Genomic DNA, 55,858 nt, shown 5'->3' with positions numbered 1-55,858 from the left:
TGATATAAAAACACAAAAACAAAAATATGTCGGGAGATATATTGACAAATTTCAAATATTGAGATAGGAGGTGTGAGCCTATGGCTGCAAAGTACCAGCTTATCACGGAGCTGTACCGCCGCACGGGGAGGGACGTCACGAGAAACCCACAGGCTTGGCAGGGCTTTTTATCCTCTGCCTGCCGCAATTACAAGTGCCGCTTTGACGAGCAGCTCTTAATCTACGCTCAACGCCCAGACGCTACGGCAGTCGCCGAGATTGGCACTTGGAACAGGCTCTTTAAGCGTTGGGTAAATAAGGACAGCAAAGGGATTGCAGTCTTTGACCCGAAAGGACGCAGGAACACGCTGAAATATTATTTTGACGTTTCCGACACCCATGAGGGCTATTATGGCAGCCGACCCGTCCCGATATGGCAGATGGATAAGCGGTACGAGCAGCCTGTCATGGAACGGCTTGCGGACAGGTTCGGTGGCACGGAGGGCGACGACCTTGCCAATTTCTTAATGCAGACGGCGGAGAACGCCGTGGAGGATAACCTGCCCGATTACCTTTCACAGCTTAAGGACTGTACGAAAGACAGCTTTTTAGAGGAACTGGACAGCTTTAATGTAGAAGTGATTTACAAGCGTCTGGCGGCAAACAGCGTGGCATATATGCTTTTGAGCCGCTGCGGGCTGGATGCGGACGGCTATTTTGAGCGTGAGGATTTTGTTGACATTACGAATTTCAACACGCCTGCCACCTTGAACGCCATCGGCATCGCCACAAGCGACATCTCCGAGATGGCGTTGCGGGAAATCTCTGCGGCAGTCCGAAATGTGCAAATCGAAGCTAGAGGTCAGAACCGCACATTTGCAAGAAATATCACAAGCCAGTATGATAAAGGCAGGAAACAACCCGAAAGGAGCGAATACCATGAGCGAAATCACTTACACGAAACAGGCGGATTATCTTATTCCCGACCTGACATTACCGACAGAGCCAGAGCTTCCGCTTGGCAGATACGCTTTGATGCACAGGGATTATCTGGAGCAGCACAAGAGGGTGGCTTACCTCAACCTGCTGACGTCGGGCGGGCTAAACGCACACCTGCACCAGACCGAGCAGACAGCTCTTTCCAGACTGGAACTACTGACGAAGCGGCTCGCCAAAGAGCAGGGCGTGACGGAGGAACTGAAAGAGAAAGCACCGATGCAGTGGGTGCAGGCGATGAACGCCATCCGCAGCCAAGCGGAAGAAGTGATACTGGAAGAACTGATTTACAGTTAGAAAAATCAGAGCCAGAATCGGACGGCGGCAGACAGGAAGAAAAAACGGCTGCGACACAGACAGAAGAGCCAGAGCCTGCCGAGGGCAGCGTTGCCAATGAGGAAGAAGTTGCCGCCAATCTTCCGACTGTAGATGAACAGATTGAAATGATAGCTGAAGCAGAGGACGAAAAATCCTCTGCTTTTGCCGTTTCACAGGAGGATATTGATGCCGTCCTTGTAAAAGGGAGCAGCTATGCGGATGGTAAATACCGCATCTACCATCAGTTCCAGAAGCGGGAAGATAAAAAGAGCAATATTGAATTTCTCAAAAAGGAATATGGCACGGGCGGTTTTTTTGTTGATTTTTCAGACGGCACGGAGGGGTATGTGTGGTACAGCGGCAAGGGCATCTCCATTGACCGCAGCGGCATTTCCACTGAACACGACCTTGTGCTGAGTTGGTCTAAAGCGGAAAAACGCCTGCGGGAGCTTGTTAAGGATAACCGCTATCTCAATCCCAAAGAAAAAGACCATTATGCGGATTATCTGGAGAGCATATCTGCCCCGCAGTATGAAATCGACACCCAAAGGAAACTGGCAAGGCAGCGTTTTATTGAGGAAAAAAGGGAACTGCCCCCTGCGGATAAGCGGGACACGCTCGCCCTGCGGCTCTCTGATTTTATCCGAGATTTGGACGGATATGAGAAAGATTTGTTGGGCGTGATTGGATGCGGGGATTTTGCGGATATGCCAGCCGACCTTATGGAACAGGCATTGCAGCATCCCGACAACGTGCAGGAGCTGTTAGACTTCCTCTCCCTTGTGCAGAAAAAGACGACCAGCGTTTACAGCCGCAGCAATGCGTGGCGTTTCTCGCAGGAACTTACAGAACTTTACCCGCTCCGCTACCTCTACCGTGAGGGCGATGTGGTATATATCGGGGCGGACAAATATGAGGTCATCGCCTTTGATGAGAACGCCGTGTCTTTACGAAATGCGGAGTTCCCGTTGTTTGGAAAGGAGTTCAGCCGAGCCGAATTTGAAGAAAAGCTAAAGGAAAACCCTGCGAACGACCATCTGAAAACGGTCATCACCGAGAACCAGAAAATAGAAACACTTGCTGAGGAAAAACCCGACAGCATTACCCTTTCAATCGGCTTCTCCGAACATCCTGCCTTTTATGACAGGGAGCTGAACGACCGATTTACGGATTTAAGTTTCGCTCTGGGAAATAAACTGCTCGGCATTCTGGACGAAAAACAGCATCGGGAAAGGGAGAATGAGGAGAACCATGTCGGCTGGTATCATAAGACTGATTTTGAAATCCATGCCGTCATTGGCGGCGAGGAATTTAACTACGAGGGGCGGTTTGACATCGGCGACGGCGAGGGGGATTTAATCGCCCATATCCGAAATTTCTATGAATATTCCCTCTCCCCCACTTGCCCGTTTATCCCAGAGTGGAAACGGCAGGGGGAAGATTACTACCGAGAGAAAATGGAATCCCTGCGTCTGGGGCATGACGTGTTCATCCCGTTCTTGGAGCGGAACACTGGGCTGACCCCAGAGGATGAGAAGCGGCTTGGCGGGATAATGGCTACCGAGGAGGACTGGTTTCACAGGGCGAAAGAGCCTGCCGAGGAAGAACTTTTGGAGCAGGCGAAAGGCTGCATCGACGCATACTGCGATGCGGAGTTTGGCGGCGATGCCGAAGTGGACTATACGGATTTATCCAACGTCAAGATTGCCTTTCAAAATACCGAGGACGGCTTGCACGGGATACAGGCATCCGTCAACCTCTTGCAGTACCGCATGGAAACGTATGTAGACGGCGTTCTTGCAGAATATACGCAGTATAATGACCTTGCTGACCTTATCCAGAACGCACTTTCCAATCTGTACTACCACGATTTAGTGTCCTTGACGGAGGAACAGCTTGAGCCTTTCTATCGGGAGGAAAACAAAAAGGCGGCTGAAAACCCAAGCCCAGATATTGGTTCTGATACCACAGAGCAAATCCCGCACTACACGGTAGAGCAGACTTCCGATGCCTTTGCCGACCCGTTTATCATAAGGAATAACGAAGCCCCAGAGGACAGTGCCGACCGATACTACGACGTAGGCGGCATCTACCAGACCTTTGAAACCGAGGAAGAAGCGCAGGAATACGCCGATACCTTAAACAGTGCGGAGCAAACCACGGAACTATTTGCAGCGAAAGACGCAGAGCGTAAAGGACAGCAAGAATTAGAGTCTGCCCCGTCTGAAACAGATAGAGAGCAGGATAACTCTGACCTTATCGGAAAGGAACTCTCTATTGACAACCGCCGTTATCTTATTGAGAGCGTCGGGAAAATCAGCGGCGACGTTTCCATGCGTGACATCACATTTCAGAACAACGTAGGCTTCCCGATAAACCGTGTGGAGAAAGTCGGCTATGTCCGCAGGCTCTTGGAGCAGGCAGAGAAAGAATTACCATCCGAAGAAAAAACAGAATCCCCCGCAGAGCCGACCACGGAAACCGTGGCGGAATACCCCGCCGTGGAGAACGGGCTTCCCTATGACATTGTGGTGGAGAAGATACGCTTTGACGAGCCAGAGCAGAAACCACAGAGCCAGAATCTGGCAGACACGCTCCGCTCCAGACTGGAAAAGGCAAAAGACAGTGCGGGACATGCCGCATTGCAAGAGGATATAGACACCCTTTTCATGGATAAGAACGGCGACAGCCTTGTGGGGATTGCTTCGGACGAATGGCTGAAACAGCTTGCGGATATGCCCGATGATGAGTTCCGCAAATATGCGGACAGTTACCAGAAAGGCACTCTGAACGCCTATAAGCTGCTCCCCCTCTCCGCCGACCGCCATAACTACCGCATTACCGATGATACGTTAGGCGTTGGCGGCGCAAAAGAAAAGTTCCGAAGCAATATGTCCGCAATAAGGCTTCTCCACGACCTTCAGATAGAAAACCGCCTTGCCACGCCCGAAGAACAGGAAACCCTTGCAAAGTACGTCGGTTGGGGCGGTCTGTCGATGGCGTTTGACAGCAATAATGCGGCATGGGAGAACGAATATAAAGAATTAAAATCAGCACTCTCCGATGAGGAATACCATGCCGCTATGGAATCCACGCTGACAGCTTTTTATACGCCGCCTATTGTCATTAAGGCAATGTACGAAGCACTTGACCATTTGGGATTTTCACAGGGGAATATTTTAGAGCCGTCCTGCGGCACGGGCAATTTTTTAGGGCTTCTGCCCGACAGCATGGAAAAATCAAAGCTGCACGGCATTGAGATTGACCCGTTATCGGGCAGGATTGCGAAGCAGCTCTACCAGAAAGCCAGCATCGCCATTGAGGGATTTGAGGAAACAAAGCTCCCAGATAACCACTTTGACGTGGTGCTTGGCAACATCCCGTTCGGGGAGTTCAAAGTCAACGACAGCCGCTACAACGCCCAGAAGTTCCTAATCCACGACTATTTTATTGCAAAGGCTCTGGATAAAGTGCGTGCAGGCGGCGTTGTGATGTTCATTACCTCTAAGGGGACGATGGACAAGGCAAGCCCAGAGGTGCGGAAATATATCGCACAGAGAGCCGAGCTTTTAGGTGCGGTAAGGCTTCCAGACAACACGTTTCGGGCAAACGCAGGCACGGAGGTCACGAGCGACATCCTTATTTTACAAAAACGTGACCGCATGATGGAGATAGAGCCAGAGTGGGTACACCTCGACACAGACGAGAATGGCATCACGATGAACAGCTACTTTGTCCAGCATCCAGAGATGGTGCTTGGCGAGATGAGGATGGAAAGCACGAGGTTCGGAATGGACAGTGCCTGCAAAGCCTACCCAGATGTGCCGCTTGCGGGTCTTCTCCATGAAGCCATGCAGCGGATAGACGGCGAAATCACGGAGCAGGATGTTGGGATTGACGAAATATCCGATGAGAATGAGAAATCCATCCCCGCCGACCCGAACGTGCGGAACTTCTCTTTTGCCCTTGTTGGTGGAAAGGTTTACTTCCGAGAGAATAACGAAATGACCCCCGCCAACGTGTCCATGACGGCGGAAAACCGCATCAGGGGGCTGCTGGAAATCCGTGACTGCGTGAGGAAGCTCATCCAGTACCAGACGGACGACTGCCCAGAGGAAATGATACAGACCGAGCAGGAAAACCTAAACCGATTATACGATGCCTTTACCAAAAAGTACGGCTTGATTAACAGCAGGGGGAACTACCTCGCTTTTGCGGCAGACGAAAGCTACTTCCTTTTATGCTCTTTGGAGGTGCTTGACGACGAGGGGAAATTCAAACGCAAGGCGGATATGTTCACAAAGCGGACGATAAAGCCCCACCGAGAAGTGACCTTTGTGGAAACCGCCAGCGAAGCCCTCGCCCTCTCCATCGGGGAGAAAGCCCGTGTCGATTTATCTTATATGGCACGGCTTACCTGCAGGTCGGAGGAAGAAATCATTAAGGAATTGCAGGGCGTTATCTACAAAGTGCCGTCTTGTGAGCCTGCAAGGTATGTGACCGCAGACGAGTATTTGTCGGGGAATGTGCGGGAAAAACTGAAAATCGCAGAGATAGCGGCAAAGTCAGACCCAGAGCTTGCCGTCAACGTGTCGGCTCTGGAAAAGGTCATCCCAAAGGATTTGCCCGCAAGCGAAATCTCCGTGCGTCTTGGCACGACGTGGATACCGCAGGAGGATATACAGCAGTTCATGGTGGAGCTTTTAACGCCGTCAAGCTATGCGGCGGGCAGGCTGCAAGTGCGCTATACGGCGTATAACGGCGACTGGTTCATTGAGAATAAGAGTTCCGACATTGGGAATGTCAAGGCGGACAGCACTTACGGCACGAAGCGGGCGAGTGCATACCGCATCATGGAGGACACTTTAAATCTCCGTGACACCCGTATCTTTGATTATATTTATGATGAACACAACAATAAAAAAGCGGTGCTGAACCATAAGGAAACCACGGCGGCGCAGGCAAAGCAGGAGGTGATAAAGCAGGCGTTTGGGGACTGGATTTGGAAAGACCCAGAGCGGAGGAACAGGCTTGTACGCTACTACAACGACACTTTTAATTCCATCCGTCCCCGTGAATACGACGGAAGCCATATCACGTTCGGCGGCATCAGCCCAGAAATCCAGCTAAGACCCCACCAAGTCAATGCGATTGCCCATATCCTCTACGGCGGCAACACGCTCCTTGCACACAAAGTAGGGGCGGGCAAGACTTTTGAGATGGTCGCCGCCGCACAGGAAAGCAAGCGGCTCGGCTTATGCCAGAAATCCATGTTTGTCGTGCCGAACCACCTTGTCGGGCAGTGGGCGTCGGAGTATTTAAGGCTCTACCCAAGTGCAAATATCCTTGTGACGACCAAGCGGGATTTTGAAACGGGAAACCGCAAGAAGTTCTGCGGCAGGATTGCGACGGGGGCTTATGATGCGGTGATTATCGGACACTCGCAGTTCGAGAAAATCCCCATCAGCGAGGAACGCCAGAGGGAACAGCTCATGCGTCAGCTTGACGATATTGAGCGTGGCATTGACGACGTGCAGGCATCCCACGGGGAGCAGTTCACGGTCAAGCAGCTCATGAAAACGAGGAAAGCGATTAAGGCAAAGCTCGATAAATTAAACGATACCAAGCGGAAAGACAGCATGATAAACTTTGAGGAACTGGGCATAGACAGGCTCTTTATAGATGAGAGTCATTTTTACAAGAACCTCTATTTATTTACCAAGATGCGGAATGTCGGCGGCATCGCCCAGACGGAAGCCCAGAAAAGCTCCGACCTCTTTATGAAATGCCGCTATCTGGACGAAATCACGGGCAACCGTGGCGTGGTTTTCGCAACAGGGACGCCCATCAGTAACTCGATGGTCGAGATGTATTCCGTGCAGAGGTACTTGCAGTATGACACCCTCGCAAGGAACGGATTGCAGCATTTTGACAGTTGGGCTTCCACGTTCGGCGAAACGGTCACGGCTCTGGAACTCGCCCCAGAGGGGACAAATTACCGAGCCAAGACGAGGTTTGCCAAGTTCTACAACCTGCCAGAACTGATGCAGATGTTCCGTGAGGTTGCGGACATCCAGACCGCCGATATGCTAAAGCTGCCCGTGCCAAAGGTCAATTACCACAACATCAAGACAAAGCCGAGCCAAATCCAGACGGAAATGGTGGCGGGGCTTGCGAAGCGGGCAGAGAAAATCCGTGCAAGACTGGTAAAACCACAAACAGATAATATGCTCAAGGTGACAAACGACGGGCGGCAGCTTGCCCTAGACCAGAGGCTGATTGACCCGATGCTGCCAGACGACCCGAACAGCAAAGTCAACGCCTGCGTGGACAATATCTACCGCATCTGGGAGGGACACGCCGACACAAAGGCGGCACAATTATTGTTCTGCGACCTTAGCACACCGAAAAATGACGGTATGTTCAACGTCTACGATGACATGAGGGAAAAATTGATACGGCGTGGCATCCCTGCGGAGCAGGTGCGTTTCATCCATGAAGCGAATACCGACGCACAGAAAAAGGAGCTGTTCGCAAAGGTAAGGAGCGGCGAGGTGCGTGTATTGTTTGGCTCTACCCAGAAGATGGGCGCAGGTACAAACGTGCAGGACAGACTGATTGCTATCCATAACCTCGACTGCCCGTGGAAGCCGTCGTGCTTGGAACAGCGTCAAGGTCGTCTGGAAAGGCAGGGCAATATGTTTCCAGAGGTGGAAGTCTACCGCTATGTGACGGAGCAGACATTTGATGCGTACCTCTATCAGCTCGTGGAGGGAAAGCAGAAATTCATCTCCCAGATAATGACGAGCAAAAGCCCCGTGCGTTCTGCCGAGGACGTGGATGAAGTCGCCCTCTCCTTTGCGGAGGTGAAAATGCTTGCCACGGGCGACGAGCGTTTCAAGGAAAAAATGGACTTGGATATGCAGGTGGCGAAGCTGAAAGTCTTGAAGCAGAGCTATCTTTCCGAGCATTACGACCTTGAGGACAGGATATTAAAGCACTATCCGCAGGAGATTAAAGACTATGAGGAACGCATTATAGGCTATGGGAATGATGCGGGGATTGCCAGCCATCACAAACCGCAGGGCGAGGATAAGTTCTTCCCGATGACATTAAACGGCGTGACCTATAAAGAAAAGGCGGATGCAGGCGAGATGCTCTTAGCTATCTGCAAGGAAAATCCAATGTCACAGCCGATAGAAATCGGCAGCTACCGTGGCTTTCAGATGGAGGTTTTCTATGATACCGTCAATGCACACTATTGTCTGAACCTTTGCGGAATGAGGAAATATAAGGTAGATTTAGGAACGGATGCCCTCGGAAATCTGACCCGAATCGAGAATGAGATTGCCAAGCTCCCCGCCAGACTGGAAGCTGCCAAGACCAGAAAGGAGGAAACCATCGCACAGCTTGAAACCGCAAAAGAGGAAGTGAAGAAGCCGTTTGCCTTTGAAAATGAGCTGAAAGAAAAGACGGAACGGCTCAACGCCCTCAATATCGAGCTGAATCTGAATGAAAAAGACAAGTCTGTCATTGACGATGAGCCAGAGCAGAACGACGAGCTACCAGAGAAAAAATGCACGGACAGGGAGCGTTAAATCCAGTTTGCACATTTGTACTGCTGATTTTGGGGTATTATAATAAGGACGATTAGAAAAAATCGGAGGTGAGGAAGAATGTCTGATGCGTTCAGATTTGAAACCTTTGTAGATGCCCACAGCAATATATTCAATGAATACCTCAGTTCTGTCGTGGCAAAACTGTCCAGAGAAAACGAGGAATACCGTGCCGTGCGAGCCGAGATTGAGAGCCTTTATGGGAAATATCCGAAAGTCTTAGGCGTGTTTGACACGGAAACGGCGGCGGAACTGACCGAGGAAGAATGTGCCGCACTGATTAAAGAGATGGAGCTTAGGAACAAACTTACGGATATGGAGATGCAGTCAGTCTATTTCCGTGGCTGCTATGACAGTGTAGGGTATCTGAAAAAGGCAGGAATTTTATAACGGATTGACCGAGGAAAAGGCGGCGTTGGCGTGGAGCCGATGCCGTCTTTTACATAATCAAAAATATAGAAAAAATCATATGTGTATGCTATAATCAATAAAAATGGAAGATATAGATTGAACAACAAGGAGGGTTTTATGGATATATCTAAGCAATTGGATGAAATTATTGAGCTTTTAAAAGGTTCTGGATTGTCAGATTATATTGCGATTTTTTCAGTTTTTGTTGCCGTTATAGCATTGATTGTAAATATCGCTGCAAACAGAAGAAATCATAGGCAATATATTGAAAGCTTAAAACCATTATTGTCATTTGGACTTTATGAAATAAATGGAATATTGTTTTTATCTATTAAAAATATGGGACAAACAGAAGCTAGAAACATTAAAGTTGATTTATTGGAATTGAAAAACAATGGAGATTACGATTTAGAAGTAGATGATTTATTCAAAATGGAATTTATGTTATATCCAATGGAAGAGGTTCAAGGTAGAGTTGCAGCGTATGGTGGAAATTGTATGAATGATTGTTTCCCAGTGGTTGATGTTAAAATATCATTTCTTAACGGAAATGACAATAAAATTTCTGAGTATTCTCGGTCAATAACTTTTAAAAGGATTCCACATGAAAAAATTAATCTTTCTAGGATTGAGGACAGTATTAGGTCGGTATCGTATTCTAATAATAGGTTAGCTAATTATATTGAGGGACGGACATTATTGAGGTCTGATGAATTAAATGTTTATCCCCATAATTCATTATATCAAGATATGAAAGATGCTTTTAATAATATTGAAAGGGAAGAATCAAAAAATAAGAATACGGATAAAGAAAGGTAGAGTTTAGCATGGATAAAGGTCAAGAAATTGCTATTTCTAGGATTGCAGATATTTTGTCAAGTAGTAATCTGGTAATTCCTAGTGTAGATATTTGGAAGAAAATATTTAATAATGCAGGCTTGTCAGATTTATATGAAACTAGGTCGCCACAGTTTACTACAAGGGTAGAATCCTATGGATTTAGACCAGATGAAAGAAATTATTATCATAATGAGATGTGTTATAATGGTCTGTATAAATCTTTTAAAGATTTGGAATATGATAGAGAAAACTTTTTGAAATTGCTTCAATGCATTGTCGAAAAGATAAATATCAATTGTATTTTTATTAGTGATGTGGAAAGGATTATAAAAAAAGAGAATCCTCGCATTAAAGATATGTTTATTGATGAATATATTAGTCGTATAGGAATTGCTGAAAAAAATAGTATATTATCAAAGTATGCAAATAAGAATTTTAAAGTATTTAGAAGCAATTGCAATATTTTAGAATTAGAAATTTGCTTTGACGATGAAGGACTGGGAGTTTTTCCATTTACAGGCGGTGTGAGAGAAAGTAGTTTTGATAATTCTATTTTAATTCAATGGTTAGAGAGAAAGTATGCTAATGTGGCAGAAAGTTATACTGATGCGATAAAAGCGTATAGTAATGGAGATGAAATTGGATGTATAACTCATTGTAGGAATGTCATCACAGGGATATTCACATATAAAAAAGATGTTCAAAGGAAATGGATTGATGGGCTACAAAAAGTTTGTAATAAAGACAAACATATAGATAAGGTAACAGCTAACCGAATAAGTAGTTTTCACTACAATGCAAACAGTCCAAATGAAAACGACCGTTATCAATATCCCCGTTTCAATCTGATTTACAAATTATATTCATATACAAGTGCTTTAGGGGCACATATCAATGAGGGAAATGTTACAGATAATTCAATAGAATTTGAAGAAGCAACGCTTGAAGATGCATTTATGGCTTTGAGAATGACAGAAGATATGTTGATTTGGCTGTATCAAACGAACAATATTGATGCCTAAAAAGGATAGTATATATAATGTTTTACATAGCCGAGAGGTTTTCACAACGAAAATCCCTCGGCTTATTTTATTTTCAAGGAGGTGTGTGATTGAATTACCAAGAGTACAGACAGTCCCTTAACCAAAAACTGGCTGAAAGAGTAGAGCATGAGCTTGCCGATTTCCGTGAGGACATCTTAAGTAAAAGCCCACAGGAGGTTTACGATGCTGCATATCAAATCATCATAAAGAGCGATATTGCAGAGTGCTTTTCCGAAGCGGATTATTCCCCGCAGGCGGCAAAAGCCCTTATGAAATCCCCGAATCTTTTGCAGGACATTTATGAGGAATGGCTTGGGAGGGAGGATTCCCATATGGAGGATTTACGCCAGACCGTCGCTGATTTTAAGTCGTATATGGTTAAGACGGAAAAGATTTTGACTGGGAAAGAAAGGTGATTGCCTATTGAGAAGCAGCAGACCCTATGTGCAAATTGACCCAGACGTGCTTGAACGGGCAAGACAGATAGACTTGCTTTCCTATCTTCGGTCTTATGAGCCAAGCAATCTTGTCAAAGTCAAAGGCACAACAAATGTCTACTGTACCGCCGAGCATGACAGCCTAAAGATTTCCAACGGCAAATGGTACTGGTGGTCGAGGGGCTTCGGCGGCTATTCCGCCCTTGACTATCTAATGAAAGTCAAGGAATACGGCTTTGTGGAAGCCGTGGAAATCCTCACGGGGCAGACGATGTCAGACTGGAAGCCGCCGCCCCCTGCCATGAAGAAAGACGAGCCAAAGGTGCTGCTCCTGCCGCCGAAGAACAAAAATTGCGACAGGGTGACCGAGTATCTTTTCGGGCGTGGCATTGATTATCAGCTTATCCAAGAGTGCATTGCCGAGGGCATAATCTTTGAGAGTGCCGACTACCACAACGCTGTTTTCATCGGAAAAGATGAAAGCGGAACACCAAAATACGCCGCCTGCCGTGGCACGATGGGGAGCTTCAAGCGTGACGCATCGGGCAGCGACAAGCGGTATTCGTTTCGGCTTCTGGCGAGAAGTCCGTGTGTTTCGGTGCATTTATTTGAAGCCGCCATTGATTTACTCTCCTACGCAACCTATTTAAAATGCGAGGGAACGGATTATAAGGCAGAGAATCTTCTCTCCCTGTCGGGCGTATATCAGCCGAAGAAAGAGCTGAAAGAGAGCAAAATCCCCGTTGCCCTCACGACTTTTTTGAAAGCAAACCCACAAATCAATACCATCTATCTGCATCTGGATAAGGACAGGGCAGGTCGGTTATGTACCGCCGCCTTAAAAGAATTATTGCAGAAAGACTACCGAATCGTTGATGAACCGCCGCCAGTCGGTAAGGACTTCAACGATTTTTTAATGTCTTATCTGGGGATTGCAAGGCAGAAACCGAGCCGTGAAAGGGGTGATGCCCGTTGATTGTCGGATGATTTTTTTAAGACAGAGTATGAAACTAGATAAAATTTAAAGCCAAAAGAAAGGAAAAGAAGATTGAAAAAATATGATGTTACGCTTACAGGTCACTTTGAAAAGACCGTTTCCATCTATGCAGACAGCCCCGAACAGGCAGCGGAAAAGTTAAAGATTATCCTGTTTGACACCGACCTTGTGAGGTTTTCCGATGGGGATTTTGTCTGCGGCGAAGCGGATATTAAGGACGAAGAAGAGGACGGATGTGAAGAAATGGAGAGCGAGGGCGGTGGTTTTGAGAATGAGGATTGTTCAGACTGTCCGTACTTCTGCCCTATGTGTGGAAAATGTATGTATGAGGGCGAAGATTAAAGACACGTCTTACCAAGCACTGAATTTGGTTATCCATCTGCCGATGGAAACAAAATTCGCTTGTTAGGGGAAAGTTCCCCTAATACCCCATAAAAAGAACAATGCCAAAGTATGCCGTCATGCCGTGTGCGGCACGGCGGTCACAGAAAGGAATCCAAGAATGAGTAATTTCTTATATTTTATCCTCGGCACAACGCTCGGCGGGATGTTCGGCGTGGCGGCTATGTGCGTGTTGCAGATTAATAGGCTGTCCGAGGGAAAGGGGGATGCAGATGCGGAAACGGAATGTGCAGATACTGTTCCGACTGACCGAGGAGGAAGCTGAATACCTCTGCTCCCTTGCAGATAGGTCTGGGCATTCCAGACAAGCCCTGCTCCAGTCAATGGTCATGGGCTACCGTTTATGCGAAAAGCCAGACCCAGAGTTTTATAAAATCATGCGGGAGCTGTCAGCAATCGGAAACCGCATCAACCAGCTTGCGGCAAAGGCGAACGCCCTAAATTTTGTAGATACGCCGATGCTCTATGACGAAGCCAAGCGGTGGAGGGACTTCCGTCTGGACGTGGGCAGATGCTACCTTGTTCCGAGGAAGATGTCTGGCTGATGGCGGTCTGCGAAATCTGGGACGTAAAGGGCAGGCTCGACCACCCCATCGACTACGCCGAGAATCCAGAAAAGACCGCCAACCCCAAATACACGGATGCGGACTTGCAGGCGATGGGCGACGTGATGAAGTACGCCACCAACGGCGACAAGACCGAGCAGCAGTTTTTTGTCACGGGCGTAAACTGCGACCCTGCCACCGCAAGGGACGAGATGATGATAGCCAAAGCACAATGGAACGACCAGAGCGAAATAGTCTGCTACCACGGATTCCAGAGCTTCAAGGCGGGCGAGGTCACGCCAGAGCAGGCACATGAGGTCGGTGTGAAGTTGGCGGAGCAGATGTGGGGCGACAGATTCCAAGTGATTGTGGCGACACATCTGAATACGGAGTGCCTGCATAACCACTTTGTTGTCAATTCTGTTTCCTATGTGGATGGAAAGCACTATCACGATAACAAGAAAAACCTGCGTCTGCTCCGTAAGCGTTCGGATGAGTTATGCCATGAGTATTCCTTATCGGTCATTGAACACCCAAGCGGCAGAAAGAAACCCTATGCTTTATACCAAGCCGAGAAGAACGGTCTGCCCACAAGGGATACCGTGGCACGGCAGGCGGTGGACGAAGCTATCTCAAAATCGTTTACGCTGAAAGACTTTGACCGCCAGTTGTCGGAGATGGGATACCGCATCAATTTTGACCCCAACCGCAAATACTGGACGATTATCGGGAAAGGATGGCAAAGACCGAAGCGGCTCTATAAGCTCGGAGAGGATTACACCAATGAGAGGATAACGGAACGCATACGGGAAAACTCCTATGCGGTAAAGTTCCAGAGCTTTTCCAAAGAACAGCCACAGGTCAGAGTGATAAAGGTAAAAGGCACATTAAAGGATGCCAAGAAAATCGGCGGACTGCGTGGGCTGTATCTCCACTACTGTTACAGGCTCGGCATCCTGCCAAAAGGGAAGAAACAGAATTATGCACGGCTGCATTATCTTCTGAAAGACGACTTGATGAAGATGGATGCCATAACAGATGAAACAAGGCTGCTCTGCCGCAACCACATCGACACGGCGGGGCAGCTTTTGTCCTATAAAGGCTCTCTGGAATCCGAGATGCAGGAGCTGACCGAACAGCGTAAGGGGCTTTACTCCCAATCCCGAAAGTCAGTCGGGGAAGAAAAAGAAGCGGTCAAGGCTCGGTTGTCGGAAATCACAGAGCGGATGAAAACATTGCGGAAGGAGGTCAGATTGTGTGAGGGAATCGAAGCCCGCAGCGATGCCCTCAAGGAAAAATTAACTGTCATACGGGCAGACGAAAAGGAACAGCAAAGAAAGGAGCTGATGAAGCATGAACACAGGCGGCGAAGCGGCAGAGCAAATCGTAAGGATGAGCTTGGAGGGATTTGAGGTCGCAGCCAAAATCACGGGGGCGGGTGCGAAGAATATTGCCATCCTGCTTTACTCCATTCTGAAAGAGGAACAGAAAACCAAAGGAAAGGCAAGGCTCACAAATATGCTCCGCTCTGGAAAGGAGCTGAAAGTCTTTACCGTTAAAAGCGGCGACTTGAAGAAGTTTACGCAGGAAGCGAAGAAATACGGCGTACTCTACTGCGTCTTAGCGGACAGGGGAAATAAAGACCCCAATGCGGAGGTGGATGTGATAGCCCGTGCGGAGGACGCATCAAAAATCAGCCGCATTGTGGAGCGTTTCAATCTTGCTTCCGTAGATACGGCTTCTATCGTGAACGAAGCAGAGAAATCGAAAGGAGAAAAGGGCAAGACGAAAAATGCCAAGACAGCAGGAGAAATAGATGCAGGGGCAGAGAACGGACAGCCAGAGCCAGACATTGGCGTGCAGGAAAAGGCGGAGAAAGACAGGCTCATGGACGCTTTGATGGGCAAGCCAATAAAGAAAGAAGAAAATGCCCCAAACCCCTCATTGGCAAAGACAGAAAAATCCCCTCTGTCCGAGCCTACCTTAAAGCAGCAAAGGAAGTCCGCAGAGGGGGCTACTATGACTAAGGCGGAAAAACCGTCAGTCAGGGAAGAACTGCGGAAGATAAAGGAGGGCAGAAAGGAGCAGGAAGCAGACGTTTCCCCTGCAAAAGAGAAATCTTCTGACAGGGCAAAGAAACCAACCGCAGGAAAGACGGAGCATAAACAGCCCCAGAAGCGGAAACGGAAACCAAAATCGAAAGGAGCAAGATAAGCATGAGCATTTATGATGTATTCAGCGGCGGCAGCAGAGCCTTTAATAAAGAAGAATGGGCTGCCGCAAAGCAGGAACAGCGGAAAGAAGCCTATGAGCTGATTGACAATACCTGCTCTGAAATGATGGCAAACGGCGACAGCTTCCGTCAGTACCTTGACGTGCAGGGGCATTTTGACCGTTACTCCGTCAACAATGCAATTCTGGTGTCGGCACAGATGCCCGAAGCGACACAGTTAAAAGATTATGGGAGTTGGAAACAGAGCCGTGTCTATGTGGACAAGGACGCACAGAAAGTGACTATCCTTGAGCCTGGGAAAGAGTACCAGCGTGACGACGGCTCAAAGGCGGTCGGCTACAACGCTAAGATAGTTTATGATGTTTCCCAGACCTCGGCAAAGGACAGGCAGCAGCCGCAGGAACAGAAAACCATGCGTGAGCTTGTGTCGGCGATGATTGACGCAAGCCCCGTTTCCTTTGTGCCTGTCGATGACCTTGAGCTGCCTGCGTTCTATGACAGCTCACAGCAGACCATTTTTATCAAGACGGGGCTTTCCGAGGAACAGCTTTTTGTCAGCATGGCAAAGGAAGTGTCGGCGGCGGTCTTTGACTGCAAGCATAAGGAGAGCCGTGACGATTCCGATTTCAAATCGTTCTGCGTCGCCTATATGGTAAGCTCCCGTTACGGCGTGGACACAAAGGGATTTAAGTTTGACAAGCTCCCAAAAGAATTTGAGGGCATGGAAACGCAGGCGTTTAAGGGCGAGCTTGGCTCGATGCGTGACGTCCTCGGCGAAATCCAGTCGGATATGTATAAGAGCCTTGAGAAGAACAAGCCGCCCAAATCCAAAGGGCAGGAACGCTAATCGGAGGTGCAGCCTATGAAAGAAGAACGATACCATCTGGCATTGGATAAATATGATAAGAATATTGTCCTAAATGCCCTCAATACCCTGCGGACACAGCAGATACAGGAGGAACGCCCCACCGAGCCTGTTGACGAGCTGATAAGCAGGGTGGCATACGCCCCGACCAAAAAAGTAAAGGTCGCACCGTGCAAGTACCATGAAGAACGGTGACGATTATAAGGCGGGCTTAATCCTCTCTCTGTTCGGCATTATCCCTGTCGTGTGGATTGCCCTGCTGACAGCACCTTATGTCAGCGGCGGCATCGTGGAGATTATACAGAATCTATCCGTGGCAATCGAGAATCCGTTTTCCATAACGGTATGTGAGGACACTCCCAGAATCGTCCTCATTTTTCTGATTGCCTATGGCATGGGAATCGGCGTCTATTTTTCCACACGCAGGAACTACCGCAAAGGGGAGGAACACGGCTCTGCAAAATGGGGCAATGCAGGTACGCTCAATAAAAAGTACCGAGATAAGGATGCATCAGAAAACAAGCTGCTGACCCAGAGCGTCCGCATCGGGCTTGACGGGAAGAAGCACAGGAGGAATCTGAATATCCTTGTGGTGGGCGGCTCTGGTGCGGGAAAGACCAGATTTTTTTGTAAGCCGAATGTGATGCAATGTAACACTTCAATGGTAATCTTAGACCCGAAAGGCGAGATTGTCCGTGACACGGGAGGGCTGCTTGAGAAGAAAGGCTATGAGGTGCGTGTCCTTGATTTAATCAATATGCACAAGAGCCATTGCTACAATCCGTTTGTCTATCTTCGGAACGACAATGACGTGCAGCGGCTTGTGACGAATTTATTTAAAGCGACTACGCCAAAAGGCTCACAGTCGCAAGACCCGTTCTGGGACACGGCGGCGAGTATGCTGCTTCTGTCCCTCGTGTTCTATCTGAAATACGAAGCCCCGCCAGAGGAACAGAATTTCCCGATGGTGATGGAGCTTTTAAGGGCGGGCGAAGTACGGGAGGACGACGACGGCTATGTAAGCCCGCTTGACGAACTGTTTGACCGCCTTGAGATGGTAAACCCAGAGCATATCGCTTTGAAATATTACCGTGATTACCACAGCGGGAGTGCCAAGACTTTAAAGAGCATCCAGATAACCCTTGCCGCACGGCTTGAGAAGTTTAATCTGGAAAGCCTTGCATCTCTGACCGCCACGGACGAATTGGATTTGCCGTCTTTGGGGGAAAAGAAAGTCGCACTGTTCGCACTGATACCAGACAACGACACCAGTTTTAATTTTCTGGTGTCACTATTATACACGCAGCTATTCCAACAGTTATTTTACCTCGCCGACCATAAGTACGGCGGGAGCCTGCCTGTCCATTGCCAGTTCATTATGGATGAATTTGCGAATGTTTCGCTACCAGATGATTTTGATAAAATCCTCTCGGTCATGCGTTCCCGTGGCGTATCAGTCAGCATCATTTTACAGAATTTGGCACAGCTCAAAGCATTGTTTGAAAAGCAATGGGAAAGCATTGTCGGCAATGCCGATGAGTTCCTTTATCTCGGCGGCAATGAGCAGAGTACCCATAAGTTTGTGTCGGAGCTTTTAGGCAAAGCGACCATCGACACAAACACCTATGGGAAAAGCTCTGGGCGGAGCGGCAACTATTCCACCAACTACCAGATTTCGGGGCGTGAGCTTTTAACCCCAGACGAAGTGCGTATGCTTGACAACCGCTACGCACTTCTTTTTGTGCGAGGGGAACGCCCCGTCATGGATTTAAAGTATGACATCTTGAAACACCCGAATGTGAAACTGACTGCCGACGGGGGGAAGCCGCCGTATATCCACGGCGAGCCGACACAGACGGTCGCAACCCTTGTGTTTGGCGGGGATATTCCAAAAGACGCTGTTACGCTTAACCCTGTCAGCACTTCCTATGAGCTTCTGTCCGATGAGGACTTGGAAGAAATATTCAATTTATAAGGAGGATTTACCCTATGAAATTTTTTAAGAAAAACGAGAACAGCCAGAGCAAAGCAACCCAGAAGCTGCCGATGACTGGGAGGATGAAAAAGAACTTCTGCCGTTACTGCGTGGCGGTGCTTGCCGTTACGATGATGTTTGGAACATCCGTGACTGCTTTTGCCGCCAATGACCCGATTGCCGTGGTCAACAACCTGTCAAACTTTATCTTCGGTCTGATTAAGGCTGTCGGGATGATTATGCTCGGCTTCGGCATCGTGCAGGTGGGCTTGTCGCTGAAATCCCACGACCCGTCCCAGAGGGCGAACGGCTTTCTGACCCTTGCAGGCGGCGTGGTGATTACCTTTGCAAAAGAGATTCTGACCCTTATCACAGGTTAATCCAGAACAGATTGAAATAGCAGGCTGATATAAGACAGGGACAACGGGGCAGATCCGCTTTGCGGAACTTGCCCCACTGTCCAATTTTAAGAACGGAGGTGGTCGAATGTCAGATAACTGGGTAGTCCAGAACTTGGAGAACGCCCTTGACACTTGGAATGAGAAGTTAGCCGAGATATGGCAGCTCATCACCCAGTCCCCAGAAACCTTTAAAGGCGGTGCGATATGGAAAGTCATCGTTGACATCCACGGTGCATTGCAGGCGATAGGGCTTGCCCTGCTCGTGCTGTTCTTTGTCGTGGGCGTGATGCGTACCTGCGGCGACTTCGCACAGGTCAAGAAGCCCGAACACGCAGTAAAGCTGTTTATCCGCTTCGCCCTTGCCAAAGGTGCGGTGACTTACGGCTTGGAGCTGATGATGGCTTTATTCCAGATAGTGCAGGGCGTGATTTCCACGATTATGAAAGCCGCAGGCTTTGGGGCGGCACAAAAAACAGTATTACCGACAGAAATAGTGACAGCCGTGGAGGACTGCGGCTTTTTTGAGAGCATCCCCCTATGGGCGGTGACGCTGATAGGCGGGCTGTTTATCACGGTGCTGTCGTTCATCATGATAATGTCGGTGTACGGCAGGTTCTTTAAGCTGTACCTTTATACCGCAATCGCTCCCGTCCCTCTTTCCTCTTTTGCAGGAGAGCCGAGCCAGAATGTGGGCAGGAGCTTTATCAAGAGCTATTGTGCCGTGTGTCTTGAGGGGGCAATCATCGTGCTTGCCTGCATCATCTTTTCGGTGTTTGCGGCTTCTCCGCCCGTCGTCAACCCCGATGCGGCAGCGGTCACGATGGTATGGGGCTATATCGGGGAACTGGTTTTTAATATGCTCGTCCTTGTTGGTGCGGTCAAGATGGCAGACCGTGTTGTGCGTGAGATGATGGGCTTGTAAGGGAGGGAACGTATGCAGCGTGTTTATATCTTTAAGGACGGGGTACAGCAGGCAAGCACAGCCACAAGGGAAAGTGCGGTTGACCTTATCCGCCAGTACCAGAAACTGGAAACACACCCGATTTTAAGGGCGGAGTTCAGCATCATTGCAGGCGAGGAAGAATTTATCCCCTATCCGTCGCAGAAGAAGCCGCCTAAGAGAAAATCTGGAATGGAGCGATAGGAGGTGCTGTTATGTACGATTTTGAAGCGGAATACCGCAGGATATTTGAAACGCCGCTTGAAGAAATCAAAGAGGATATATTTTTTCGGGCAGACAATTTTGAAAATGAAGCGTGGTACGGGGATTTGCAGATGTATCTGGCAATCGGCGTCTGCAAGCCAGAGAAAGATTGCGTGCCAGATTTGCAGAAAGCCTTGAAAGTCTTAGGCTTCCCTGCCCAAACGAGGGAAATCGACGGGGATTTGTTTTTAGTCCCCCAGAGGGAAAGGCAGAAGCAGACCCCGCCCCGCCAAAAACAGGAAATGGAACGATAGGAGGTGTTTATGATTGGAAGTAAAGATAAATAAGGAAATCCGCAATTACACGGAGAGCATGTTTTTCGGGCTGTCGATGCGGCAGTTCCTTTTTTCCGTCCTTGCCTGCGGCGTGGCGGTGGGCTTGTTTTTCCTGCTCCGTGGGAGGTTCGGGACGGAAACCGTGAGCTGGATGTGTGTCCTTGGGGCTTCGCCCTTTGCGGTGATGGGATTTGTAAGGTACAACGGCATGACCGCAGAGCAGTTTGTGTGGGCTTGGATAAAATCGGAATTTCTGATGCCAAAGAGGGTGCTGTTTCTCCCAGACAATCTCTACTATGAAGCATTAAAAGCAACGATTGAAGCCCACGAAAAGGGAACGCCCGCCGTGCAGAAGAGGCGGAAGAAACGGAAACACAGGGCGAAAAGGCGTAAGGAAGCAGGGAAACGGAGAAAGCAGGCGGAAAAAGCCAGAAAGAAGAATGAAAAAGTAAGAAAGCGTAAGGAGGTAGACCATGATTAAGACGCTCAGGAATCTGTTTAAGCAGGATAAGGAGAAATTTGCCGTGCCGAAATCGGTGCAGGCGGTCATCCCGTTAAAGACCATGTGGGAGGACGGCATTTTCCTTGTGGGCAGGAACAAATATGCAAAGACATTCAAGTTTGAAGATATTAACTATGCCGTGGCGAGCCGTGAGGATAAGGAAGCTATGTTCCTCGAATACTCGGAGCTTTTAAATGCCCTCGACAGCGGGGCGACCACGAAAATCACTATCAACAACCGCAGGCTCAACAAGGCGGATTTTGAGCAGACCATCCTTATCCCGATGGCAGAGGATAATCTGGATAAGTACCGCAAGGAATATAACAAGATGCTTCTGGATAAGGCGACGGGGGCGAACTCTATCGTGCAGGATAAGTATGTGACTATCTCCGTATGCAAGAAGAATATCGAAGAAGCGAGGAACTATTTTGCCCGTGTGGGTGCTGACCTTATCGGGCATTTCAACCGTCTTGGCTCAAAGTGTACGGAACTGGATGCCAACGATAAACTGCGTATCTTCCATGATTTTTACCGCACAGGCGAGGAAACGGCGTTTTCCTTTGACATGGCACAGACCATGCGGAAAGGTCACGACTTCAAGGATTATATCTGCCCCGACTCCTTTGAGTTTGAGAAAGACTATTTCCGTATCGGCAACCGTTATGGGCGTGTGATTTTCCTTAGAGAGTATGCGGCATATATCAAGGACAGCATGGTGGCGGAGCTTTGCGAGTTAAACCGTAACATGATGCTTTCCGTTGATGTCGTCCCTGTCCCTACGGATGAAGCCGTGAGGGAGGTTGAGAACAGGCTTTTAGGCGTAGAAACCAACATCACGAACTGGCAGAGGAAGCAGAACCAGAACAACAATTTTTCCGCTGTTATCCCCTATGACTTGGAGCAGCAACGTAAGGAAAGCAAGGAGTTCCTTGACGATTTGACGACCCGTGACCAGAGGATGATGTTTGCGGTGCTTACGATGGTGCATACCGCAGATACCAAAGAGCAGCTTGACAATGATACAGAAGCTCTGCTCACGACAGCGAGAAAACATCTCTGCCAGTTTGCCGTACTGAAGTATCAGCAGATGGACGGTCTGAATACCGCCCTGCCGTTCGGCGTGAGGAAGATTGATGCCCTGCGTACCCTCACTACGGAGAGCCTTGCGGTGTTTATCCCGTTCCGTGTGCAGGAAATCTACCATAAGGACGGTGTGTATTACGGTCAGAACGTAATCTCAAAGAACATGATTATCGCTAACCGCCGCCATCTTTTGAACGGCAATTCCTTTATCCTCGGCGTGTCTGGTGCGGGCAAATCGTTCACGGCGAAAGAGGAAATGACGAACATCATTCTGACTGACCCTAACGCTGATGTCTTGGTAATAGACCCCGAACGAGAGTACGCCCCTCTTGTAAAGGCGATGCAGGGCGAGGTTATCCACATCTCGGCGACGAGCGACAACCACATCAATGCAATGGACATGAACTCTGATTACGGCGACGGTGCGAACCCCGTCATCTTGAAATCAGAGTTTATTTTGTCTTTGTGCGAGCAGCTTATCGGAGGTGCGAGCCTTGGGGCAAAGCAGAAATCCATCATCGACCGCTGCACGGCAAGTGTCTACCGCTATTACCAGCAGGGCAACTATATGGGTACGCCGCCGACCTTGCAGGACTTCCGTGAGGAACTGTTAAAGCAGGACGAGCCAGAAGCGCAGGAAATCGCCCTTGCGATTGAGCTTTTCACGGACGGTTCTCTCAACACCTTTGCCAAGCATACCAATGTGGACACCCACAGCCGCCTTATCTGCTACGACATCCTTGATTTGGGCAAGCAGTTACAGCCTATCGGTATGCTTGTGGTGCTTGACAGCATTTTAAACCGCATCACCCAGAACAGGGCGAAAGGCAGGAACACATTTATTTTCATTGACGAGATTTATCTGCTCTTTCAGCATGAATACTCGGCAAATTTCCTCTTTACCCTCTGGAAGCGTGTGCGTAAGTACGGGGCGTACTGCACGGGCATCACGCAGAACGTGGACGACCTCTTGCAGAGCCATACGGCGAGGACGATGCTTGCCAACAGCGAGTTCATCATCATGCTGAACCAAGCGTCCACAGACCGCATTGAGCTTGCGAAGCTCCTTAACATCTCCGACCTTCAGATGAGCTATATCACGAATGTCGGTGCGGGGCAGGGATTACTCAAAGTCGGCAGCTCCCTTGTGCCGTTCGTTAATAAGTTCCCACGCAATACGGAGCTGTATAAGCTGATGACGACTAAATTTGGGGAGGTGTAAATCTATGTCAGAGATAAGGTTTCGCAACGCAGCCCACCGTGATTTTTTTCTGGAAAATATGATGAAATGTAAAGTCAACGACTGTTACCACAGGGCATTTTTCTATGTGATGGGGATAGCGGAGGAAACAAGGAAAAATATCAATTCCATGTTTGATTTTAAGACAGACTGCATTGAGCCAGAGGGGATGCACGCAGGGTGGCAGACAAGCGGCACGGTCAAGGTCTGCAACCTTGCCTTTAACCTCTGGAACGGCTACGCAGAGGAGGGGCGTGAGAAATATTCCACGCCAGAGGAATTGTTCTGCTGCGAGTTTGCCCCGTATTTCATGGAGGGCATCAAGGTAAGGTATCCCGAATATTGCAGGGATTTACCTGTCCCTAAAAAGCAGACGGAGCATACACGGTAAATAAAAAATAGCAAAGAGAGGATATGCCTATGAATTTGAAAAACTATAAAACCATTATCTGTACTGCCGCCGCTGTCGCCCTCTTGGGAGCAGCGGTTTTTTGCGGCTTAAAGATTTACAGCCATTACCAGCAGATAGATGTGCAGACCGAAGTCTTTGCGGAGATTGCCGAGGTCGTGGAGAACGCCGAGCCAGAGGAAGAACCGCCAAAAGATAAAGATACGCCTGTCAGCGAGGGCGAGGATATTCTTGCGAAATACAAGGAGCTGTATTTGCAGAATGAGGATATGGCGGGTTGGATTGCCATTGATGGAACAACCATCAATTACCCTGTCATGCAGAGCAGGAATAACCCGAATTTTTATCTGAAGCACAACTTTGAAAAGCAATACAGCGATTTGGGAGTGCCATATATCCAAGAGGACTGCGACCTTGCTGCAAGCGATAATTTGATTATTTACGGACACCACATCAAGGGCGGCAGGATGTTCGGGGCATTGGAAGATTACAAATCCAAGGGCTTTTATGAGAAGCATAAGACCATCCAGTTTGACACCCTCACGGAGCAGGCAGAATATGAAATCATTGCCGTATTTAAAACCGTGGCGTACAGCTCACAGGGCTACCGCTATTATGATTTTGTCAATGCAGAGAATGAAACAGAGTTTGATGCCTATATTGGGAAGTGCAAGGAGCTTGCTTTGTATGATACGGGCGTGACCGCTGAATACGGCGATAAACTTATAACCCTGTCTACCTGCGAATATTCCGCACAGAACGGCAGGCTCGTAGTCGTGGCAAAAAAGGTAAACTGATATGACCGCAAATCCTCTGGGAAAGGAGGTCGGTGTTTATGGCTGATATAAAGACCAGAGATGCGGTCAAAGGAACGATAAAGACCCTTGATAAAGCCGCTATTTCAGGGGAACGCATGAAGTCTGCCTATGCCAAGACAAAGGATAAGGCAGGGCAGGGATATTATGCAGAGGAAAATTCCCCCACGGAATATGCTTCTGATAAGGTTTCCCATGTTTCGGGGCGTATCAAAGATGAGGGAATCCACCAATTTAATAAGCATGGGCAAAGGAGCGTTACGACCACAAAAGAGAATATCAGTAAAGCAAAGGATAAAATCGCTGAATTTAAGACCAAACGTGCGGCAAAAGCCGCAGAGCAGAAAAAAGCACAGGCTGTTGCAGAACAGAACGGCTCGCTGATCCGAAACGGGGCAGCGAGCCGTTCTCCTGCCCCCGATGTTCCCATGCAGGGCGAAGTGCCCCAGACAGGAGCAAGCCAGTTGATAAAGACAAGGCAGCAGGGGAAAAAGACCATCAAGACCACAGCCAGAAATGCGGAGAGAACCGTCAAGACCACAGCAAAAGGGACGGTCAAGGCGACGGAAAAAGGCGTAAAAACCGCAAAGGCGACATCAAAGACGGCGATTAAGACCAGGTCGCAGACCGCAAAGGCGGCACAGAAAACGGCGAAAGCATCTGCCAAAGCCGCCCAGAAAACAGCACAGACCGCAAAAGCCACGGCAAAGGCGACAGCCGAAGCAACGAAAGCCACGGTCAGAGCCACCATTGCTGCGGTTAAGGCAATCATAGCAGGGACGAAAGCCCTTATTTCTGCGATAATCGCAGGCGGCTGGGTTGCCGTATTGATAATCCTTATCGTTGTCCTGCTTGGGTGTGCCGTTTCCCTGTTCGGCGGCGGCAGCGACAGCACTTCCTATACCCCTGTCAGTGCGGAGGTGGAAGCCTACACGCCACTGATACAGAAGTATGCGAAGCAGTACGGCATCCCCGAATATGTGGAGCTTATCAAAGCGGTGATGATGCAGGAATCTGGGGGAAAGGGCAGCGACCCGATGCAGGCGGCGGAGGGGAGCTTCAACAAAAAGTACCCCCATGAGCCGAACGGCATCAAAGACCCCGAATATTCCATCGAATGCGGCGTGCAGGAATTAAAAGCCGCCCTCACATCAGCCGAGGTGGAAAGCCCGATTGACATGGAGCGTATCAAGCTCGCCTTGCAGGGCTATAACTTCGGCAACGGCTATATCTCATGGGCAAAGACCAACTACGGCGGCTATTCCTATGCAAATGCGGTGGAATTTTCCGCTATGCAGGCACAGCGGTTAGGTTGGGAAAAGTACGGCGACACGCAGTACCCCGCCCATGTGTTACGCTATTACCCATACGGGCGGGCATTTACAAGCGGCGGCAATCAAGCAATTGTAGAGGTCGCCTTGACGCAGCTCGGCAATGAGGGCGGACAGCCTTATTGGAGTTGGTACGGCTTTGACGGACGTGTGGAATGGTGTGCCTGCTTCGCTTCTTGGTGTGCCGACCAGTGTGGTTATCTGGAGAGCGGCATCATCCCGAAATTCTCCCTCTGCTCGGATGGCGTAAACTGGTTCAAAGGCAAGGGGCAATGGCAGGACAGGAACTATGAGCCACAGTCGGGCGACATTATTTTCTTTGATTGGGGGAATGACGGCTCAATCGACCATGTGGGAATCGTGGAGAAATGCGAGAATAGAACGGTCTATACCGTTGAGGGTAATTCTGGCGATGCCTGCAAGCAGCAGAGCTATCCAGTCGGGAGTGGCTCTGTCTACGGTTACGGATGCCCTGCTTATTGATGACAGAATGGGTGAAAGAAAAACCAGAGGTCAATCCTCTGGCTGCTCTTTTGCCTTACATATCCCCTGCGCCGTCCCTGCTATGATAGTCAGTTCCGCATCATCAAAAGTATCAAGAAGCACATCTAAACGCCGACGTAAAGTTGTTTTCCCTGTCGGAGCGTCTGGGTGTATGTACTGGTCTACGGATATGTGGAACATTGTCACAAGCTGAATAAACAGCCGAAAGCTCGGATACTGCCCCTCTTTCTCCACGGATTGCAAATGCCTTGCCGAAATGCCAAGCTCCTCGGCTAATTCTTCTCTTGTAATCCGCTGTTTTTCACGGGCATCTTGGATTGCCTGCCCCAATTCCATAAAGTCAAAATTTTCTATAATTTCGCTCATTTTTTCACCACCTGTTTATGTTGATTTTGCTCTTTTATATTTTACAGAAGTGAAAGTTCTGCTTAAACGATGTATAATTTCTATACACAGGAGATTTGATTTCTTATAACAAGGGATAAAAGTTCATACTTGCATATTTGATATAGTTCGTTTAAACAGTTACAATATATACAACATATAATAGGAGGTCAGATATGTTTGAATATATGACGGCACAAGAAGCCGCAGAAAAATGTGATGTATCACTTCGATGGGTATAGAGGCTATGTAAAGAAAATTGGATTAAGGGTGCTATGAATACAACCGTGTTAGGCTTATACTGATAATTGCTGAGAAGCCCATTGATAAAAGAAAGAAGAAATCCTAATCAAAAACTAATAAACACCTGCTATAATTTAGCATGGAGGTCTGTATATGGATAAGAAAATATTGATAATTGAGGATGAAGCGGCAATACAGAAAATACTCTCTGAGCCGCTTACCTTTGCAGGATACAAGGTTACTGCCGCTTCGGACGGATTACAAGGCATTAACACTTTTCACGAACAGGTTTTTGACCTTATTTTATTGGATATAATGCTGCCTAAGATTGACGGATATACCGTATGTGAAATGATACGGCAGGAGTCGCAAATACCGATTATTCTTTTAACTGCACTTGATACGGAAGATGACCAGATTAAAGGTTTTGACAAATTGGCAGATGATTATATCACAAAGCCATTTTCCATAAAGCTCGTATTAAAGCGTGTGGAAGCTCTTTTACGGCGGACATCATCAGATATGGTGTCAGACTGTATTCGTTACAAAGAAATATCTTTGAGCGAAACAGAACGAAAAGTTACTGTTTCGGGAAACGAGGTAGCACTTACCCACTTAGAATTTGAGATATTACTGTTATTCCTTAAAAACAAGGGGCGTGTTTTTACAAGAGATGACCTGCTAAATCTCGTTTGGGGCTATGACTTTGTAGGAGATGAAAAAGGTGTGAATTTCCACATTATGAATTTACGCAAAAAGTTGAATGTCGATTATATTGAAACGGTTAGAGGGGTGGGATACAGAATTGCGAAAGAAAATTAAAAACAGTCTAAGTATAAAGGTGTTTTTGTGGGTGTTCTCCGCCCTTACTATTTGCAGTATGCTGATTTATGGAATTGTATTGACAGTCTTACCCAAGCAATATCAAGTTACATCAAATAAGCAACTTGATACAAATACAGAAATTCTTGTTTCAAAATTGCAGAGTATGCGTTATGAGGAAGCGGTTAATGAAATTTATAATTTTTGTATTCAAAACAATTCAACGGCAATACTTAGTGACGATAATGAAACATTGACCTTCGGTGAAATAAAATCAGAAGCTTTTACAGTTGCAACATCAAGTATAGCAACAACAGTTACTTTTTCAGACAGCAAAACAGAATATGCACTGGTGGTATCTTCTCTATCGCAAACGGCTGATATAATACTAAGCCTTATGCTTCGCTTTTTGCCTGTTGTTTTTGCAATTATTTTATTGCTATCATCTGTAAGTGCCTTTATTTGCAGCAGGGTTATCGTCAGTCCTATCGCTAAAATCAGTCAGATTTCTAAGCGAATGACATCGCTTGATATGACTTGGAAGTGCGATATTGAAAGTAACGATGAAATTGGCGTACTTGCTTCCAGTCTGAATACAATGGCAAGCCGATTGCAGGAAACGATGGAAGAATTAACAAACGCCAATCGTCAACTAACTGACGATGTAGAAAAATGCAAGACATTGGAAGAACAACGCAGAAACTTTTTTTCAGCAGTATCCCATGAATTGAAAACCCCGCTTACTATCCTAAAAGGGCAAATCGAAAATATGATTTTGGGATATGGGGATTATCAAAATCACGAAAAATATCTGCCCGAAGCACTAAAAGCCACGGAGGATATAGAACATCTTGTGAAAGAAATCATCGCCATATCCAAAATGGAAAGCATGGACTTAGAGGATACCTTGCAGGAGGTTTCGCTAAAACAAACAGTAAATGATACGATACAGACTATTTTGCCGCTTGCACAGGATAAGGATATTCAGATACACCACAATATCAATACCGATATGGTTTTGTCCGTCAATCCTAATCTTTGGAATAAAGCCCTTTCTAATATTATTGGGAACGCTGTCAGACATTCTCCCTGCGGTAACGATGTTTTTGTCACTTTTCAATCCTATGATAACAGAAATACCCTCATTATCGAAAATACTGGAGCGTCCATTCCAGAAGCTGACCTTCCGCATATGTTTACGCCATTTTATCGGGCAGACAAATCAAGGAACAAGGCAACGGGAGGAAGCGGTCTGGGGTTATATATTGTCAAAACAATTTTTGATCTGCATGGTATGACATATCTCATAAAAAATACGGAGCAAGGTGTAGCCTTTTTCCTTTATCTGAACGCAGATAAGCCGCAAATCGGTCTGCGTTTATGAGCATGTAGCAAATCGGAATGCGAATGTCCGCTTTATTTAATAGTAGCTTCATTCTACAAAAAGCTGTCAGCAACTCGCTGGCAGCTTTTTTGCAATCAAATCAAAGCCTTACGAAAATCAAATCAAAAACTAATCAAAGGTCTGTATGATAGATTGCAGAAAGGAGCTGAGTAACTTAGATGAATTTTACACAAAGAGCTTTTGCTTACATATCACGCAAAAAAGGAAAAACCGTGAGCCTGTTTTTGGTGGTATTCGTAGTTGCGGTTTTTCTGATTTCGTGTTTTGGCGTTTTGAAAGCCTCAGAAAGATTGTCAAGGGATATTCGCACTTCTCTCGGTGCGGCTTTCTATATAAGAGCAAACACCGAAGTGTCAATGAACGAAAAAGGCGAAACAGAAGTAAAGGAAAACCATGTCCATATTACCCAAAAGGAAATAGATGAGATTATGCAGACGGGAGAAATCAAATACTATAATCCCATCAATTACGGTTTTGTTAAAAGTGATACAATCCAATTTGTTCAAGGCGATAAACACACAGCCGAAAACAATATGGGAAAGGTGGCAGCACTTCGCTTTTCTGCACTTGCCCCTAATTTTACGGACGAAACAGCCGTACTGGTAGAAGGAAAGCATATCACCGAAACGGATAACGGAAAAATCCTTATCAGCGAACAGTTGGCAAATGCAAATCATCTGTCTGTTGGGGATACGCTGACGCTGACCCACGCCAAGCTCGGTGAAGCTGACGGAGCGTACATTGATGAAATACCAGTTAAAACAGCCTATACCCAAGTAGAGGTGTTGGGAATATATAGACTGAGTATCGAGGACACATCTATTAAGCCAACTGCGGGCGTTGCTGATAACGAGATATATGCGAGCCTTGATGTCTTGAACGAGTTAAACGAGAGTGAAGCAGGTATTTACACGGGTGAAGTTGATTTCTATATTACTGACCCTGCCAAACTCGAAAGCATTACCCGTAATGTTCAGTTATTACAGTCTATTGACTGGACAACACATTTTATCCGTACCAATGATTTTCAATATTCCAAGATAGCAGACCAGTTATCTTCTCTCGGAGATTTAGTAAAGATACTGCTTGTCCTTGTGTCAGTTGTCAGTACGGCATTTTTGACCTTGCTATTAACCATGCGTATGCGTGGCAGAATGCAGGAAGCAGGCATTTTGCTTGCGGCAGGAATTTCAAAAGGGCAAATTATGGCGGGATTTTTGTTGGAGGTATTGTCAGTTACAATAATGGCACTGATTTTATCCTATATTGCTTCTTTGTGTGTTACTGGCTTTTTAGGACACAGTTTGTTTGGCGAAATGCAACCTAACCTGTTAAACGAAGAAACGATAACGGCAGGAATACAAAACAATCTTGAAATTGAAAACTATCTAAAGCTGAGTGCTGTAGAAACATTGCTTATTTATTTTTGCCAATTCATCGTAATTGCAGCTTCAACATTGGTATCGTCTATTATGATAATGCGGCTGAAACCAAAAGAAATTTTATCAAAAATGAGTTAGGAGGATTTTGAAATGAGCTTTATAAAAAGAGCAGGTCTGTACTGTTTCAGACAGCGGTTTAAGACGGTCATATTATTTTTGGTATTGACGCTTATAGCGACTTTTATGCTTACAGGCATTGCCGTTCGTGACGCAGCTAAAGGTGCGACAGCAAATGTTCAGACAGCTATTGGCGGAAAAATTATGCTTGACCTTGACACGGACGGACATATGGGAGGAGGTCAGCAAAACCAATGGGGAACAGTTTACGGGTACAACGGAGATTTGATTACACAGGAAATTGTAGACGCAATCGGAAAGGTTGATGGTGTTGTAGATTACAATTCTGAGGACACAGCGAGTTATTATGGTGCAGGCGTTGATTTCAAATATCTGCCCGCTGCCTTTGGTCTGAGCTATACACAGTATGGGGAAGCATCAAGTTATACTGCAACATTATCATCTGAAAAATGCTCCAAGTTCCAAAGCGGCAAGTATAAATTAGTAGAAGGCAGACATATTACGCCAGACGATAAGCACGCTTGTTTGATTTCAAAGGAGCTTGCCGACTATAACAAGCTGTCTGTTGGCGATAAGATTAAAATGTACTCTCTGGATTCGGACGCTATATCGGAATTTGAAATCGTGGGGATTTTTGACGGCACAGAGGGTACTTCGGGAAACCCTTTAACCGTAGATGAAATTCCTGCCAACTGCGGCTATATAGATTATGCGACGATGTTTGAACTATGGGGAGAGGAATTGAATGGGTATCAGCAGTTGACTATCTATGTGGAAGACCCTGTTAGCATCCAAAATGTTTACGATAAAATCTCTGCTTTGCCAGAGCTAAAGGGCAAAACCTTGAAGCTCAGCATTGATACCGATGAGTACGATGTTGTTTCTACACCTTTAGAGTCCCTGCAACAACTGGTAAATATAACAATTATTATTATTTCAGTTGTTAGCGTTGTGATACTTACCCTGCTACTTACAATCTGGATTAGAGGACGAAAAAAGGAAATAGGGATTTTGCTTTCCGTTGGCAAGAGTAAGCTGAATATTATTTTACAGATTTTTACAGAAACTATTGTTGTAGCGGTTATTTCGTTTATAGCATCTATACCGTTTAGCTTTTCTGTAGCGGAAAAAGCAGGAGCGTTTTTAGTATCCAGAGTTACTACGGGAACAGCAAATCTTGATGTGCAGATTAACGCAGCTTATCTGCTCCCTTTATATTTAATTGGAATTTTGCTGATTGCAATAGCGGTTATTGCTTCATCGTGGACTGTTGTTCGTGGGGAGCCGAAAGATATTCTTACGAAAATGAGTTAAGGAGGACACATAAATGAGTATCATAAAAACTTGTAATGTTAAATATTCCTACGATGGGAATAGGAATGTACTAAAAAATATATCTACCAATTTTGAGGTAGGGAAAATTTATGCAATCCTCGGTCCGAGTGGGTGTGGAAAAACAACCCTGCTCTCTCTGCTTGGTGGCTTGGACAGCCCATCTGACGGACAGGTATTGTTTCAAGGAGAAGATATAGAGAAAAAGGGACTTGCATATCATCGCAAAAACAATGTGGCATTCATTTTTCAAAGCTATAATCTGATTGACTATATGACGCCTGCCGAAAATGTGGCGTTGACTTCTAAACTGCCGCCGCTGCCTATCTTGGAGCGTTTGGGGCTTACAAAGGAGGAAGCAAAGCGAAATGTTCTGAAGCTCTCTGGCGGACAGCAGCAACGAGTGGCAATCGCCCGTGCATTAGCTTCTGACGCAAGCGTTATTCTTGCGGACGAGCCAACAGGAAATCTTGACGAAGACACTGCGTTTGAAATTACAAACATTTTGAAAGAATGTGCCCATCAGATGAATAAATGCGTAATAATCGTAACGCACTCGAATGAACTTGCAAAGCAGGCGGATGTGGTTTTTTGCCTGAAAAAAGCTGAGTTACAGCAGTTATGAGAACAGAATGGATACGCTGTCCTATCTGCGGAAGTAAAACTCGTGGCAAAATCAGAGAGGATACCATTTTGAAAAATTATCCCCTTTACTGTCCTAAATGCAGGCAGGAAACATTGATTAAAGCAAAGAATTTACAAGTATCAGTCATCAAAGAGCCAGACGCTTCAGACGCAGAGCCGATGAACAAGTGAGAAATCACGGTTTGTCGACTCTGTTTTTTTATAACAATAGGTAGGACAGCCCACCGAATAAAAAAAACGATGTTTCGGTGGACTGATTTGCCATGCCTTGAAATCTCTCCGACTTCGCTTTTTTGAAGTTTGGAGGGATTTTTATTGCCTGCAAATAGCAATTTCCATTTACATATATCATATCGAGGATGGGTGGACAGCCTGTTAAAAAAATCCTTGTCAGTGCAAGGGGGCTTTCTACCCAAGAAATAGAAGTCAAATCTCTACATATAAGAATAATTATATCCATAAACCGTGAGGGCGTGACAGCCTTTGCGGTTTTTCTTTTGTCGTTTTTTATTAGAACATGTCGCAGGGTTGTTTTTGACTTGGGATGCCGTTCTCCGCCCGTCAATCTGGATTTTCAAAAAAATTCAGATTGGAGGTACTTACGGTGAAATACGCACCAAGAAAGGTATATATCAAAGAAAATGGAAGCTACACAGAGTTATCCTATAAGGAATTTTGCAACCGCAGAGAAAAGAACGGGGATTATGCGGAAAAGTTCTTTATCCCCGTGCAGGGCTGTCTGATTGAAACGGAACAGACGCATTATGTTGAGTTTTATCATGACAAGGAGCGGTGGCGTTATCTGAAAAAACTGGATGCAGATAACAGCCTGCTTTCCTTAGAGGCTTTTGAGAGGGATGATGACAATAGTATTAATTTCATTGCTGATGAAGCAGTAAATGTTGCGGAAACGGTTGTCCATAGGATGATGTTGGACAAGCTGCGTTCTGCCCTTACTATGTTATCAGAAGATGAGCAAAAGTTGGTAAATGCTATCTTCTTTCAGGAATTATCGGAAAGGGAATGGTCGAGCATTTCGGGCATCCCACAAAAGACAATCAATGACCGAAAACGGAGAATATTAGCCAAACTCAAAAAAATTCTGGAAAAATAAAAAATTGTTCCGCTCAACCCCCTCACTTTTTCCTTTGGAAAAGTGAGGGGGCTTTTTTACAGTTTCCCGCAGTTCTTTGACAACCGAATACCCATTCACCAAATACATTCTTTTTGTGGCTGTAATAAGCATAAGCGTGTGCAGCGGTACGCCAAGACCCGCCGAAAGGCAGTAAGCGAAAAAATACCGACTGGAAATATCGGGCAGCTCCCGATTCCGCCATGACCCACAAAGAGGACAATGATACTCCCGTCCAGCCACAGTCCGAGCGGTAACCAATCCGCCGCAGGCAATGGGGGCGGCTCTGTCAGACCGACAGTTGGGGTGCAATTCCCGTGGCGTCAGTTCGCTGCTGACCGTTTGGTGACTTCCCTGCGTTGAAACGCATTAGCATTTTCGGGGTGTCGAGGACAAATAGAAAATGCTTTCTATCATAAAGCCAGATACAAGGCGGTCAATGGAAACAGAGTTTGTTTTATACTCCCCCGACCTTAAATACTTCCTTGTGTCTGGCTGTTACATAGGCAGGGTGTTCCTGCCTAAATACAGATGGAGGTTATAAAGAATATGGAAAAAACAATCAGGCGTGGCGACATCTACTACGCAGAGCTTAATCCCGTTGTCGGTTCGGAGCAGGGCGGCACACGACCCGTACTTATCATTTCCAATAATATGGGCAACAGGCATAGCCCGACAGTCATTATCGCTGCCATTACGAGCAGGGTGCAGACAAAATCCAAACTGCCGACGCATACCGCAGTAAATGATTTTGAGGGGCTTGATAAGGATTCCGTTGTCCTGCTTGAACAAATCCGTACAGTAGATAAGAAAAGGCTGAAACAGTATATGGGAATGATGCCGACTGAAACGATGGCAAGGGTTGATAAGGCTCTTGCCATTAGCATTTCACTTAAAAGTGGTTCGGAAAATAATTGTGTGAATTAGTGGAAATGGGAGGATTTGCACATTAGTCAAATGACGGCTGTATCCATATAATTTATGGCATACAGCCGTTAAGCTTTGCGGAGGTAGACAGATGGAAAATGTCAAAGAATTTCATAATGCGGAACAACAAAAGAATGAAGACAACGAAGCAGAAAACTTTGATGTCTTTATAAAGGCTATGGTGCAGGCAGTTGAAAAATACGGAAGATTTGTTTTGCAGGAACTGGATTGTGTTGCGTAGGTTTACGCAACCTTACATACCGCATTTTCCAAAATTATCGGAGGTGTTAGAATGAACAGAGAAGGGAAGAAATGTGTTCTGTATCCAAGAGTAAGTACCGAGATGCAGGTTGACGGATACAGCCTTGAGGGGCAGAAAAATAGTTTGAAACGGTTTGCAGACCGTGAGGAAATGGAAGTTGTCGGCATCTACGAAGATGCAGGAAAATCGGGGAAGTCAATCGAGGGGCGACCCGCATTTAAGAAAATGCTGACCGACATAAAAAGCGGGTTGGAAATAGAGTATATCCTTGTCTATAAACTTTCACGTTTTGGGAGAAATGCGGCGGACATTCTAAATTCATTGGAGTTTGTCCAGTCCTATGGGATAAACCTTATCTGCATTGAGGAGGGGATTGACTCATCCCAGACAAGTGGAAAGCTGCTCATATCCGTCCTGTCAGCGGTTGCAGAGATTGAGAGGGAAAATATCATTGAGCAGACCATGAACGGACGCAGGGAAAAAGCAAGGCAGGGAGGTTGGAATGGCGGTTTTGCCCCATACGGGTATTATCTGAAAGACAACCATCTTTTAATAGAGGAAACAGAAGCCGAAGCAATCAGAATTATATTTGATAAGTTTGGAAATTCAGACATAGGACTTGGGGGAGTTGCAAAATATCTCAATCTGCAAGGGATAAAGAAAGTACCCCGCCAGAATGGAAAGTTAGAAACATGGAGCAGCCACTTAATACGGCAGATATTAGACAACCCTGTTTACTGCGGAAAAATTGCATATGGCAGAAGAACACGGGAAAAAGTCAAAGGAACAAAAAACGAATATAAGCAGGTTCATACCGATGATTATATTTTAGAGGACGGACAGCATGAGGGAATTGTCAGTGAAGAACTCTGGCAGAAAGTCCATGCAAAACGTCTGGCAACAGGAATCAAGCAGCCGTCGAGAATTGGCAAAGAAAGGTCGCATCTTTTGACGGGCGTTTTGAAATGTCCCCTTTGCGGCAGTTCAATGTATACGAATAAACATGCATGGACAAATAAAGACGGCACATATAAGGAAGTCTACTATTATATATGCGGAAGAAATAAGCAGGAGCGGGGGCGTCATTGTGACTACAAGGCATCTTTAAGGAAAATCGACATTGAGCCGCTTGTAGTGGAAGCGGTAAAAGAGCTTGTAAGCGATGCCTATTTTGCAAAAGAGATTGAAAAGCGGATTGGAGTGCAGACAGATACAAGTATTGTAGATAAAGAACTTGCCAATTATGAAAATAAGCTGAAAGAGGTGGATTTGAATAAAGCACGTCTGGAAAATGAGATTGACAATCTTCCTGTCGATGCCCGATTTCGTGAAAGAAAAATCCATGATATGACATTAAGGCTTGATGCTTTGTATGATACGATGGTAGAGTTGGAGGAACGCATTGAAGATGCGAAGCTGCGAAAAAGCTCTATTGAGATGGAAGCCATCACGCTTGATAATGTTTACAAAATCATGCAGAATTTTGGAAAGCTGTATGCTATAATGAGTGATGAGGAAAAGAAAAGCCTTATCACTTACCTTATTAAAGAAATTCAGATATATCCGAGTGGAGAATCGAAAATGCCGTTGAAGTCGATAGAGTTTAACTTTCCAATTTATATTGACGGCAAGGAAGTAAGGAAAGTTTTGTGGGAAAAGGGTAATACCGTTGAGACTATTGTGTTGATACAAAAGAAAACTTCGTAGAAATCCTTTATTTTTGGCACTTTACGAAGCATTTCACGTTCACTTCGGAGGGGGAGAAAATCCGAAATAAGCACCTCAAAAACTACTTTGACGTTTCGGTGGTAGTTGATATCGGGTGTGGGAACACAAACGGAAAATAAAGGGTTTGGGCAATCAACGTGTCTATGTAGTGTCCACCTTGCCGATAAAAAGTGGGCAACAGGCTCTTAGAAATTGAATGGGATAGGCGTATCATTAGAGATAGTGGTACGCTTTTCTTGAATATGATTTTTGAGAGTGATAATATAAAGATATGAAAATGTAAAATGAGATTTTTAGCAACATATTTTTGTGTTTTAATATTGGACAAAAGGAGTAGGAGAATATGTTTGAATTAAATAATAAAGATAGAAAAAAGATAGATGCATGTTATCAATCTTTACAGAATTATTATCTAAAAAGCAATAAAAAGCAATTGGACTTTGATGATAAGCCTTTTATTAATTTATTAGACTTATTGTATCCTATAATTAGGAAACACCCCTATTTTTCAAATGACTTTTTTGCATCTGCTGTTGAATTATAATTTGGAAAAGAAAGTAGAAGTTGCAGATGATTTAGATGAACTACTTTTATATATAGAAAATCTTTTTAATATAAATAAAGATGAGCATTTTTTGATTTTCCCATTACAGGGTTCTGGCTTGAATAAAGATATTTCATTTTTGAATTTTCATTTATTATCAGAAAAAAATGAAGCAGAAATATACAGCAAATATCTGAAATTACTCAAATTTAATATAACGGAGTAAAAGATTTTCTTGACCATACTCAAAAAAGTCGCTCAAAAGATTTCCTTAAATCTAATGTTATGATTATTAAAGTTGAAAATCAGATAGAAAATGTAGACAGAACGGCATATCAAATGGCACAATTTGCCGTGTATATCTTTAAGATTATTCATTCAGCTTATGGTATGGACTCAAGTATATTTTGCATGGCTGAACGATGGGAGGGAGAGAATAGCCATGTTGCTATTTTAACGAAAGATAATTGGAGATGTGGACAGGGTTTTGGCTGGAATGCACATTTAAAATGTAAAATAGATATTGATTTTATGGCGGAAGAAAATACCAAAGAATATTTGGATTTCTGTTTGATACAGTAACAAAGAAAGAGAATGACATTTTGACGAATAAGTTTATTAATGCATTAATCTTATATGGAAAAGCTGATGTACAAAACAGTGAATATAGAGATACCGATTTAGCAATATTGCTTTATATTACAGCGTTGGAATCGTTGTTGACAGAAGGACGTAATGAAAAGAGATTAAGACTTTCTGCAATAGTGCCTCAGATAATAAATTGTGAAGGAAAAAATATAACAGAAATTTCAGTACTTTTAGAAAAGTTATATACATCAAGAAATAATTTTTTGCATGCAGGTCAGTCATCTTATTATTCAAGGAGGGATGAAGATATAGAATGTTTAGAGAAGATTACTGTGCGTGTTATATAAGATGTTTTGAATTAGGTAAAAGTGTTGATGGTGTTGGAGAAAGAAGAACAAAGGCTTGGCCAAAATATGTTGATAATGTTTTTATGGATTTGATTTTGGGCAAATAGCTTAATGATTTTATTGCATGAACTACGCAAGATAAAAAATAGGGAAGACATACGAATGGTGTGGAGGAACTGATATTTAAGGTCGTAAACGCACCAGTAAAGAGAATGAAAATTGAATATGTCTAAGGCACATCACAGAGCCGCTTATTCTTAGTGATTTTTAAGAGTAAGCGGCTTTTTTGCGTGTAGCAATGAGCCAAGCGGAAATGCTTGCATTTCCATTTGGCGACTGCCACGGTCAGCGAGATGTTAATCGGGCTGCGTTCTTTGGTACTCTTACATAGCCACCTTGACAAAGTGGCTATGTAAAGGATTCATGGCAATAAAAAAGCCGATTGGCGGTTTTTACTAAACTACACCAATCGGCTATGTAAAAATCTATTCTGTTTTATTCTCTGCCTTATCTGCTCTTACATGATATGGCTTCCCTTATTCTCTCTGTATCCCATTTTTCTGGAAACAATACCGCCATAATATGAAACGCATCCATCAGCCCTGCTAAATACGCATGAGTGCCGTATTCAAAATCCTGCTTTTCCCTGCAATCTATAAGATGTTGGCAAACTTCCCTCTGTTTCTCCGTCAAATCAAGCTGGTTAAAGGCATCCTCCGCATATCCCTCACCCTTACTGTCTTTTTGATAACTGGCATCAGCCTGTAACAGTTTTAATACGGACTCATCTTTTAATTTCTCTACGGCTATTTTCACCAGTTCTTTAAATTCCTTATCGCACATCACTTCCCCCTACCAATTCTACTCTTAATTTTTTTATAGGTGCATGGATAACCTTAAAAATAAGTTCGTCAACGCAGTCTGTATATCTGCCTTGCTGCATGAGCTGATTCTTCAGTTCCACAAGGCTATGTAAGAAAATGCTCCGTTCCTCACTATCAACATATAAATGATTTTTCTTTTCTCTCATAAATGTTACCGTCCTTTTTGCTTTTATTATATAGACAGATACCAGTATATTCAAAGATGCAAATGAGCGAAAAAAAGCGTACCACTATTTCTAATGATACGCTCACGGTTTTAAATAACCTCAAAATGCTTTAAAGCATCCTTTATCGCTTCCACTTTCTCCGTCATCGGATGCTTCCTCGGCTCTTTCAATTCCTCTACCGCATTAGGAGCATCATACATCGGCAATCCTAACTCTCTCTTTACCTCTGCGATATATGCGGTATGTACTTTGAAGCCATACTTCGCTTCTATGTATTTCTTAATCATCTTATATGTAACTCGCTCTTTCGGCTTGTACGCTTCGGCTCTCTTGGCAATATTATCAAGCGGCACTTTGCCCTCACCCTCGCCAAACTCGACTTTTACGTTGATTACGCTGTCAGGTTTTTTGTGGAAAAGCATTACAACCGTCTCCATGGCCGATGCGATGAAAAACTCAGCTTACCGGTGGAATATCGCAGCAGGAAAAACACTTGTATCAATTGGAAGTCCTGCCCACAATGTAAGCTCAGGAGATTTTGAGGTGGAGGATGGTAAAAACTATATTTGGAAACAATGCGAAGATACTAACTATGCAGCGTTGACTTATGCAACAGATTATAATTATGATACAGGGAAATATTATTAAGTTGATATAATAATTAATACAAAACACAAATGGGAAAACAGTGCGCAACCTAATGGTTATGATACCCATAGATCTATTCCGGTACGCCAAAATTCCAGGAGGGAGACGAATACCTCCTGTTCCTCTTTAACCCCAAGTGCGGGAATGCTTTCAACACAGAGGGGGATTATTATAGCCTCTACGGCCTGGTGCAGGGGGTCTACAAAAAGATAGAGGACGGACCTATGTGAACCCGGCCACCGAGAACGAGCTGCCCGCCTACGCCCTGGTCTCCGCCCATCTGGACGAGCCGGTGGACGAGGACTTTTTTTGCCGGCAGGACGAGGAGGCCTTCCGGTACAACTACGAGACCGGCATGGACACCTGGGAGGAGTACCAGGAGAACCTGAAAGGCCTGGACAAATACGCGAAAATTGTGGAATATAGTAAACGCACTTAAAAATCGGTATTTACCGGTTTTCAAGCTAGGCGGCTGCGCCGCCGGGTTCGAAAGAGGTAAAAATCCCTCTTTTGAACTGCGTTAACTATAAACAAAAAAGGGCCGTGGCAACGGCTCCTTTTTTGTACGCGGGAAACGGGCTGGGGCTTTCGCTAAGAACGCGGGCCCTTATCCTCCTCTTCCATGGGATCATCTTCCGGTTCAAAGCCGTCTTTCGCGGCGCAAAGGGCCTTTCCCAGCTCCAAAGCCACATCCATTTCCATTATGATGGAAGCGATCTGTTCCGCTTTGATACCCTGAATGTCCCCGTCACCGCTGATATCCGGCAGCTTTTGCCGGAGTTGTATGATCACCGTGCCGCCGTCCTCCGCTGACGAGCATGTAAATCCATTAATAAACTGATACATTGCAGTCTCTCCCCTCAACTCCTTTTTGTTCCCGCTTCATGCTGGAGTAGGTATACCCCTGATGAAAGGAAGGGGTGTTGTCTTTCACCACAGTATACACCCCACCGGCGTGTTGCACTTGGCTGTGATCCTTCAGCTCCACCTGCAAATCCATCCCCAGCTTCACCGCGATCTCGGCCAACAGACGAACCGTGAAATTCATGTCGCCATTTTCCCATTTCGATATGGTGCTCTGCTTTTTTCCGATGCTGGCCGCCAGCTCCGCCTGGGTCATGTCCAGACCGATCCGCTTTTTCGCAATGGCGTTGGACAAGCTGGAGATGATGTCCGCCGACAAAATCTCCTCCGCGCTCATATTTTCCGTCAATGCCAACAGCAGATCCTTCATTGTCGCACTTTTTTTCATGACAGCTCCTCCTCCAATTCTTTTCGCCTCTGGACGGCCTTGGGGATCTCATGGGTATAGTCGGTGTCTTTATGGCCCGCCCTTTCGAAAAAGGCGCACAGCAAAGCGGGCCTGCCATCCGATAAAAAGCAATACAGAATCCGGATATTGAATTCCTTTCTCGCCAAGTGCATACTGTAAATGCCCTGATCCAAAAGTTCGAACTCCTGATGGCGCACCGCGTGAATTCCCCTCTCATCCAGGAATTTCAGCCTAGCGATGAGAATGTCCAGAAAGGCCTGTTCGCTGCCAGAGCTCTTCAGGATTCCCAGCAGTTCAAGGATTAAGTCTTGATGGACGGAAATCCCGTGCAGCGCCGCAACCAGCAGAGCGATAAACTTCTCTTTGTTCATTGATATTCCTCACCTGCTATATTATACCCTAATTTCAGCAATTTTGCAACCACTTACGATAAAAAATTCCAGATAAAGAATATCTCTGCTTTATCTCGAGCGGGGAAGGGCTTTGGACGCCCTCTTTTCCAGCGGGAGCGTCCAAAGCGCGCTTTTGGGGACGATGTTTTGGCCTCCGGCGGCTTAGGGGCGTTGGGTCTCGCCTTCCGGCTCGGTCGGCGACGGGAAATCGCCACCGGCGATTGTCGCCCCCTAAGAACCCCACCACCTTTGAAAAGGGCGCTGGTCCCCGGTGGGGACCGTCAAGCGCTGACCGAACCGGCAGGTGAGACGACGAAACTTTTACCTTGGATAGCTTTGACCGGTCCAGCTGGTCTTAAGCTGGCGGGGGTGTGGGGGTGAGCGTCTGCCAGTGGCAGACAAGCTGCGAACCGACCGAGCCGGCAGGCGAGACCACGTCCTTTGGCCCGAAGGCCTCCCATTACTTCAAAAAAGCACGCGCTTCGAGCGCCCCTTTTGCAGCTTCCCTATAGACAAGTTGCATTTTTTCTGGTATACTGCTTAAGATAAAGGCGTTTTTGCCAAAAAAGCGGAGCCTTTCTTGTCTCTGCTTTCATTTTACTGGATTGGAAGTGCTTGTCATGACTGTGATTCCCCAGGGCTATGCCCCTTCTCTGGGCCTGTACGACACCCAAAAGGCCATCGGCCTCATCAAAAATATCTTCCAGGTGAAGCTCTGCGCAGCCTTGCACCTCAAGCGGGTCACCGCCCCTCTATTCGTGGACCCGGCCACCGGCTTGAACGACGATCTGAACGGCGTGGAGCGCCCGGTGGGCTTCGATATCCCCGCCGTGGGCTTTGAGGGCCAGGTGGTCCATTCCCTGGCTAAATGGAAGCGTCTGGCCCTGCACGACTACAATTTCTTTGTGGGCAACGGCCTAGTCACGGATATGAACGCCATCCGCCGGGACGAAGAGCTGGACAATCTCCACTCCATTTACGTGGACCAGTGGGACTGGGAAAAGGTGATTGCTCCGGAGGACCGCACAGAGGCATATCTGGAGGAGACCGTAAAGAAAATCGTCAGCGCCATCTGCGGCACTTTGGACGAACTCCAGTGGCAGTTCCCGGACCTGCCCACCCAGCTGTGCCGGGAGGTGGTCTTTGTCTCCGCCCAGGAGCTGGAGGACCGCTGGCCGGAGCTCTCCCCCAAGGAGCGGGAGACCGCCTTTGTGAAGGAGCACCGCACGGCCTTCATCCGGCAGATTGGCGGAAAGCTGAAAAGCGGCAGGCCTCACGACGGCCGGGCCCCGGACTATGACGACTGGGCCCTCAACGGCGACCTCCTGTTCTGGCACGAGCCCTTGGGCGTGGCCCTGGAGATCAGCAGCATGGGCATCCGGGTGGATCCGGAATCCCTGGACCGCCAGCTCACAGAGGCCGGGTGCGGCCACAGAAGAGAACTCCCCTTCCACAAAATGCTGCTCAGCGGCCAGCTTCCCCTCACCATTGGCGGGGGAATCGGCCAGAGCCGGCTGTGTATGCTGCTTTTGGGCAAGGCCCATATCGGCGAGGTGCAGGCTTCTCTATGGGACCAGGACACCCAGGAGGCGTGCCGGTCTGCGGGGATCATCCTGCTGTAATGAATGTCGTCATACTGCGGAGGTTTCTGGGGCGCGGAGCCATATTCCTGTTGCCCCATAAAATTATAGGGAGGTAGAAAAGATGGACTTGGAAAAGATGAAACACAAATATGCCTATACTCTGGCTCGGGTAGGGCTGAACGTACAGAAAGGTCAGACCGTGCTGGTGGAGGCGGCGGTTGAGGGCTGGCAGTTTACCAGCATTTTTGCGGAGGAATGTTACAAGCTGGGCGCGGGCAATGTAGTGGTCCATTACCTGGACCTGCCCAATATGAAAATCGCCGCTCGGTATCGCGGCGATGAGGATGTGCGCCGGGTAGAGGATTGGGAATACGCCATGCATGAAGGCTATCTGGAGGACGGGGCCTGCTATGTGCGGCTGGAGGGGGTGAACCCCAGGCTGATGGAGGATGTCAGCGAAAAAAATTCCAACGCCATTTTTGCCCATGTGGATACGGTGCGTAACATTATGCGCAAGGCCAGCCGGGAAAAGCACTGTCAGTGGCTGATCGCCATGATCCCCACCGTGGAGTGGGCAGAGTATATTCTGGATAAGACCGGAGCCGAGGCGGAGGAGGAGCTTTGGCGCATTTTGCTGAAGCTCTGCTATATCGACGAAGCCAATGACGTGGTGGAAACCTGGCGGGAAAAGGGCAGGAAAACCGCCCGACTGGGCCGGGCAATCGACGCGCTGCACCTGACCCGGCTGCACTATACCGCCTCCAACGGCACAGACCTTACCGTTGGGCTCGCCCCTTGGTCCAAATTTGGCTACGAAGAGGGAGAGTCGCCCGCAGACTATGTCCCCTTCAATCCCAACATTCCCAGCGAGGAGATCTGCACCACTCCCAGCAAGTTTGAGACCAACGGCGTAGTCTATGCTTCCCGGCCACTGGTGCTGGGCGGAAAGAAAATCGAGAATTTTGGCTTCCGGTTTGAGAACGGCAAGGTGGCAGAGGTCCTGGCCGGAGAGGGCAGAGAGATGCTGGAAGCGCTCGTGGCCACAGACGAAAACGCCGGATATCTGGGCGAGGCGGCGCTGGTGGAGTATCATTCCTCCATTAGCATGAGCGGCCTGGTGTACTATACCACCCTGATCGATGAGAACGCCAGCTGCCATCTGGCATTGGGCCGGGGGCTGGGGCGTGCTCCCCAGGGACAGGAGGCGTTGTTTAACGATTCCACCATCCATGTGGACTTTATGATCGGGACGGCGGACATGAGCATTACCGGCTTTACAGAGGACGGAAAGGAAGTAGAAATTTTCCGAAACGGCGATTTCGCCCTGCCGCTCTAGAGGCTGTTTGAAAACCGGAGAAAAGCCGGATTTTCTCAATACAAAGCGTGTGGAAGGGTCAGGCCGGGGGGCTCCGGGTCTTGACCCTTTTCCGTTTTTATGGTACAAGGAGCCCTTTCCGGCCACTCGCCGTCTTGCTTCGAATTTGGGAGAATGTTATAATCTGCCGGCACGGGGCGCCTATTCCAGGAAGAATCGCGGGAAGAAGCGCCCGTTTCTCCGGCGGGATAGGGAAAAATCATCCGCTTACTCCCTAAAACAAAATTTTTTTAAAAATCTTACCGTTTCCTATGGAATTTTTCGGGAATTCTTGTTATAATTGAGGCAGTAATCGGAGGAAGAAGCAAACGATTCCGGTTGAACATTCTTTAGGAGGTTGTTACCAATGAGCCACAAGTATGTATACCTGTTTACAGAGGGCAATGGTTCCATGCGCGAGCTGCTGGGCGGCAAGGGCGCGAACCTGGCCGAGATGACCAATCTGGGCCTGCCCGTGCCCCAGGGCTTTACCATCAGCACTGAGGCCTGTACTCAGTATTACGAGGACGGCCGGAAGATCAACGACGAGATCCAGGCGCAGATCATGGAGTATGTAGGCAAGATGGAGGAGATCACCGGCAAGAAGTTCGGCGACAAGGAGAACCCGCTGCTGGTTTCCGTGCGCTCCGGCGCCCGGGCCTCTATGCCCGGCATGATGGATACCATCCTGAACCTGGGCCTGAACGAAGAGGTCGTGGAGTATATGGCCAAGGCCTCCGGGAATCCCCGCTGGGCCTACGACTGCTACCGCCGTTTCATTCAGATGTACTCCGACGTGGTTATGGAGGTGGGCAAGAAGTACTTTGAAGAGCTCATCGACCAGATGAAGGAGAAGAAGGGCGTTACCCAGGATACCGAGCTGGACGAGAACGACCTGAAGGAGCTGGCCGAGCAGTTCAAGGCTGAGTACAAGGAAAAAATCGGCGCGGACTTCCCCACCGATCCCAAGGAGCAGCTCATGGGCGCCGTGAAGGCTGTGTTCCGCTCCTGGGACAACCCCCGCGCCAACGTATACCGCCGCATGAACGAGATCCCCTACAGCTGGGGCACCGCCGTCAACGTGCAGATGATGGCTTTCGGCAACATGGGCGACGACTGCGGCACCGGCGTGGCCTTTACCCGCGACCCCGCCACTGGCGAGAAGAAGCTGATGGGCGAGTTCCTGACCAACGCCCAGGGCGAGGACGTGGTGGCCGGTGTGCGCACTCCCATGCCCATTGCCCAGATGGAGGAGAAGTTCCCCGAGGCTTTCGAGCAGTTCAAGAAGGTGTGCGCTCTGCTGGAGGGCCATTATCACGACATGCAGGACATGGAGTTCACCGTAGAGCACGGTAAGCTCTTCATGCTCCAGACCCGTAACGGCAAGCGCACCGCTACCGCCGCCATCAAGATTGCCTGCGACCTGATCGATGAGGGCATGAAGACCGAGGAAGAGGCCCTGCTGATGATCGATCCCAAGCAGCTGGACGCTCTGCTGCATCCCCAGTTCGACGCCGCCGCCCTGAAGGCCGCCACTCCTGTGGCCAGCGCCTTGGCTGCCTCTCCCGGAGCCGCCTGCGGCAAGATCGTGTTCACCGCCGAGGACGCCGTGGAGCAGGGCCAGGCCGGTGAGAAGGTGGTTCTGGTCCGTCTGGAGACCTCTCCCGAGGACATTGAGGGCATGCACTTCTCCCAGGGCATCCTCACCGTGCGCGGCGGCATGACCAGCCACGCGGCCGTTGTGGCCCGGGGCATGGGCACCTGCTGCGTATCCGGTTGCGGCGCCATCAAGATGGACGAGGCCAACAAGAAATTCACCCTGAACGGCCGGGAGTACCATGAGGGCGACTATATCTCTCTGGACGGCACCACCGGCAACATCTACGGCGAGGCCATTCCCACCGTGCCCGCCTCCACCGAGGGCGGTTACTTCGGCCGGATCATGGAGCTTTCCGACAAGTACCGCACCCTGCAGGTCCGCACCAACGCCGACACCCCCAAGGACGCCGCCCAGGCCGTGGCCTTCGGCGCCGAGGGCATCGGCCTGTGCCGCACCGAGCACATGTTCTTTGATCCTGACCGCATCGCCGCTATCCGGGAGATGATCTGCTCCGACACCGTGGAGCAGCGCAAAGCCGCTCTGGCCAAGCTGGAGCCCATGCAGCAGGGCGACTTCGAGAAGCTCTACGAGGCTCTCGAGGGCAAGCACGTGAACATCCGCTTCCTGGATCCCCCGCTGCACGAGTTCGTCCCCACCGAGGAGAAGGACATCGAGCTGCTGGCCGAGACCCAGGGCAAGAGCGTGGAGGACATCAAGGCAATTATCGCCGGCCTGCATGAGTTCAACCCCATGATGGGCCACCGCGGCTGCCGTCTGGCCGTCACCTATCCGGAGATTGCCGAGATGCAGACCGAGGCCGTCATCAAGGCCGCCATCAACGTGAACAAGGCCCATCCCGACTGGCATATCGTGCCTGAGATCATGATCCCCCTGGTGGGCGAGATCAAGGAGCTCAAGTATGTGAAGAAGACCGTGGTGGAGACCGCCGACAGGATCATCGCCGAGGCCGGTGTGGACCTGAAGTACAAGGTGGGCACCATGATCGAAATCCCCCGTGCCGCTCTGACCGCGGACAAGATCGCCGAGGAGGCCGAGTTCTTCAGCTTCGGCACCAACGACCTGACCCAGATGACCTTCGGCTTCTCTCGCGATGATGCCGGCAAATTCCTGGGCAGCTACTATGAGAACAAGATCTATGAGAACGATCCCTTTGCCCGTCTGGACCAGGAGGGTGTTGGCCAGCTGGTGAAGATGGCTTCCGAGAAGGGCAAGGCCGTGCGCCCCGACATCGTGCTGGGCATCTGCGGCGAGCATGGCGGCGACCCGACCACCATCGAGTTCTGCCACAACGTGGGCCTGACCTATGTGTCCTGCTCTCCCTTCCGCGTGCCGATCGCCCGTCTGGCTGCTGCTCAGGCGGCTATCAAAAGTAGGTAGGAGTTCGCTTCCTTTGAATTACCGCTATCTTTCGAGCAGGCGACAGCTTACCGAAAGGCTAACGGACAGTATGTAAGGAAAAATCAATGGAGAGAAACTACCGTAACGGTATATATCGACCTTGATTAAGAACTGAATTAAGATAAGCGTATCATTAGAAATAGTGGTACGCTTATTTTTTCGCTCGTTTGCACCTTTGAATACCAAGCCGTCTCTATATATAATGGAAACAGGAAAGGACGGTGGAAAGCAATCTCCAACGCTCTGCCATTTTGCCGAGTGAGAAAGCCTTTGCGTATAAGATGCAGCTTGAAGCAATGAACAGGCAACATGGATCAGAAAGACCGCTCCATTTTGGACGATGGGCCGGAGGGAGAAGAAGTAGAAGAAAAGGCGCGGGTTAGGGAATATATGCGATAAAGAAAGGGGCAAGCTGCAAACTTGCTCCTTTACATAGGCTGCATTATAATTGCTTTCTTAGGTGTGCGTCCTTGCGGAGCGTGTCTTTGAGAGCCTGGGCCATGTCCGCTATCGTGCGGATTTCATAGGTGTCACAATCCGATAATGTGTCTGCAATATCCAGTTCAAACTGCACCCGGGCATGGGTCAGGTTGTCACACACGAGGGCATCCAGTATAACGCCCAGCGCGTTGGCAATGGCGACCATGGTTGTCAGACTGACCCGCGTGGTGCCGGTTTCGATATTGCTCATGTGGGCCGGGGAAACACCTGACATCTCCGCCAAATTCTCCTGGGTGAGGTCAGCCTTGATACGTTCGATTTTGATACGCTTGCCGATGGGGAGGTTTCTGTTGACTTTGAGAGGGAATACCAATATAATGATAGTTGGTTATAGAGGGGATGAGTAGCTTGAGATTTAGCAATGTGTTCTTCATCAATGGGACGGCCTACGCCGGGAAATCCACCATGGTGAAGCTGCTGGCCGAAAGACACAACGGTATTGCCTGCGAGGAAAATTATCACGATTCTATGCTGGCCGGTTTGGACAGCCGGGAGTTTCCCTGCCTGACCTACACCCGGGATTTGCAGGATTGGCGCGATTTTATCAGGCGGACGCCGGACGAGTATGAGGCTTGGGTAAAAGGCGTATCAAAAGAGTGTGAGATTCTTGAACTGCAAATTCTGGACAAGCTGGCTGAAACTGATAAACTAGTGTTTGTGGACACTAATATATCCCTTGAAACGCTGCGGGAGATTTCCGATTACGACCATGTGCTTATCATGCTGGCTGATCCGGAGATATCGGTGAAGCGCTTTTTTGAGAGGCCGGACAGGGAAAAGCAGTTTCTCTATATGCTGATGATGGAGGAACCCGACCCGGAGCAGGCGCTTGAGAATTTCCGGCAGTGCCTGGAGCGGATCAACTCCCCTGCCGCGTACGAGAAGTTTCTCCATTCGGGATTCCGGGTGATTTTGAGGGATGACAATCGGAGTATTGAGGAGACTTTCGCTTTGGTAGAGCGTGAGTTCCGGCTATAAATCGTGTAAGGGGAAGATGTTATGTCAAATGGTGCACACGTTCTTTTATTTCGGGTAGAACCCATCAAGGCGGCTCAGATTGAAAGCCTGTGTAAAAATCTAGGCATAAGCACGTCAAAAATCGGCCTTGCCGACTACTCCCAAAAGCTGGCGTATCTTGCAGGAATACCGGGTTTTCCAAGAGAAGATATCGAATACACCGGCCCAGAGTTCCCATCTGAAATGATGGTGTTTTCCAATATGGCAGATATGCTCGACCGCTTTTTAAGCGAATACAAAAAAGCCGGTATACCACCTATTGACCTAAAGGCTGTTATCACACCACACAATATATTTTGGAGCGCGGAGGACTTATACAAGGAGCTTTCTAAGGAGCACCAAGCGTTCCAGAAGAAGTAGACCACAGTGTTACATAGCTGGGAGGTTTTCTTAAATGAAGCCTCTCGGCTATTTCCATTTGAATCGGAGGTGAACAATATGCCCTATATCCCACCCGAAACCCTGTCCAAGGCCCGTGAGATGGACTTGCTGACCTACCTGCGCAACTACGAGCCGGACGAGCTGGTACACTTCGGCGGCAGCACCTACTGCACCCGTGAGCATGACAGTCTGAAGATCTCCAACGGCAAGTGGTGCTGGTTCTTGCGGGGAATCGGAGGCACGTCGGCGCTGGACTATCTTATCAAAGTGAAGCAGTTACCATTTCTGGACGCAGTAGAGCGTATCACCGGGCAGGCGGCAATTCAGCCGCCTGTTTTTGTTTCCCGGCAAAAGAAGGAAAAGCCAAAGGTGCTGTTGCTCCCAAAAGTCAGTGAGAACACTTCCCAGGCTGAAGAATATCTTGCAGGACGCGGCATAGACCGTGCGCTTATCACTTTCTGCCTCCAGACCGGGCGAGCATTATCGTCGGCAGCCGCATTTTTGACAAGCTGAAGGTGAGGGACATTATTCCGGCATGGGGGCAGGCTGCTGGTAAAGAGGATTGCTGCAACAGAAGGGTATACGGTGTCGCATCGGGGAAAATGGCTTACAGTACCAGAGGAGTGTTTTTATTTGTTGGGGGATAACAGGGAGAACTCTTGGAATTCCAGGTACTGGGATAGTCCTTTTATATCTCGAAACGCAGCGTATGTAAGGCTATTCCAAATAGGTACTGCGCTGCAATCAATGTTATGGATGACCCGGAAAACCATATTTTTCCCAGCAAGCTGGAAAACCGGCCGATAACCAAGAGGTCAGTTGAAGAATGGTTTGAGGCCCTGCTAAGGATAACCGGGGTTTATGTTCGGACGAAGAAGCGCGTCCACGGGCAATGCCTCCATTGCTTCCAAAAGCGGCCCAAAGAGGAGCCGGGCATCGGTGTGGTGGAAATGGATCGTGCGGAGGGACGCAAGGGCGGAAAAGTCCTACTGACCATGTCCTTCCGCAGCTGTGACTTGCTTTTGATCTTCTTACTTGAGACACACATGAAAATGCCTCCCGTAGGGAGGCTATAAGAGCATGGATTCAATTTTTGGGGCCTGGCTTAGGGCTTCGGTGGGTGCTGGGGAACCATACAGCGGGAGTGAGGATGGAATACCCTATAACTACCTCATCCGTGGGGTTAGAGAGAATGTGGGGCAGGTTGGAGCGGATCAGGGTGGTGTCCCCGGCCTCCAGATGGACGGGCTTCCCGTCGATGATCACATCCACGGCGCCACGCTCCAGCAGGACGATTTCTTCGCTGGGGTGGATGACCGGCAATTCTCCGTCTACGCTGCGGGGCGCCAGCTCGAACTGTGCCACCAAAGATTGGGGCACGAACTCCCCGGTGGGCATGGGGGACATGATCCAATAGCGCACGTTGGAGTTTGGCTGGGAAAGCTGGATCATCTCATCCTTGTGGATGGTCGATCCACTCCCCTGTTGAAGCCGCCAGGGCCTGCCGGCTGGAGGCCGCGGACATCCTGAATATCAAGCTGATGAAGTGTGGCGGCCTGTACCCGGCAGAAAAGATCAACGCTGTGGCCGAGGCAAACCACGTCCAGTGTATGGTGGGCTGTATGCTGGAGACCAAGGTGGCCATCGCCGCAGGGGTGGCCCTGGTGGCAGCCAAGTCCAATATTACGGAGGCTGACTGCGACAGTTTTATGTATGCCGTGGATCCGGAGATGGGTATGCCCGGCGGCTTCTCTGTGGAGGGCGGGGTGTACACCCTGTCGGACAAGCCCGGCCTGGGCATTGACTTCGACTTTTAGCTGTGGGATAATGGAAAGGGGATAATGAGTATGAATGGGACATTGCTTTCGTCGGAGGGGGCCCTGGTGTTCGTTATTTTCGGAGTGGTGGCCCTGGGACTGTGGCTGCAGCGGTTCAAGGTCTTTAAGACGCTGGGCCCGGCGCTGACTGTCATTATAACGGGCATTGTGCTTTCCAACCTGAAGGTCGTGCCCACCTCCAGCGCCACTTACGACGCCGTCAGCAACTACTGTGTGCCGCTGTCGGTATCCATCTGCCTGTTGAGCCTGGACCTGCGCCAAATGCGCAAGCTCACCAAAGAGCCGGTGATCGCCCTGATCTCCGCCGTATGCAGTGTGTGTTTGGTAGCGCTGGTGTTTGGCGTGGTGTTTGCCGGGAAGATCGATGAGGGATGGAAGGTATCCGGTATGTTTGTGGGCACTTATACGGGGGGTAGCTCCAACCTGACCGCTATCGCGGTGGGCCTGAACGCTGCCAAGACCACCATCGCTTCGGCCAACGCTGCGGACTATGTGGTGGGCATCCCCACGATGATCCTCATGTTCGCGGTCCCCGCCATCTACAAAGGTTCCAAGAAGCTGAAAAAGCTGTGGCCCTACGATATGCCACAGGAAGAGCTGGCGGGGGAGGGGGATCACGAGGAACTGATGGCCTCGAAAGAATGGTCTATCCAGGAGATCGCCTGCCTGCTTGCCATTGGCTTCGGCACGGTGTGGGTCTCCACCCTGATCTCCAGCATGGTGTTCGGGGAGGACTTCCGCAGCGCGGGCCGCATCTTGCTTATTACCACATTCTCCATCCTTCTGGCCCAAGTACCTGCGGTGCGGAGGCTCCGGGGAAATTTCGACTTGGGGCTGTTTGTGGCCCTACTGTTCCTCAGCACCATCGGCTTCGCCGTAGATTTGATGCAATTCTTTGGTTCAACCTTCTATATCACCTTATTCTGCTTCTGTGTGATTTTGTTCAGCAGCCTGCTACACCTGCTCATCACACGGCTGCTGAAGATCCGCTTTGAGTATGTGCTGCTGTCCATCGTGGGCTGCATCTCCGACGGCCCTACTGCGGCGCTGGTGGCTTCCAGTGCCCAGTGGAAGATCCTCATCAACATTGGCCTGCTCATGGGCGTTTTGGCGGGGGCCTTGGGAAATTATGTGGGCATTTTCGTTGCCTATGCGATACGGGCGATTGTAGGGGGATGATCTTAAATAAGACGAAAGGTGGGAAACCTAATGGCTGTTTTTAATTTGTATGTGTCGGGCATCCTGTACGGCAAGCTGGATCTTGTTTCTGGGGCGCCCCGTATCCGCCGTCTGGATGTATTCACGGGATGTCTGGGGGATTGGGAGCCCATAACGCCGGAGATCTCGGGGGAATATAAGTCCTTTTTGAAAATGGACTTTCTCGCCCTGGCGGAACATGCCGGGGAGTATGCCCAGGCCCTTTGCGGCAAGGGGGAATTTGAGGCGGCGGGGGAGCGGTATATCAGCGAAGATGGCGTCCACTATCTCCAGCGGGATGTGAAGTTCCCCTGCAACAAACAGATGGAGGGCGGGGAGCTTATCGCTGTGTATTGCCCTTCCCGGGAGATGGTGACCTTGCTGGTGCGGGAGGGCTTTGAGGAGCGCACTCTCCTGCGGCAGTGGCGGGAGACTTGGCCGGAGGAGAAGCTCTTTGCCGTGACCTATGCCGGCGCCTTTGACGTGCCCATGGGGGATGGGGTGGCCCTGTCCACCGATGTGTACCTGCCCGCCGGTGCGGAGAAGGTTCCGGCGGTACTGGTGCGCACCCCCTATGGAAAAGAGGGGGGTCGGGAGGTCTACTACCGCTATGTGCAGCGGGGCTACGCCGTGGTTATCCAGGACGTGCGCGGCCGCAACAAAAGCGGCGGGGAGTGGATCCCCAATTACTACGAGGTAGAGGATGGGGACGACACCCTGAACTGGATTGCCGCCCAACCCTGGTCCTCTGGCAGTGTGGGCATGGTGGGCGGTTCTTACCTGGGGTACGTCCAATGGGCCGCTGCGGCCAGTGGCAACCCCCACTTGAAAGCCCTCATCAGCGTGGTGTGTGCCGGCAGCGCTTTCGTCGATGTGCCCCGGCGGGGCGGGTCCCTCAACTCCGGGATGCTCGCCTGGGCTTTCTCCGTGTCCCAAAAGACTTTTAAGCCGGAGCTCATGGAGCGGGACGATTGGCAGGAGGTACTGCGCATCCGTCCCCTGTCGGATATTCCTAAGAAAGCCTTAGGCTACGAAGTTCCATTCCTGGACCAGTGGTTCCAGCCCCGGGACAACGACGCGTTCTGGAGCCGTTCTGACTGGCAGGCGCGCTCTCAAGGAGCCCAGATCCCGGCGCTGATCCAGTCCGGTTGGTTTGATGACAACGGCATGGGCACCACCCAGGCGCTGGAGCTGGTCCACGACTTCCCTGCGGAGAAGCGGAAAGTCATCCTGGGACCCTGGCAGCACGGTGGCAACAGCAAGTACGATATGCACGGGGTGTCCTTTGGCAGCCAGGCTTTGCGCTTCGACTTGGATCTGCTCTACTTCCGGTGGTTCGAGCGGTACTTAAAGGGCGTGGAGAACGGTGTGGATCGGGAAGCACCTGTGGAATACTACACCCTGGGCCAGGAGCGGTGGAAGACCGCGGAGAATTGGCCGGTCCCCGCCACGGCGGAACGGGCGCTGTACCTGACCAGCTCCGGTCATGCCAACACTTCCTCCGGGGACGGGTTCCTCACCTGGCAGGCCCCGGCACAGGAGGGCAGGGATCGCTACCGCTACGACCCACAGGATCCTGCCACCCATATTGTGGATATGTCGGAGAACGAGCTGGAAGTCCCCGAGGATTACACCCAGGAGGAGCAGCGGCAGGACATTCTCTGCTATACCACGCTGCCCCTCCCCGAGGACGTGACCATCACCGGGGATATGACAGCGGAGTTATATATCTCCTCTGACGCCCCGGATACGGACTTTGTGGTGCGGGTCACTGACGTGGACGAGAACGGCCGTTCCATCAAACTGGCGGACGGGGTGCTCAGCGCCCGGTACCGCAACGGATTTGAGAAAGCAGAATTTCTGGAAAAAGGGGAGATTGCTTGCCTGAAGATCCGCACCACCAAGCTGTCTAACTGCTTCCGCAAGGGACACCGCATCCGGGTGACTGTGACCTCTGGAGCGGAGAATTTTATCTTCCCCAACAGCAACACCCGGGAGGGCTATAACAGCGCGGCTACCGTGGTGGCGGAAAACACCCTGTACCACGGCGGCGCTCACGCATCTAAATTGACCGTGCGTGTGGAGGAATAGAGGCCTATCTGCGAGCCGGCGCAGGTTGAAGGAAATGCGGGAATATCTATGTGAAGGCTGGGAGAGATCCCAGCCTTTTTCCTACCCCCAATTAAGGGCCGGGCCGCCTCAAAAGCGGGAAGCGCCCCGGGGCACGAAAACACACACCGCCCCCGCTGGGAGACGGCGTGCTTTCCTGCAGGTCAATGGGTATCGGGATAGGTCTCCTGGTACTGGGAGGGTGTCATGCCGGTTTTGCTTTTAAACACCTTCAAGAAGTAAAAATAGTCTTCAAACCCGCAGGCCGCACTGGTTTCCGAAATGGTGTGGCCGGAGCTGAGCATACGCTTGGCCTGATCCACCCGCAGGATCCCCTGCATCTGCTTGATCGTCACGCCGTACACAGCCTGGAAGATGGTATTCAGGTGGTGGTAGGTTCTGCCAAACGCGGCGGCGTAGTCCTGGTTCTGCAGCTGCCGACCTTTGTTGTTATCGATATATTGCAAAATCCGGAGGGCCATTCGGTTTTCCCGCTTGGACCATAGTTTCTTTTTTTGCATAGCCAGGCTGATCTGGTACAGGATTGCCTGGATCTGGGAGGAGAGGAAACTCTCGCTGAAAAATGGCGGAGCCCGGTGGCAGGCCGCATACTCCATCAGGTCAAAGCAGGGGAGCTCCAAGGGGACCTGCCCCCACAAGGGCAGCAGGATGTGGCCGGGATCCAGCTTTGCCGGAGGAGGGGACTCTGCCCCCTCTGCCTGGAAATGAGCGAAATACGCCTCATGCTGGTCATACTGAAGCCCGCAATGCCGCACATATGGCGGCAGCAAGAAAAATTCTCCGCCGTGAACCACATGGTCCTCCCCATAGATGTGGAAGGTCCGCGTCCCGTTGATCATCAGCACCAGGACCCACTGGGCCATCACCCGGTCCGGGTGCACGTTCCCGCCGCTGAACTTATCCACGATCTCCACATGGACATCCCCTGTCAGCCGGAATCACCGGGGTGTCCCTTGTCCGGTATCCATAGATGCCGCACCTGCCTTTTCCAATAAGTCCATGTCATAATAGGCCGAGCCAGGGGGAAAAGTCAAGCGGGGATGAACAAAAATATCTGTTTTTTCCATATCGTTATCGTTCCCTCCTACAATAGTAAATAACGTTGAAAGGCGCGGCAGCCAACCGTGCCTTTTGCTGTCTCAAAGCTGAAACTGTAGAATGAGGGAGAAAAAGG

The 55,858-nt window shown here is 48.7% G+C and carries 60 protein-coding genes and 2 pseudogenes; 51 read left to right on the top strand and 11 right to left on the bottom strand.

The annotated features are described in order from the left end of the window. The first annotated feature begins 819 nt into the window (after window positions 1–819). From D7X94_RS19255 to D7X94_RS11940, 24 genes and pseudogenes are all read left to right on the top strand, one after another. Window positions 820–1,272: a TnpV protein gene (locus D7X94_RS19255; protein WP_330558211.1), complete on the top strand. Its 453-nt coding sequence runs from the start codon at window positions 820–822 to the stop codon at window positions 1,270–1,272. A gap of 146 nt (window positions 1,273–1,418) precedes the next feature. After that, entirely contained in the window at window positions 1,419–8,891 is a 7,473-nt protein-coding gene (locus D7X94_RS18520; RefSeq protein WP_330558212.1) for an LPD25 domain-containing protein, read from the top strand. A 78-nt stretch (window positions 8,892–8,969) separates the two neighbouring features. Then, window positions 8,970–9,299: a DUF6664 family protein gene (locus D7X94_RS12045; RefSeq protein WP_120427942.1), complete on the top strand. Its 330-nt coding sequence runs from the start codon at window positions 8,970–8,972 to the stop codon at window positions 9,297–9,299. A 138-nt stretch (window positions 9,300–9,437) separates the two neighbouring features. Further along, window positions 9,438–10,139 carry a hypothetical protein gene (locus D7X94_RS12040; RefSeq protein ID WP_120427941.1) on the top strand — a complete coding sequence of 234 codons (702 nt, stop codon included), beginning with the start codon at window positions 9,438–9,440 and terminating at the stop codon, window positions 10,137–10,139. Window positions 10,140–10,147: 8 nt separating this feature from the next. Next, entirely contained in the window at window positions 10,148–11,182 is a 1,035-nt protein-coding gene (locus D7X94_RS12035; protein WP_120427940.1) for a hypothetical protein, read from the top strand. A gap of 89 nt (window positions 11,183–11,271) precedes the next feature. Then, entirely contained in the window at window positions 11,272–11,619 is a 348-nt protein-coding gene (locus D7X94_RS12030; protein WP_120427939.1) for a DUF3848 domain-containing protein, read from the top strand. A gap of 7 nt (window positions 11,620–11,626) precedes the next feature. Next, window positions 11,627–12,616, top strand: a complete 990-nt coding sequence (locus tag D7X94_RS12025; RefSeq protein ID WP_120427938.1) for a DUF3991 and TOPRIM domain-containing protein — start codon at window positions 11,627–11,629, stop codon at window positions 12,614–12,616. 72 nt (window positions 12,617–12,688) lie between these two features. Then, window positions 12,689–12,979, top strand: coding sequence for a hypothetical protein (locus D7X94_RS12020; RefSeq protein WP_120427937.1), 291 nt, complete (start codon window positions 12,689–12,691; stop codon window positions 12,977–12,979). 160 nt (window positions 12,980–13,139) lie between these two features. Next, window positions 13,140–13,304 (top strand): DUF3789 domain-containing protein, encoded by a 165-nt coding sequence (locus D7X94_RS19535; protein ID WP_120427936.1) that lies wholly within the window; start codon window positions 13,140–13,142, stop codon window positions 13,302–13,304. Continuing rightward, a complete protein-coding gene (locus tag D7X94_RS12010) occupies window positions 13,252–13,584 on the top strand; it encodes a plasmid mobilization protein (protein WP_120427935.1) in 333 nt (110 codons plus the stop codon). Before D7X94_RS19535 ends, D7X94_RS12010 begins: the two co-directional genes overlap by 53 nt. Then, window positions 13,551–14,996 (top strand): relaxase/mobilization nuclease domain-containing protein, encoded by a 1,446-nt coding sequence (locus D7X94_RS12005; protein WP_442857909.1) that lies wholly within the window; start codon window positions 13,551–13,553, stop codon window positions 14,994–14,996. The genes D7X94_RS12010 and D7X94_RS12005 overlap by 34 nt, the downstream gene beginning before the upstream one ends. Beyond that, window positions 14,938–15,798, top strand: coding sequence for a PcfB family protein (locus D7X94_RS12000; RefSeq protein WP_120427933.1), 861 nt, complete (start codon window positions 14,938–14,940; stop codon window positions 15,796–15,798). The genes D7X94_RS12005 and D7X94_RS12000 overlap by 59 nt, the downstream gene beginning before the upstream one ends. Before the next feature lie 2 nt (window positions 15,799–15,800). Then, window positions 15,801–16,664, top strand: a complete 864-nt coding sequence (locus tag D7X94_RS11995; protein WP_120427932.1) for a hypothetical protein — start codon at window positions 15,801–15,803, stop codon at window positions 16,662–16,664. Between the two features lie 15 nt (window positions 16,665–16,679). Continuing rightward, window positions 16,680–16,877, top strand: a complete 198-nt coding sequence (locus D7X94_RS11990; protein WP_120427931.1) for a hypothetical protein — start codon at window positions 16,680–16,682, stop codon at window positions 16,875–16,877. Further along, complete coding sequence (locus D7X94_RS11985) at window positions 16,864–18,657, top strand: VirD4-like conjugal transfer protein, CD1115 family (RefSeq protein WP_120427930.1); 1,794 nt, start codon at window positions 16,864–16,866, stop codon at window positions 18,655–18,657. The genes D7X94_RS11990 and D7X94_RS11985 overlap by 14 nt, the downstream gene beginning before the upstream one ends. A gap of 14 nt (window positions 18,658–18,671) precedes the next feature. Then, window positions 18,672–19,037, top strand: a complete 366-nt coding sequence (locus D7X94_RS11980) for a glutamyl-tRNA amidotransferase (protein ID WP_120427929.1) — start codon at window positions 18,672–18,674, stop codon at window positions 19,035–19,037. A 106-nt stretch (window positions 19,038–19,143) separates the two neighbouring features. After that, window positions 19,144–19,980, top strand: coding sequence for a hypothetical protein (locus tag D7X94_RS11975; RefSeq protein ID WP_120427928.1), 837 nt, complete (start codon window positions 19,144–19,146; stop codon window positions 19,978–19,980). Window positions 19,981–19,992: 12 nt separating this feature from the next. After that, window positions 19,993–20,202, top strand: coding sequence for a hypothetical protein (locus tag D7X94_RS11970; RefSeq protein WP_120427927.1), 210 nt, complete (start codon window positions 19,993–19,995; stop codon window positions 20,200–20,202). 11 nt (window positions 20,203–20,213) lie between these two features. Beyond that, complete coding sequence (locus D7X94_RS11965) at window positions 20,214–20,516, top strand: hypothetical protein (protein ID WP_120427926.1); 303 nt, start codon at window positions 20,214–20,216, stop codon at window positions 20,514–20,516. A 13-nt stretch (window positions 20,517–20,529) separates the two neighbouring features. Further along, window positions 20,530–20,871: pseudogene (locus tag D7X94_RS11960) on the top strand (PrgI family protein); the annotation flags it as partial. A 139-nt stretch (window positions 20,872–21,010) separates the two neighbouring features. Next, complete coding sequence (locus D7X94_RS11955) at window positions 21,011–23,344, top strand: VirB4-like conjugal transfer ATPase, CD1110 family (protein ID WP_120427924.1); 2,334 nt, start codon at window positions 21,011–21,013, stop codon at window positions 23,342–23,344. Window positions 23,345–23,348: 4 nt separating this feature from the next. After that, window positions 23,349–23,753 carry a DUF6075 family protein gene (locus tag D7X94_RS11950; protein WP_120427923.1) on the top strand — a complete coding sequence of 135 codons (405 nt, stop codon included), beginning with the start codon at window positions 23,349–23,351 and terminating at the stop codon, window positions 23,751–23,753. A 35-nt stretch (window positions 23,754–23,788) separates the two neighbouring features. Continuing rightward, window positions 23,789–24,568: a class B sortase gene (gene srtB, locus D7X94_RS11945; protein ID WP_120427944.1), complete on the top strand. Its 780-nt coding sequence runs from the start codon at window positions 23,789–23,791 to the stop codon at window positions 24,566–24,568. 38 nt (window positions 24,569–24,606) lie between these two features. After that, entirely contained in the window at window positions 24,607–26,400 is a 1,794-nt protein-coding gene (locus D7X94_RS11940; RefSeq protein ID WP_120427922.1) for a lysozyme family protein, read from the top strand. A 30-nt stretch (window positions 26,401–26,430) separates the two neighbouring features. Here the strand turns inward: D7X94_RS11940 and D7X94_RS11935 are convergent, their stop codons facing one another. Further along, the gene (locus D7X94_RS11935) at window positions 26,431–26,787 is read right to left on the bottom strand and encodes a helix-turn-helix transcriptional regulator (RefSeq protein ID WP_120427921.1); all 357 of its coding nucleotides are present in this window, start codon (window positions 26,785–26,787) and stop codon (window positions 26,431–26,433) included. A 414-nt stretch (window positions 26,788–27,201) separates the two neighbouring features. Between D7X94_RS11935 and D7X94_RS11925 the strand changes: the two genes are divergently transcribed. The 14 genes from D7X94_RS11925 (at window position 27,202) to D7X94_RS18190 (ending at window position 38,300) form a co-directional block, all read left to right on the top strand. Next, window positions 27,202–27,870 carry a response regulator transcription factor gene (locus D7X94_RS11925; RefSeq protein WP_120427920.1) on the top strand — a complete coding sequence of 223 codons (669 nt, stop codon included), beginning with the start codon at window positions 27,202–27,204 and terminating at the stop codon, window positions 27,868–27,870. Further along, a complete protein-coding gene (locus D7X94_RS11920; protein WP_158591012.1) occupies window positions 27,854–29,254 on the top strand; it encodes a sensor histidine kinase in 1,401 nt (466 codons plus the stop codon). Before D7X94_RS11925 ends, D7X94_RS11920 begins: the two co-directional genes overlap by 17 nt. 179 nt (window positions 29,255–29,433) lie before the next feature. After that, window positions 29,434–30,795: an ABC transporter permease gene (locus D7X94_RS11915; protein ID WP_120427918.1), complete on the top strand. Its 1,362-nt coding sequence runs from the start codon at window positions 29,434–29,436 to the stop codon at window positions 30,793–30,795. A gap of 12 nt (window positions 30,796–30,807) precedes the next feature. Beyond that, complete coding sequence (locus D7X94_RS11910) at window positions 30,808–32,109, top strand: ABC transporter permease (RefSeq protein ID WP_120427917.1); 1,302 nt, start codon at window positions 30,808–30,810, stop codon at window positions 32,107–32,109. Between the two features lie 13 nt (window positions 32,110–32,122). Further along, window positions 32,123–32,752, top strand: a complete 630-nt coding sequence (locus D7X94_RS11905) for an ATP-binding cassette domain-containing protein (protein ID WP_120427916.1) — start codon at window positions 32,123–32,125, stop codon at window positions 32,750–32,752. Beyond that, a complete protein-coding gene (locus tag D7X94_RS11900; protein ID WP_120427915.1) occupies window positions 32,749–32,943 on the top strand; it encodes a cysteine-rich KTR domain-containing protein in 195 nt (64 codons plus the stop codon). The genes D7X94_RS11905 and D7X94_RS11900 overlap by 4 nt, the downstream gene beginning before the upstream one ends. A gap of 433 nt (window positions 32,944–33,376) precedes the next feature. Further along, entirely contained in the window at window positions 33,377–33,886 is a 510-nt protein-coding gene (locus D7X94_RS11890; RefSeq protein ID WP_243111297.1) for an RNA polymerase sigma factor, read from the top strand. Window positions 33,887–34,453: 567 nt separating this feature from the next. Further along, the gene (locus tag D7X94_RS11875) at window positions 34,454–34,831 is read left to right on the top strand and encodes a type II toxin-antitoxin system PemK/MazF family toxin (RefSeq protein ID WP_120427911.1); all 378 of its coding nucleotides are present in this window, start codon (window positions 34,454–34,456) and stop codon (window positions 34,829–34,831) included. Window positions 34,832–34,922: 91 nt separating this feature from the next. Continuing rightward, window positions 34,923–35,072, top strand: a complete 150-nt coding sequence (locus D7X94_RS18800; protein WP_199715105.1) for a hypothetical protein — start codon at window positions 34,923–34,925, stop codon at window positions 35,070–35,072. 51 nt (window positions 35,073–35,123) lie between these two features. After that, complete coding sequence (locus tag D7X94_RS11870) at window positions 35,124–36,800, top strand: recombinase family protein (protein ID WP_120427910.1); 1,677 nt, start codon at window positions 35,124–35,126, stop codon at window positions 36,798–36,800. Window positions 36,801–37,164: 364 nt separating this feature from the next. Next, complete coding sequence (locus tag D7X94_RS11865; RefSeq protein ID WP_120427909.1) at window positions 37,165–37,365, top strand: hypothetical protein; 201 nt, start codon at window positions 37,165–37,167, stop codon at window positions 37,363–37,365. Window position 37,366: 1 nt separating this feature from the next. Beyond that, window positions 37,367–37,591, top strand: a complete 225-nt coding sequence (locus tag D7X94_RS18195) for a hypothetical protein (protein WP_147401721.1) — start codon at window positions 37,367–37,369, stop codon at window positions 37,589–37,591. Window positions 37,592–37,650: 59 nt separating this feature from the next. Further along, window positions 37,651–37,947, top strand: a complete 297-nt coding sequence (locus tag D7X94_RS11860) for a hypothetical protein (protein ID WP_120427908.1) — start codon at window positions 37,651–37,653, stop codon at window positions 37,945–37,947. Between the two features lie 20 nt (window positions 37,948–37,967). Next, window positions 37,968–38,300: a HEPN domain-containing protein gene (locus D7X94_RS18190; RefSeq protein ID WP_147401720.1), complete on the top strand. Its 333-nt coding sequence runs from the start codon at window positions 37,968–37,970 to the stop codon at window positions 38,298–38,300. Between the two features lie 507 nt (window positions 38,301–38,807). Here D7X94_RS18190 and D7X94_RS11855 read toward each other — a convergent pair. The 3 genes from D7X94_RS11855 to D7X94_RS11845 form a co-directional block, all read right to left on the bottom strand. Next, the gene (locus D7X94_RS11855; RefSeq protein WP_120427907.1) at window positions 38,808–39,143 is read right to left on the bottom strand and encodes a hypothetical protein; all 336 of its coding nucleotides are present in this window, start codon (window positions 39,141–39,143) and stop codon (window positions 38,808–38,810) included. Then, complete coding sequence (locus D7X94_RS11850) at window positions 39,133–39,330, bottom strand: hypothetical protein (RefSeq protein WP_120427906.1); 198 nt, start codon at window positions 39,328–39,330, stop codon at window positions 39,133–39,135. Before D7X94_RS11850 ends, D7X94_RS11855 begins: the two co-directional genes overlap by 11 nt. A 110-nt stretch (window positions 39,331–39,440) precedes the next feature. Beyond that, entirely contained in the window at window positions 39,441–39,773 is a 333-nt protein-coding gene (locus tag D7X94_RS11845; protein WP_243111296.1) for an RNA methyltransferase, read from the bottom strand. Window positions 39,774–39,786: 13 nt separating this feature from the next. Here D7X94_RS11845 and D7X94_RS18185 point away from each other — a divergent pair, with 13 nt between their 5' ends. Further along, window positions 39,787–39,999 carry a hypothetical protein gene (locus tag D7X94_RS18185; protein ID WP_147401719.1) on the top strand — a complete coding sequence of 71 codons (213 nt, stop codon included), beginning with the start codon at window positions 39,787–39,789 and terminating at the stop codon, window positions 39,997–39,999. Window positions 40,000–40,225: 226 nt separating this feature from the next. After that, window positions 40,226–40,438, top strand: coding sequence for a hypothetical protein (locus D7X94_RS11840; protein WP_120427904.1), 213 nt, complete (start codon window positions 40,226–40,228; stop codon window positions 40,436–40,438). 152 nt (window positions 40,439–40,590) lie between these two features. Here the strand turns inward: D7X94_RS11840 and D7X94_RS11835 are convergent, their stop codons facing one another. From D7X94_RS11835 to D7X94_RS11825, 3 genes are read right to left on the bottom strand one after another with little or no spacing between them, the layout of a single operon-like run. After that, window positions 40,591–40,845 (bottom strand): hypothetical protein, encoded by a 255-nt coding sequence (locus tag D7X94_RS11835; RefSeq protein ID WP_120427903.1) that lies wholly within the window; start codon window positions 40,843–40,845, stop codon window positions 40,591–40,593. After that, on the bottom strand, window positions 40,829–41,251 hold the full coding sequence (locus D7X94_RS11830; protein ID WP_120427902.1) for a helix-turn-helix transcriptional regulator: 423 nt from the start codon (window positions 41,249–41,251) through the stop codon (window positions 40,829–40,831). The genes D7X94_RS11835 and D7X94_RS11830 overlap by 17 nt, the downstream gene beginning before the upstream one ends. Continuing rightward, window positions 41,248–41,643, bottom strand: coding sequence for a type II toxin-antitoxin system RelE/ParE family toxin (locus D7X94_RS11825; protein WP_120427901.1), 396 nt, complete (start codon window positions 41,641–41,643; stop codon window positions 41,248–41,250). Before D7X94_RS11825 ends, D7X94_RS11830 begins: the two co-directional genes overlap by 4 nt. Before the next feature lie 641 nt (window positions 41,644–42,284). Between D7X94_RS11825 and asnA the strand changes: the two genes are divergently transcribed. The 4 genes and pseudogenes from asnA to D7X94_RS19250 all read left to right on the top strand — a co-directional run. Further along, window positions 42,285–43,286 carry an aspartate--ammonia ligase gene (gene asnA / locus D7X94_RS11820; RefSeq protein WP_120427900.1) on the top strand — a complete coding sequence of 334 codons (1,002 nt, stop codon included), beginning with the start codon at window positions 42,285–42,287 and terminating at the stop codon, window positions 43,284–43,286. 82 nt (window positions 43,287–43,368) lie between these two features. Beyond that, window positions 43,369–44,583, top strand: coding sequence for an aminopeptidase (locus D7X94_RS11815; RefSeq protein WP_120427899.1), 1,215 nt, complete (start codon window positions 43,369–43,371; stop codon window positions 44,581–44,583). Window positions 44,584–44,968: 385 nt separating this feature from the next. Beyond that, window positions 44,969–47,599 (top strand): pyruvate, phosphate dikinase, encoded by a 2,631-nt coding sequence (gene ppdK / locus D7X94_RS11805; RefSeq protein ID WP_120427897.1) that lies wholly within the window; start codon window positions 44,969–44,971, stop codon window positions 47,597–47,599. Window positions 47,600–47,841: 242 nt separating this feature from the next. Beyond that, window positions 47,842–47,934 (top strand): annotated as a pseudogene (locus D7X94_RS19250) (ParB/RepB/Spo0J family partition protein); the annotation flags it as partial. Window positions 47,935–48,062: 128 nt separating this feature from the next. Here D7X94_RS19250 and D7X94_RS11800 read toward each other — a convergent pair. Beyond that, window positions 48,063–48,434 (bottom strand): helix-turn-helix domain-containing protein, encoded by a 372-nt coding sequence (locus D7X94_RS11800; protein ID WP_120427896.1) that lies wholly within the window; start codon window positions 48,432–48,434, stop codon window positions 48,063–48,065. A 35-nt stretch (window positions 48,435–48,469) separates the two neighbouring features. On the opposite strand from D7X94_RS11800, the gene D7X94_RS11795 reads away from it, so the two are divergent. From D7X94_RS11795 to D7X94_RS19245, 4 genes are all read left to right on the top strand, one after another. Further along, the gene (locus D7X94_RS11795; RefSeq protein WP_120427895.1) at window positions 48,470–49,099 is read left to right on the top strand and encodes a hypothetical protein; all 630 of its coding nucleotides are present in this window, start codon (window positions 48,470–48,472) and stop codon (window positions 49,097–49,099) included. Between the two features lie 21 nt (window positions 49,100–49,120). Beyond that, complete coding sequence (locus D7X94_RS11790; protein WP_120427894.1) at window positions 49,121–49,498, top strand: DUF3783 domain-containing protein; 378 nt, start codon at window positions 49,121–49,123, stop codon at window positions 49,496–49,498. A 78-nt stretch (window positions 49,499–49,576) separates the two neighbouring features. Further along, window positions 49,577–50,032, top strand: a complete 456-nt coding sequence (locus D7X94_RS11785; protein ID WP_120427893.1) for a hypothetical protein — start codon at window positions 49,577–49,579, stop codon at window positions 50,030–50,032. 72 nt (window positions 50,033–50,104) lie between these two features. Next, the gene (locus tag D7X94_RS19245) at window positions 50,105–50,326 is read left to right on the top strand and encodes a S26 family signal peptidase (protein WP_243111294.1); all 222 of its coding nucleotides are present in this window, start codon (window positions 50,105–50,107) and stop codon (window positions 50,324–50,326) included. A 279-nt stretch (window positions 50,327–50,605) separates the two neighbouring features. Here D7X94_RS19245 and D7X94_RS11775 read toward each other — a convergent pair whose 3' ends face one another. Then, a complete protein-coding gene (locus tag D7X94_RS11775; RefSeq protein ID WP_120427891.1) occupies window positions 50,606–50,971 on the bottom strand; it encodes a cupin domain-containing protein in 366 nt (121 codons plus the stop codon). On the opposite strand from D7X94_RS11775, the gene D7X94_RS11770 reads away from it, so the two are divergent. From D7X94_RS11770 to D7X94_RS11760, 3 genes are read left to right on the top strand one after another with little or no spacing between them, the layout of a single operon-like run. Continuing rightward, a complete protein-coding gene (locus D7X94_RS11770; RefSeq protein ID WP_120427890.1) occupies window positions 50,950–51,336 on the top strand; it encodes an enolase C-terminal domain-like protein in 387 nt (128 codons plus the stop codon). The two genes, D7X94_RS11775 and D7X94_RS11770, sit on opposite strands and share 22 nt — an antisense overlap. Window positions 51,337–51,366: 30 nt before the next feature. After that, window positions 51,367–52,536: a DUF819 family protein gene (locus D7X94_RS11765; RefSeq protein WP_120427889.1), complete on the top strand. Its 1,170-nt coding sequence runs from the start codon at window positions 51,367–51,369 to the stop codon at window positions 52,534–52,536. A 30-nt stretch (window positions 52,537–52,566) separates the two neighbouring features. Further along, window positions 52,567–54,645, top strand: a complete 2,079-nt coding sequence (locus tag D7X94_RS11760; protein WP_120427888.1) for a CocE/NonD family hydrolase — start codon at window positions 52,567–52,569, stop codon at window positions 54,643–54,645. A gap of 182 nt (window positions 54,646–54,827) precedes the next feature. On the opposite strand, the gene D7X94_RS11755 is transcribed toward D7X94_RS11760, so the two are convergent. Further along, complete coding sequence (locus D7X94_RS11755) at window positions 54,828–55,598, bottom strand: helix-turn-helix domain-containing protein (protein ID WP_120427887.1); 771 nt, start codon at window positions 55,596–55,598, stop codon at window positions 54,828–54,830. A gap of 24 nt (window positions 55,599–55,622) precedes the next feature. Beyond that, a complete protein-coding gene (locus tag D7X94_RS19530; RefSeq protein WP_279221784.1) occupies window positions 55,623–55,751 on the bottom strand; it encodes a hypothetical protein in 129 nt (42 codons plus the stop codon). Window positions 55,752–55,858 lie beyond the last annotated feature (107 nt).

The sequence above is a fragment of the Acutalibacter sp. 1XD8-33 genome (assembly GCF_003612555.1).
Classification (GTDB): domain Bacteria; phylum Bacillota; class Clostridia; order Oscillospirales; family Acutalibacteraceae; genus Acutalibacter.
Note: the sequence above shows the minus strand (reverse complement) of the source record. Positions and strands in the feature narration are given on the sequence as shown.

Coding starts and splice junctions, on each gene's coding strand:
- D7X94_RS11905 (WP_120427916.1), top strand. CDS start 32,123: ATGAGTATCATAAAAACTTGTAATGTTAAATATTCCTACGATGGGAAT.
- D7X94_RS11975 (WP_120427928.1), top strand. CDS start 19,144: ATGTCAGATAACTGGGTAGTCCAGAACTTGGAGAACGCCCTTGACACT.
- D7X94_RS12035 (WP_120427940.1), top strand. CDS start 10,148: ATGGATAAAGGTCAAGAAATTGCTATTTCTAGGATTGCAGATATTTTG.
- D7X94_RS19530 (WP_279221784.1), bottom strand. CDS start 55,751: ATGGAAAAAACAGATATTTTTGTTCATCCCCGCTTGACTTTTCCCCCT.
- D7X94_RS11940 (WP_120427922.1), top strand. CDS start 24,607: ATGGCTGATATAAAGACCAGAGATGCGGTCAAAGGAACGATAAAGACC.
- D7X94_RS19535 (WP_120427936.1), top strand. CDS start 13,140: ATGAGTAATTTCTTATATTTTATCCTCGGCACAACGCTCGGCGGGATG.
- D7X94_RS11850 (WP_120427906.1), bottom strand. CDS start 39,330: ATGAGAGAAAAGAAAAATCATTTATATGTTGATAGTGAGGAACGGAGC.
- asnA (WP_120427900.1), top strand. CDS start 42,285: ATGACTGTGATTCCCCAGGGCTATGCCCCTTCTCTGGGCCTGTACGAC.
- D7X94_RS11855 (WP_120427907.1), bottom strand. CDS start 39,143: ATGTGCGATAAGGAATTTAAAGAACTGGTGAAAATAGCCGTAGAGAAA.
- D7X94_RS18520 (WP_330558212.1), top strand. CDS start 1,419: ATGATAGCTGAAGCAGAGGACGAAAAATCCTCTGCTTTTGCCGTTTCA.
- D7X94_RS11845 (WP_243111296.1), bottom strand. CDS start 39,773: ATGCTTTTCCACAAAAAACCTGACAGCGTAATCAACGTAAAAGTCGAG.
- D7X94_RS12000 (WP_120427933.1), top strand. CDS start 14,938: ATGAACACAGGCGGCGAAGCGGCAGAGCAAATCGTAAGGATGAGCTTG.
- D7X94_RS11915 (WP_120427918.1), top strand. CDS start 29,434: ATGAATTTTACACAAAGAGCTTTTGCTTACATATCACGCAAAAAAGGA.
- D7X94_RS11815 (WP_120427899.1), top strand. CDS start 43,369: ATGGACTTGGAAAAGATGAAACACAAATATGCCTATACTCTGGCTCGG.
- D7X94_RS11865 (WP_120427909.1), top strand. CDS start 37,165: ATGTTTGAATTAAATAATAAAGATAGAAAAAAGATAGATGCATGTTAT.
- D7X94_RS11875 (WP_120427911.1), top strand. CDS start 34,454: ATGGAAAAAACAATCAGGCGTGGCGACATCTACTACGCAGAGCTTAAT.
- D7X94_RS11935 (WP_120427921.1), bottom strand. CDS start 26,787: ATGAGCGAAATTATAGAAAATTTTGACTTTATGGAATTGGGGCAGGCA.
- D7X94_RS12040 (WP_120427941.1), top strand. CDS start 9,438: ATGGATATATCTAAGCAATTGGATGAAATTATTGAGCTTTTAAAAGGT.
- D7X94_RS11965 (WP_120427926.1), top strand. CDS start 20,214: ATGTACGATTTTGAAGCGGAATACCGCAGGATATTTGAAACGCCGCTT.
- D7X94_RS12010 (WP_120427935.1), top strand. CDS start 13,252: ATGCGGAAACGGAATGTGCAGATACTGTTCCGACTGACCGAGGAGGAA.
- D7X94_RS11985 (WP_120427930.1), top strand. CDS start 16,864: ATGAAGAACGGTGACGATTATAAGGCGGGCTTAATCCTCTCTCTGTTC.
- D7X94_RS11775 (WP_120427891.1), bottom strand. CDS start 50,971: ATGATCCAGCTTTCCCAGCCAAACTCCAACGTGCGCTATTGGATCATG.
- D7X94_RS11765 (WP_120427889.1), top strand. CDS start 51,367: ATGAATGGGACATTGCTTTCGTCGGAGGGGGCCCTGGTGTTCGTTATT.
- D7X94_RS11950 (WP_120427923.1), top strand. CDS start 23,349: ATGTCAGAGATAAGGTTTCGCAACGCAGCCCACCGTGATTTTTTTCTG.
- D7X94_RS11760 (WP_120427888.1), top strand. CDS start 52,567: ATGGCTGTTTTTAATTTGTATGTGTCGGGCATCCTGTACGGCAAGCTG.
- D7X94_RS11970 (WP_120427927.1), top strand. CDS start 19,993: ATGCAGCGTGTTTATATCTTTAAGGACGGGGTACAGCAGGCAAGCACA.
- D7X94_RS18185 (WP_147401719.1), top strand. CDS start 39,787: ATGGCCGATGCGATGAAAAACTCAGCTTACCGGTGGAATATCGCAGCA.
- ppdK (WP_120427897.1), top strand. CDS start 44,969: ATGAGCCACAAGTATGTATACCTGTTTACAGAGGGCAATGGTTCCATG.
- D7X94_RS11870 (WP_120427910.1), top strand. CDS start 35,124: ATGAACAGAGAAGGGAAGAAATGTGTTCTGTATCCAAGAGTAAGTACC.
- D7X94_RS11910 (WP_120427917.1), top strand. CDS start 30,808: ATGAGCTTTATAAAAAGAGCAGGTCTGTACTGTTTCAGACAGCGGTTT.
- D7X94_RS11830 (WP_120427902.1), bottom strand. CDS start 41,251: ATGAAAAAAAGTGCGACAATGAAGGATCTGCTGTTGGCATTGACGGAA.
- D7X94_RS11980 (WP_120427929.1), top strand. CDS start 18,672: ATGAAATTTTTTAAGAAAAACGAGAACAGCCAGAGCAAAGCAACCCAG.
- D7X94_RS11785 (WP_120427893.1), top strand. CDS start 49,577: ATGCCCTATATCCCACCCGAAACCCTGTCCAAGGCCCGTGAGATGGAC.
- D7X94_RS11825 (WP_120427901.1), bottom strand. CDS start 41,643: ATGAACAAAGAGAAGTTTATCGCTCTGCTGGTTGCGGCGCTGCACGGG.
- D7X94_RS12045 (WP_120427942.1), top strand. CDS start 8,970: ATGTCTGATGCGTTCAGATTTGAAACCTTTGTAGATGCCCACAGCAAT.
- D7X94_RS11955 (WP_120427924.1), top strand. CDS start 21,011: ATGATTAAGACGCTCAGGAATCTGTTTAAGCAGGATAAGGAGAAATTT.
- D7X94_RS12005 (WP_442857909.1), top strand. CDS start 13,551: ATGCTACCTTGTTCCGAGGAAGATGTCTGGCTGATGGCGGTCTGCGAA.
- D7X94_RS11925 (WP_120427920.1), top strand. CDS start 27,202: ATGGATAAGAAAATATTGATAATTGAGGATGAAGCGGCAATACAGAAA.
- D7X94_RS19255 (WP_330558211.1), top strand. CDS start 820: ATGTGCAAATCGAAGCTAGAGGTCAGAACCGCACATTTGCAAGAAATA.
- D7X94_RS11860 (WP_120427908.1), top strand. CDS start 37,651: ATGATTATTAAAGTTGAAAATCAGATAGAAAATGTAGACAGAACGGCA.
- D7X94_RS11790 (WP_120427894.1), top strand. CDS start 49,121: ATGTCAAATGGTGCACACGTTCTTTTATTTCGGGTAGAACCCATCAAG.
- D7X94_RS11900 (WP_120427915.1), top strand. CDS start 32,749: ATGAGAACAGAATGGATACGCTGTCCTATCTGCGGAAGTAAAACTCGT.
- D7X94_RS11835 (WP_120427903.1), bottom strand. CDS start 40,845: ATGTATCAGTTTATTAATGGATTTACATGCTCGTCAGCGGAGGACGGC.
- D7X94_RS11995 (WP_120427932.1), top strand. CDS start 15,801: ATGAGCATTTATGATGTATTCAGCGGCGGCAGCAGAGCCTTTAATAAA.
- D7X94_RS18800 (WP_199715105.1), top strand. CDS start 34,923: ATGGAAAATGTCAAAGAATTTCATAATGCGGAACAACAAAAGAATGAA.
- D7X94_RS11990 (WP_120427931.1), top strand. CDS start 16,680: ATGAAAGAAGAACGATACCATCTGGCATTGGATAAATATGATAAGAAT.